Raw genomic sequence first — 53,496 nt, 5'->3', positions numbered from 1 at the left:
CGGAGGGATTGTCGCCAAACAAAGATCCGGGTGGGCGCTCGGGCAAATTCTCTGTTTGGCTGGGAAGAGCATAGCATTCGGGGGCCTTGCGGTCCCCGAATCATCACCTGTTATCTAAACTGTTAGATTTTGTTTCAAAAGCGTTAGGATGGGACTCATAGCGTGGGGCGTAATGGGTGCCCTGCACACGATGGGAGGCTATCAATGGCTAATCGTTTCGTTCTCAATACCATCTCTTATCATGGTTCCGGCGCCATCAAGGAGATCCCCGGCGAGCTCCAGCGTCGCGGCTACAAGAAGATCTTCGTCTGCTCCGACCCCGATCTGGTCAAGTTTGGCGTCACCGCTAAGGTGACCGACGAGCTCGACGCTGCCGGCATCGCTTGGAGCCTCTACTCCGAGATCAAGCCCAACCCCACTATCCAGAACGTCAAGGACGGCGTCGAGGCCTTCAAGGCCGCCGAGGCTGACGCTATCGTGACCATCGGTGGCGGCTCCTCCATGGACACCGCCAAGGCCATCGGCATCATCATCAACAACCCCGAGTTCGCCGATGTCCGCAGCCTCGAGGGCGTTGCTCCCACTAAGAACCACGCCGTGTTCACCATCGCTGTGCCGACGACTGCCGGTACCGCCGCCGAGGTGACCATCAACTACGTCATCACCGACCCCGAGAAGGTCCGCAAGTTCGTGTGCGTCGACACCAACGACGCCCCCGAGGTCGCCGTCGTCGACCCCGATATGATGGCTTCCATGCCCGCCGGTCTGACCGCCTCCACCGGCATGGACGCTCTGACCCACGCCATCGAGGGCTACACCACCAAGGGCGCTTGGGAGCTCTCCGACATGTTCCACTTTGAGGCCATCAAGCTGATCAGCGAGAACCTGCGTGACTCCGTCGCCGAGGCCAAGTCCGGCCAGCCCGGCTCCGGCCGCGAGGGCATGGCCCTTGGCCAGTATGTCGCCGGCATGCGCTTCTCCAACGTTGGCCTGGGCATCGACCACGCAATGGCTCACACCCTGTCTGCTCACTACGACACCCCGCACGGCGTCGCTTGCGCCATGCTGCTGCCGATCGCCATGGAGTTCAACAAGCCGGTTTGCGCCGAGCGTCTGGCCAAGGTTGCCGTCGCCATGGGTGTTGACACCACGGGCATGAGCACCGACGAGGCTGCCGACGCCGCTATCGCCGCCGTCAAGCAGCTTTCCGCCGACGTGAACATCCCGCACGTCTGCGAGGCCATGAAGGCCGACGAGATCGAGGTCCTGGCCAAGGACGCCATGGCCGACGCCTGCTTCCCGGGTAACCCGCGCGAGGCGACGCTCGACGACGTCATCGAGCTCTTCAAGAAGATCTGCCCGGCTGCCTAGCCCAGTTTGGTGGTCCTTCGCCCGTAGGTGTATGGTCTTTTGACGTGCCGCTGGCCCCGCCGTGCTACGCACGGCGGGGCTTTTTGTGCTGCGTCGATGCCCTGAGACGGACAAAACCAAGGCGTACTGCCCGCTGCGGATAGGTGGTGCACTTCCCTGCGTGCATTTTTGGGAGTATTCAACAAGCTCTTAAAAATGCATAACGTTGTGAATGGGCGGTAGTGATCCGCAGGCGCCCATCGACAGCCATTGTGGGCGGGCTATCGATGAGTGGAGGGGGTTGTTACTGAGTTTCTGCTTTGCGACGACCTGCAACACTGCTGTAACCGCGTCGTTTTGTCGTTCGTGATGGGGCCGTTGGGGCCCACGGTGCTGAATACTCCGTTTTTTGCACGGTCCAAGGTGGGGCACCCTGAGACGAAGCAAAAAGATGCCTCATTTCTATGCAAATACCAATAGGATTTATGCAAGATTGAGATTGTAAACCGTGCACGTGCACAAAACCGGTGCGGGGACGTCTGGAGGCGGCTCGGCTCCTGGGGCATTGCACGTGCAGAACGGTTAAAATCGGGACTCGGTCTTAGTTTTACTTGGAAGGATGCATATGACTTCTAATATTGATGCTTCTCTAGAGGAGACGCTCTCCTATATCGCAGGACAGCTTAAGACGCTGACTTCTATTGCTTCGCCTACCGGCTACACCCGTGCGGCGACTGATTATCTGATGGAGACCCTGCGCGATATGGGTTTTGGGCCTGAGCGTTCTAATAAGGGTAACGTGCTCGTTGAGCTTGGCGGTGAGGGCGAGCCGCTTGTGTTGGCGAGCCATGTCGACACCCTGGGCGCCATGGTGCGCTCCATTAAGGACAATGGCCGCCTGCGTCCCACGACGCTTGGTGGGCACCAGTGGTCTACGGCCGATGGCGAGAACTGCACCGTCTACACGCGCGACGGCAATGTGTACACGGGCGTGGTCCTCAATACCGAGCCTTCGGCGCATGTGGCCGACGAGCCGGTCAAGACCATCGAGAAGAACATGGAAATCCTGCTCGATGAGAATGTCGACAGCAAGGACGATGTGCTTGAGCTGGGCATTCAGACCGGCGACATCATCGCTATGGATCCGCGTACCACGGTGACGGAGAGCGGCTACATCAAGAGCCGCTTCCTGGATGACAAGCTGTCGGCGTCGATTCTGCTGGGTCTGGCCCGCGCTGTTGCTGACGGCGAGGTGTCGCTTTCGCGCAAGGTGTCGCTGCTCTTTACCGTGTACGAGGAGGTCGGCCACGGCGGTGCTTTCGTGCCGGCCGACACGCGCGAGATGATCAGCGTTGACATGGGCTGCGTGGGCGACGACCTGGGCTGCACCGAGCGCATGGTGTCGATTTGCGCCAAGGATTCGGGCGGTCCGTACAACTACGACCTGGTAACCACGCTGTCCAACATCGCGCGCGAGCTGGAGCTCGATTACGCCATCGATGTGTATCCGCACTACGGCTCGGACGTTGAGGCCACGCTCTCGGCTGGCTACGACATTCGCCATGGTCTAATCGGCCCCGGCGTGTACGCGAGCCACAACTACGAGCGCAGCCACATGGACGGCGTGCGCAACACCTACGAGCTGGTCCGAGCCTACGTACAGCGCTAACGATGCAGCGGCCTCGGCTGATACAGTAGTACCGACCGAGGCCGTCCTCTCTAAGTTGCGGTGAAATAGGGACTGTTTGGCGGTTTTAAACGCTTAAACAGTCCCTATTTCACCGCAACTTATGAAGGGGATGGGACTACTTGATGGCGCCGGTCACGGTACCGCCGCCCAGGACGATGTCGCCGCGGTAGACTACAACGGCTTGGCCGGGGGCGATGGCTCGCTGCGGCTCGTCAAAAGTCAGCAGCATTTGTCCGTCGGCGCCACGTGTAAGGGTCGCTGCCTGGTCCTTTTGACGGTAGCGGTACTTGGCGCCCACGCGAATGCCGCCATCATCGAGCTCTGCCTCCATGCGATCGGCAGGGGTGCTCCAGATCCAGTCATTGGCCGTGAGCGCCGCGGCGGTCAGGTCCTCTGCCTCGCCCAGATGCACGGTGTTGTTGACGGCGTCGACGCCCGTTACGTACACGGGGTGCGCCATCGCGACGCCCAGGCCCTTGCGCTGGCCTATGGTATAGCGCAGCGCGCCGTTATGGCGTCCGACCACGCTGCCGTCGCGCCACACAATGTCGCCCGGTGCAGCGGGATGTCCGCAGCGGCGCTCGATATAGTCTGCGTAGTCGCCGTCCGCGATAAAGCAGATGTCCTCGCTCTCGGCCTTCTTGGCGTTGATGAAGCCCTGCTCGGCGGCAATGCGGCGCACGTCGCGCTCTTTGTCCAGCCCGGCCAGCGGAAAGATTGTGCGCGACAGCCGCTCTTGCGTGAGCGAATACAAAAAGTAGCTCTGGTCCTTCTTGGGGTCTTCGCCGCGATGCAGCTGCCAGGTGCCGTCGGACGCCTGGCTCGTTTTGGCGTAGTGGCCCGTGGCGATGTAGTCGCAGCCCATATCGAGTGCCGCATCGAGCAGCGCGCCAAACTTAATATGGCGGTTGCAGATGATGCACGGATTGGGCGTCAACCCTTCCTGGTAGGCAGTCACGAAGCGCTCGATAACATTGCGGTCGAAGGTCTGCTGCAAGTCGAGCACATGGTGTGGAATGCCAATGCGCTCGGCGACGGCCTTTGCGTCGGCGATGTCGCGGTCGACCTTACTCATGCCCGTGACGGGATTGGGCGCGGGGCAGGTGAGGCGCATGGTGGCGCCGACGCATTCGTAGCCCTGGCGCTTGAGCAGGTACGCGGTCACGCTGGAATCGACGCCGCCACTCATGGCGACGAGCACGCGCTTGTTGTGCATGGGGAGGTTCTCCTTGGTGGCATGTGGCCAAAAAGAAAAGCGGCGCGGGAGGCTGGTTCCGCGCCGCAGACATTGTAGCAAGTTCGGGCGTCATGTGGGACGCCCTGTTGGGATGAGCCCAGGCTGCCAGAAGAGAGGGAAGGCCGGCGTGCCTTGGACTCGTTCTAAGAACGAGAAGCTCTAGTCCTGGAACAGTGCCGTGGACAGGTAGCGCTCACCGGTGTCGGCGAGCAGCGCCACGATGGTCTTGCCCTCGTTCTCGGGGCGCTTGGCCAGCTGCAGCGCGGCCCACACGGCGGCGCCGGACGAAATGCCCACGAGCACGCCTTCCTTGTGGCCCACGGCGCGGCCGGTGGCAAAGGCGTCGTCGTTCTCGACGGGGATGATCTCGTCATAGACCTGGGTGTCGAGGACGTCGGGCACAAAGCCGGCGCCGATACCCTGGATCTTGTGCGGGCCGGCTTGGCCCTTAGAGAGCACCGGGGAAGTGGCGGGCTCGACGGCGACGACCTGAATCTCGGGGTTCTGTTCCTTGAGGAACTCACCCACGCCGGTCACGGTGCCGCCGGTTCCAACGCCGGCGACGAAGATGTCGACCTTGCCGTCGGTGTCATCCCAGATCTCGGGGCCGGTCGTGGCCTTGTGGATGGCGGGGTTGGCGGGGTTCACAAACTGGCCGGCGATGATGCTGTTGGGCGTCTCCTTCTGCAGCTCCTCGGCCTTGGCGATGGCGCCCTTCATGCCCTTGGAGCCGTCGGTGAGCACGAGCTGTGCGCCGTATGCCTGCATAAGCTTGCGGCGCTCGACGGACATGGTCTCGGGCATGGTGATGATTACCTTGTAGCCGCGGGCAGCCGCCACCGAGGCGATGCCGACGCCGGTGTTGCCGCTCGTGGGCTCGATGATGGTATAGTCGCCACCGCGCACGAGCTTGCCGGCCTTCTCGGCCTCGTCGATCATGTTCTTGGCGACGCGGTCTTTGACGGATCCGGCGGGGTTGAAGTATTCCAGCTTGACGAGCACGCGGGCCTTGAGGTCCTCATCGGCCTCAAAGTGAGTGAGCTCCAGAAGCGGAGTGTGGCCGATAAGCTGATCGATGGACGTGTAAACATTGCTCATGGTGAACCTCCAAAGTGTTCAAATGACTGGATACCGTGTGGTTTTACGGTGTGTGCAGCAGTGAAACCCATAAACCTTATGGGTTGTTCGTTTTGCTGTTGGCAAGCATGGTAGACAGTAAAGCCTAGTAATGCAATAGGAAATAGGAGATTATTGCAAGTTGATTAACCATCTTGACCGGAACGGGTATTTTCAAAACCAATTTTTCGGCTAGAATTTCTACGGACTAAATGACCGAAAGGCAGCACTATACATGTTGGTTTCTACTAAGGGCAGATATGCCCTGCGCGTTATGGTCGACCTGGCCGAGCACCAGGCGGCCGGTCGCATCCCGCTCAAAGAGATCGCGGCGCGACAGGGGATTTCCGAGAAATATCTCGAGAACATCTTGGCTACGCTCGTGCGCGCCAACATGCTTTCGGGCATGCGTGGCAAGGGTGGTGGCTACGTGCTCACGCGCCCGCCCGAGCAGTACACGGTGGGCGAGATCCTGCGCCTGACCGAGGGTAGTCTGGCGCCGGTCGCCTGCCTGGATGGCGACTGCAAAGGCTGCTCGCGTTCGGATGAGTGCCCCACGCTTGACGTGTGGAAGAACCTGGACAAGCTCATCAACGACTACCTCGACGGTGTGACGCTCGATCAACTTGTCGCTCCCAACCATGGCTACGACTACGTCATCTAACCCACACCTGCATTTGGGGACGGGGTGAAAATTGTAGATTCTCTCGCCCTTTGAGACTTGACAAATAAGAAGGCCGCCCATTTTTGCGATGGGCGGCTTCGTTTTGGGCTGTTTAGACGGACACGGTCGGAATGGCCGTTTTAATCCTCGGCGATGCTGTCGAGGATGCTGCGCGTGATGGATACCAGGATACTGCCCATAAAGGCCGATCCAAAGCTGGCGATGGAGATGCCCGCGCCCAGCAGATTGACCGACAGGTAGCTGGCCAGCTCGAGCATAAAGCTGTTGACTACGAGCTGAAAAACACCAAGCGTAATAATAGTGAGCGGCAGTGAGATGACGGTCAGGAACGGCTTGACGAGCGAATCGACAATGTTCAGGAACAGTCCCACAAAGGCAAAGCAGACCCAGGCGTCGGCCATGCCGAAGGGCTGAATGCCGGGGACGAGAAACGTTGCGATCGCGATGGCGATCGAGGTGAAGAGCCAGTTAAGCATAAAGCGCATGGCGTGAATCCTTTCTTGCGCCGGGGTTGCTGGCGTCGCGTGAAGCGGCTTGCGGCGGCGACCTGGATGGTTGCGTGGGCGCGCCGCGGTGTTTGGGCGCCCATTGTCTCAAATATTCGTGGAGCTTACGTGCGCATACGGTTTCTAAACGGCGTTCGTCCTGAAAAACGCGCCGCTGGCAGTGAGTCTTGTCGCTTTAGTTTGGTGGTGTGCTACACTGCTACGGGCAAAAGCCACAGGCGTTGCCCTATTGCATAGAACGGGCGAACGATGCCCGATGTCAGTATCAACTTCGATGCCTTTTGGCGGGTTTGGCGGTGATCGATGAATATCGAGAACATGTTTGACAAGCCTGATGTCAAGCAGCTGGTCCACGCATTTAGTCTTTTGGATGACGAGAAGGATATCCAAGCGTTTTTGACCGATATCTGCACGCCGCGCGAGATTTGCGACCTTTCTCAGCGTTTGCAGGTTGCGCGCTATTTGGACGAGGGCGAGCCTTATGTTGAGGTTCAGGCCCGTACCGGCGCTTCGTCCACCACGGTGAGCCGCGTTTCAAAGGCGCTGAACGGCGAGTACGGTGGCTACCGCAAGATTCTCATTAAGTTGGAGGATGGCGAGTAGGCCGCGCAAAACCAATTGTTCAAAACCGCTCCTCCGGGGGCGGTTTTTTTGATCCCCTGGGGACGGAGGAAAACGGATCACCGAGGGGGTCAGTCTAACCCGGTGATCCGTTTTCCTCCGTCCCCAGGGGATCAAATCTGTTGGCGTGGGGCAAATCTGTCCGCTTGGGCGGGTAGGATGGATGCATTGATTATTGCGAACAGTTTGAGCGGAGGACCATGCCTGTTCGAATCTATACCACCAATGCCGGCACGGATTTGAGCGATGCCGAGGCGGCGCTGCTTGCCGACCTTATTGCCCGCCATGGACGTGCCGTTTTGCTGGCGTCTACGTTTGCCGAGCTCGATCTGTGCCGTCATGGTGCGGCGGAAGCCGGCATTTCGCTGGGTATCGACTACAAGACACCCGCATCGTGGCTTCGCTCGCTTTGGGAGCTTTTGGGCGACGGGCGCGGTTTCGTCGACAACCTGCAGCGCCAGATGCTGTTCTCGGACATGGTCACGCGTCTCGACGATGCCGACCTGCAGCCGCTTTCGCGCAGCCAGGGCACGGTGCGCATGTTTGCGCGCATGGCCCGCGATGTGCTGCCGGGTGTGGCGGGGACGACGGCCGAGCGATGCGGTAGCAACAATTGCCAGCCTGAGCCAAAAAGCGATGCCGAGGCTCGTGTGTTTGAGCTTTTGCGTGCCTACGCGGGCGGTTTGGACCGTCGAGATATGGTCGAGCCCTGCGAAGCCGCCGATATGATGGCAGAAGCCCTGGCGAACAACCTGCCGGGGTGCGCTCGCGCCGTCTGCGTGCGTGGTGTCACGTCGTTTACGCATAGCCTGCTCGAGCTGTTGTCGGCCGTGGCGAACAGCGGGGGAGAGGTTGTCGTGCTGCTGGCTTGCGAGCAGGCGGCGATGCGCGAGGACCTGGCCGCCGCCTTTGATGCCCGCGGCGTGCTGTTTGAGGCCGCCCCGTTGGGGGAGGACGCCGCTGCGCCCGAGACCGCTTCTGCGCCTGCTGCTCAACCTATTTTTATAGAGGTGGCCGGCCCCCATGCCCGCGCCCGCGCTTATGTGGATGCTCTCGAGAACCTGGTCGCGGCATGTGAGGAGTCCGTGTCGCGCGACGGCGCCGCGACGAACGCCGACCCCGCGCGCGTGCTCGTGGTTTCCGCCCGGGCGCCCCAGCTGTTTGGCGAACTCGCTGCTCGTTTGGCGGCGCGTCACATTGCGGCCGAGACAACCGAGTTCACGGCGTTTTCCCAATCCATCGCGGGCAGGCAGTTCACGGCGCTCGCCAATCTGATCGAGCGCATGAAGGCCGCCGACGAGGGCACCGCCTCCAAGACCGAGTGGTGGCCCGCCCCGGAGCTTACCGACTGGATTTATAGCCCGCTTTCGGGTGCCGACGCCGCGAGCGCCCGCGGCTTCGACAAGAACGTGCGTCTCTCGCGCAGCAAGACTACCGCGGGCGTCAAGAGCCTGCTGCAGAGCGTTCAGGGCCAGGTGAGGGGCGCGCGCAAGGCGACGAGCGACGATAACTGGTTTAAGAACGTACCGTGTGTGGTCTCGGACGTGTTCCAGGCGCTGTGGCGTGACAAGCCCGTGACGGCGCTTAAGGCCATGCTTGCCGTTGCCGAGGCGCTGCCCGATCGCGCTCTAGGCGGCCTTGACGGCCAGGCCCGTCGCCAGGCAGAGACGGCTTTGCTGCGCCATGCCATCGACATCCTTATGAACGATGCTCGCGCGCTCGACGTGTCGCAGGCCGCGACCGTGCCGGTTCTCGACGGCGTTCGAACCAAGGTGGACAAGCGCAGTACCGCCTACGATTACGAGACCTATGAGGTCGATCGCACACCACGAGCACAAGTGCGCTTCGCGTCGCTTGCCGATGCGTCGGTTCTTCGCCCTGGCAGCTACGATGCCGTGCTGTTTGCCGATGTCGACCTGGACAGCTATCCGCTTTCGCACGAAGAGGGCCCGCTTGCCACGTTGACAGCCGAGCTGCGCCGCGACGGCGTGTCTTTGGAGCCCGCTGCCCTGCTGCGCGTGCGCTTTGGCCGTGCGATGCAGGCGGCGAGCGGTCCGGTCGCGCTCGCCCGCGTGACACACGATCGCCAGGCACGCGAGTGCTACCCGGCAGCCGTATGGACCGAGCTGCGGGCACATGCCGAGGCCGCTGGCGCTGCCAAGCCCATGCGCGTGGGCGAGGGCGATATCATCGCCGACTTTGATCCCGCGGCAGGTGAAGGCCTCAAGCGCGAGCGCGTGACCTGTGAAGCCCCTCAGCATCTGAGTGCCGAGGCCGTGCCGTATTTGGTCCTGCGCCGTCGCGATGGCGAGGGTGAGGACGCGCCGCTCGTGCCGCGTCTGACGTCCGCCTCGCAGATCGAGGCCTATTCGACCTGCCCGCTATGCTGGTTCGTCTCGTACCGCGTGAAGCCCCAGTCGATCGACGCGGGCTTTGGCAACATGGAGAAGGGCAACTTTGTCCACGACGTGCTGGAGCATCTGCATGCCCGTCTGCCCCAAGAGGGCATGGAGCGCGTGACGCCCGAGAATCTGCCGCGCGCACAGGAGCTGCTGCACGAGGTCTTTGACGAGACGTTGGCCGAGCACGCCGGCAAGCGCGGCACGGAGGGCCCGCTGGTGCCGCTCTCTGCGGTGGAGGAACGCCAGGTGGCCGAGATCTTGCCGCAGCTGGAGGGTGTGCTTGCCTACGAGTCCGAGGCACTTGCCCCCTTTGCCCCGCGCTACCTGGAGTTCGCCTTCAACGAGCTCAAGGTCGAGTATGCCGGTTGGCCGCTTGGCGGGCGCATCGACCGCGTGGACGTGGACGCCGAGAATCGTGCCGTGGTGATCGACTACAAGCATCGCACGGGCGTTGAGGAGTTTAAGCTCGCCGACCCCACGGTGCGCGACGAGGAATCGGGCACGGCGCCCATCGACGATCCGCGCTGGTTGCCACCACATACCCAAACGCTCATCTACGCCCAGGCCATGCGCCGGGCGCTGGATTTGGACACCCGCGCGGCGCTCTACTTTTCGACCAAGGGCGGCAAGCCGGCGTTGCGCGGTGCCGCGAGCGCCGAGCTGCTCGAGGAAGAGCGCGGCGACGGTCGCATCCCGGGCCTTAAGAAAGGTTTCCCCGGCGAGGGTGGCAGCATGGACTTCGACGCCCTGCTCGATCGCGTTGAGGCCGGCATCGCCGAGCGCCTGCGCGAGCTCGAGGCAGGCAACGTTGCCGCCGTCGACCCGACGTCGGCTCAGGCCGCGCATGCGCGCTGCTCGTATAACCACGAAGGAACGTTTGTAAGGAGGGACGTGTAGACCATGGATCTTTCGACTTTGATGCCGCAACAGCTGCAGATTGTCAAAACGCTCGACCGTCCGCTGTTTGTCTCGGCGGGCGCCGGTTCGGGCAAGACCTTTACCCTCACGCGTCGCATCGTCTACGCGCTCTCGCCTGAATCCGGTCCGTTCGTTGAACATCTTGACCAGGTGCTCGCCATTACCTTTACCAAAGATGCCGCGGCCGAGATCCGTGACCGCGTGCGCCGTGCGCTTATCGACGAGGGCATGGACGAGGAAGCACTGACCGTCGACGACGCGTGGATCTCGACCATTCACGGCATGTGCTCGCGTATCCTGCGCGCGCATGCGCTGGAGCTGGGCATCGACCCCGAGTTCACGGTGCTCACCGATACCGACGAGCTTATGGACCAGGCTGTTGAGCATGTGTTGGCCCGCGCGACGGCGCCCGATGCCGCCCCCGAGCTCGCGGCATCGCTCAAGGCCCTCTATGCCTGGTATCCCATGGCGGGCGAGGGCGGTTCCTTTGGCACCGGCACGACCATCAAGGGCCTGGTGCGCGACCTGCTGGAGCTGTCGAGCCAGTTGCCGGGCGGTATGGACGACGTGTGCGTGGCGCGCGGCCAGGCCGATACCTCGGCACTCGCCGATGCCTATCGCGCGGCGCTGGGCGCAAGCAAGGCCGCGACCGAGAAGGCGCAGATGGCACTCGACGCCATTGACGCGTTCGAGGCGAGCGGCAAGACCATGGCCGATGCAGCGCGACTCATGATGTCGTGCACCATGCCGCGCGCGAGCAAGGCATTCCCTAAGGAGCAGGTCGAGCTGCTCAAGGCCGAGGCCGCCGATGCGTTTATCAATATCGTGCTTGCCTGCGGTGGTCCCGCGCTCGATGCACTGGTGGGCTTGGCCCGCTCTGTAGAGGCTGAGTATCGCGCGCTGAAAGCTGCCCAGTCCGCCCTCGATAATAACGACCTGCTGCGCATGACCTACGAGGCCCTGCGCGATTACCCGGCCATCCGTGCTGCGTACGAGGGCCGCTTTAAGATGGTCATGATCGATGAGTTTCAGGATACCGACCAGATGCAGGTCGATCTGATACGCTACCTGACGGGTGCGGGGGAGCGCGCGCTGTGCACCGTGGGCGATGCACAGCAGTCCATCTATCGCTTCCGTGGCGCCGAGGTCGAGGTATTCCGTCGCCAGGAGCGCAAGGTGGGCTCGTCTGCCGCGCCCGAGGCGACTGCCGTGACCGACACCCCCGCCGGCGAGCTCGTCAAGCTCGTGCGCAACTTCCGCAGCCATGACGAGGTACTGCGTTATGTGGCACGCGTCTTCGACGGCGATGACGGCGGCCTGATGCAGGGCTTTTTGGACCTTGAGGCGAGTGACGGACGCAAGGACACGCTGGTGGCAGACGCCTCGCGTCGCCAGGCCCTCTTTGTTGCCGGCGGCAGCACGCAGGAGCGCACACAGGCCAAGGCCCGTGCGATCGCCGAGCGATTCCGCGCGCTTGCCGATGCCGGCCAGCCCCAGGGCGGCATGGTGCTGCTGCTGGGCCGCATGACCAATGCCGACGTCTACGCCCAGGCCTTCCGCGACCAGGGGCTCGACTGCGTCATCGCGGGCGGCTCGGTCTTTTCCCAAGCCGCCGAGGTGCAGACGGTGCGCGCCCTGGTTTGTGCGCTCGCCAATCCGGCCGATACGGCGCAGGGCCTTATGCCGCTGCTCGCCTCGCCGATGTTTGCGCTCGGCGCCCAGGAGTTCCTGGCGCTGGCGACCAAGCTCGATAGCGAGACAGGGGAGACCTCGCGCCGGAATATCGACATGGGCATCATGAGCGATTTCGACGTGCCGGGTTTGCAAGACTTGCCGCTTGTGACGCGCGCCCGCGAGGTGCTGCGGTATGCGCTTCGTCGCGTGGGCCGCGATTCGTTCGCCGCCATCGCGCGCGACGTGGTCAATGCTTCCGGCTGGTTTGTGCGTCTGGCGCAGCGCGGCCCCGAGGGCAAGGCCATTGCCGCCAACGTGCTCAAGGCGCTCGACGCCGTGGCCGAGGCAGAGGCTGAGCTCGGCAACTCGCCGCGTTCCATCGCGCTGGCCTTCGACCGCTTCTTGGCGGGCAAGGAGGCCCCGGGTGCCCTCAACGAGGAGGGCGACGGCGCAGTGCGTATCATGACCGCGCATGCATCCAAGGGCCTGGAGTATCCGGTCGTGGCGGTCGCCGAGTGCTTTGGCGTGCGTAAGTCCTCGGGTGCGGCACAGATGGGTCGCGTCGATGGCGGAGCGCAGGTCGTGGCACTGCCGGCACGCTTCGACGGCGTTAAGCTCGCCGACGGAACCTTTGTGAAGGGCGACGACGTCAAAAAGCAGTTTGAGCATGCGTTTAAGGGCAAGGGCACGTCGCTGTGGCTGCCGCCGGAGCTCATGGAGGACGTTTGTGCGACGGGTTCTCCCGCCGAGGCATTTGCTCGCCTGCGCAACGACGACCTGCAGCTCTCGCTCGAGGAGCGGGCCCGCCTGCTCTATGTCGCCATGACGCGAGCACGCGAGCTGGTCATTCTGGCGATGGATGCCGGTGTGAGCCGTGGCAAGGTGACGGCGCCGACCTTCGATGTCGAGACGGATCTGACCTACGACGTGCTGCGCCGTATTTTGCCGACTGACGCTCTGGACACGCCGCAGCTCGATAGCGACCGCCTGGTGTTCGACAACTCCCAGCCGGGCGACTACGAGCTCATTTCGCTCACGGACTTTACCTTTGGCGAGCAGACGTTTGAGGCCAACGCTTCGCTGGATGCCGAGGGCAGGCTTGTTCGTGGCGATGCCGATACGGATGCTGCCGACGATTTGGCCAGTACAATCGTCCCCGGTCCTGTCGACCCCAAGCCCGATTCGTTCGAGCTTGTGTATCCCCAGGCAGTGGACGTGCGCATGGGCATCTGTCCGTATCCGGAGCGCGATTCGTACAGCTACTCGTCAATCGCCGCGGCACTCCATGCCGAGACGGAAGACCGTGCCGCCGAGGCTCGTGTTCCCATGGACGAGGCCGGCGATGATGCAGAGTCGGATGGCTCGGAGATGGCCGATGCGGACGTGGCCGTCGTTGAGCCCGCCGGCAACCCCATGGCGCTGGGCTCGGCGTTCCACGCCGCCTGCCAGTGGCTCATCGAGATGGGTGCCGACGCGTTGCCCGCTGCGCGCGCCGATGCGCTGGCGCGTCTGTGGCGCCTGACGCCGGAGCAGCGCGAACGCTTCGACGTTGCCCTGAACCGCTGGCTCAAGTCGGCTGTTCGTGCCGACCTGCTCGCGTGGCCGTGCATTCGCGCCGAGGTGCCGTTCTTTTCACTGGGCTGCGAGGACGAGGACATCGCTCGCTACGGTGCATATGCCGAAGGCGCCATCGACGCTTTGGCGACCGACCCGGCCGATCCGTTACGCGCACTGGTCATCGATTACAAGACGGGTGGCACGCCGGATGAGACGCCGGACCAGCTGCTCGAGAAGCACGCCCTGCAGGCGCGCGTCTACGCCGACGTGTTGCACAAGGCGGGCTTTGAGACGGTGACGGTCAAGTTCGCCCGCGTGGAGCAGCCGGATCCAACCATCTTCGTCGAACCCGCCGAACCTCAAGTGGTCACCTACAACCTCTAGCCCTCAGATAACTTGCGGTGGAATACGGACTGTTTTGGCCAAAAAAGCCGCCAAACAGTCCGCATTTCACCGCAACTGCAAGAGGAGCCGTGTGGGTTTGGCTAGGTTCGGGTGCCGTCCGCGCCGTGCGGTAAAATCGTTCAGTCAGAACACGAACCCGCATCGGAGCTCATCACATGGCATTCGTCCATCTGCACAATCACACTGTTTTCTCCATGCTCGACGGCGCAACCCGTATCCAGGATATGGTCAACCGTGCCGTTGAGCTGGGCATGCCTGCCGTGGCCATTACCGACCACGGCTACATGTATGGCGTGCCCGACCTGGCGCTGGCCTGCGACGCCGTCAACCACAACACGCCCGAGTACAAAACCTGGAGCCACGACAAGGCCTTCCTGGAAAAGGACCGCCGCGACGAGTTGGTGGAGCCCGATCCCGAGGAAAACCCGCGCGAGCATGCCCAGTACGTCAAAGACATGGCCATGTGGGACGAGAAGGGCAACATCGACGAGCTCAAGCCGCCCCTGGTCATCAAGCCCATCTTTGGCTGCGAGGTCTACTTTACGCCGGACGAGACCCTTGCCCGCGACCACAAGCCCGAGCTCTACCATATGATCCTCCTGGCCAAGGATCAGGAGGGCTACGTCAACCTGATGCAGACGGTCTCCGAGGCCGCCGTGCAGGGCTTTTACTACAAGCCGCGCGTGACGCTCGACAACCTGCGCCGCCATGCCAAGGGCATGATCTGCACCAGCGCCTGCATCGCTGGCATCATCCCCAAATACATCGACCGCGGTGACATGGAGGGCGCCATCAAGTGGGCCGAGACCTTCCGTGACACCTTCGAGCCCGGCGACTTCTATATCGAGATTCAGGAACACGGCATCACCACCGACAACGGCCTGACCGACGAGCAGATGGACCGCACGCTCATCGACATCGCCAAGCAGGTGGGCGTCAAGGTCATCGCCACCAACGACTTCCACTACCTGCGCCGCGAGGATGCGCCCGTGCAGGACGTCATCATGTGCATTGGCATGAACGCCAAGGTCGATGACCCCAACCGCATGCGCATGACCGGCTCGGAGTTTTACATGAAGACCGAGGAGGAGATGCGGGCAATGTTCCCGTATTGCCCCGAGGCCTGCGACAACACGCTCGAGATCGCCGACAAGTGCTACGTGGAGCTCGACTGGGACTCCATCATCCTGCCGCGCTTCCCGTTGCTCGACCCCGGCGAGACGCACGAGAGCCAGTTCCGCCGCGAGTGCGAGAAGGGCCTGCGCCAGCACTACGGCGACGACTGGGCCACGCGCGAGATCGGCGGCGTCAACATCAAAGAGCGCTTTGAGTACGAATACAAGGTCATCTGCGACAAGGGCTTTGCCGCCTACTTCTTGATCGTTGCCGAGTACGTGCAATGGGCCAAGGACAACGGCATCGGCGTCGGCCCCGGCCGTGGCTCGGCCGCCGGCGCTATCGTCGCCTACGCCATGAACATCACCGCGTTCGACCCGCTCGAGAACGGCCTGATGTTCGAGAGGTTCCTGTCCCCGCAGCGTACCGAGATGCCCGATATCGATATGGACTTCGACGATGAGCGGCGCCTCGAGGTCGTGGAGCACGTTCGCCAGCTCTACGGCCCCGAGAAGGTCACCCACGTCATCACCTACTCGACCATTAAGGCCAAGCAGGCCATCAACGACGCCGCGCGCGTCCTGGACTACCCGGTCTACATGGGCCAGCGCCTGTCCAAGATGGTCTCGAGCGACCCCAAGGTCAAGCTCAAGCAGGTGCTCGAAAAGCAACCCGGCAAAGAGGATCTGTTTAACCCCGACTTTGCCGAGGCCTATAAAAAGGATGACGACGCCCGCCGCATCATCGACACGGCGCTCTCGATCGAGGGCCTCACCCGTGGCGAGGGTGTGCACGCGTGCGCCGTTCTGATCTGCCGCGATCCCGTCAACGAGCATGTGCCCACCAAGCTCGATACCAAGGGCGGCGTCGAGATTACCCAGTACGAGGGCCATACCGTTGCCGACATGGGCCTGCTCAAGATGGACTTCCTGGGCCTGCGCACGCTGACGGTTATCTCCAAGGCCAAGGCCAACATCAAAAAGAACTTCGGCATCGACATCAAAGAGGAAGAGATTCCCTTTGACGACCCCGAGATCTTTAAGCTCATGGGCTCCGGTCACACCGCCGGCGTCTTCCAGGTCGAGTCCGCCGGCATGACGGCCACGATCAAGAACATGAAGCCCACCGAGTACAAGCATGTCGTGGCATTGATCGCCCTGTACCGCCCGGGCCCGCTGGGCGCCGGCATGGTCTCGTCCTACATCAACCGCATGAACGGCAAGGAACCGGCCGTCTCCTACGACGACCGTCTGGACGACATCCTGGGCGAAACCTACGGCACCATGGTCTACCAGGAGCAGGTTATGCTCATCTCCGTCGAGATGTGCGGCTTCTCCAAGGGCGAATCGGACTCGCGTATCCGTAAGCCCGTGGCTAAGAAAAAGATCAAGCTGCTCACGTCGACGGTGCTCCACTGGGAGGATGGCTCGGACGAGACCACCTACGACCACTGGATGAACGGCGCCATCAAGAACAACTACACGCGCGAGGTCGCCCAGAAGATTTGGGACGATGTTCTTGAGTTCGCGTCCTACGCCTTCAATAAGTCGCACTCCGCCGGCTACGCCATCCTGGTTATGCAGACGGCGTGGCTCAAGGCGCACTATCCGCACGAGTACATGGCGGCCGTTCTGACGTCCTATACGGGCAAGACCGACAAGATCGTTCACTACGTCTCGGCGTGCCGCCACGACGGCATCCCCGTGCTGTCGCCAGATGTCAACGAGTCCGGTACCGAGTTCACGGCTACCAAGGAGGGCGTGCGCTTTGGTCTGGCCGGCATCCGCGGCGTGGGCACCGGCGTGGCGCAGGCGATTATCGCCGAGCGCGAGGCGGGCGGTCCGTTTAAGACGCTGCACGACTTTGTCGAGCGCGTGGACTCGAGCCAGGCCAACCGCCGTGTGATCGAATCGCTCATCAAGGCAGGCGCCTTCGACTCCACGGGGTATCCGCGTCGCCAGATGATGCACTTTGTGGATAAGAACAACCCTGAGAACATCATCGATGCCGCGGTAAAGCGCCAGAAGGATCGTGCGAGCGGCCAGACGTCGTTCTTCGACATGTTTGGCGACGTTGAGGGCTCGGGCTTTGAGGTGAGCGTGCCCGATCCGGACGGCCAGGAGTGGGACCGCCACCTTAAGCTGAGCCAGGAGAAGGAGGTTCTGGGCATCTATGTCTCGGACCACCCGCTGCGCCCGTTTGAGTATGCGCTAGCCAAGGCGCGCGACTTCTCGTTCTCGCAGATCGATACCGGCTACGAGGTGCAAAACCCCACGGGCGGTACCATCAACCAGGAGATTCCCGAGGGCAAGGCGCTGTGGTGGGCCGGTATGGTCTCGAGCGTGTCCAAGCGCGTAACCAAAAACGGCGACCCCATGGGTATTGTGCAGCTCGAGGACATGGAAGGCGAGGCCACGGTCGTGGTGTTCCCCAAGACCTACAAGGAGGCCGAGGGGTACCTGTACGGCGAGGTCGATCCCGAGACCGGCGCGCAGCTGTCCGATGCGTTTGTGCGCATTAAGGGCAAGCTCGAGCGCTCGGACCGCGGCGACCAGATCATCGCGCAGGAGATCGTGCCGCTGGAGCTCAACGAGGAGAACAACAAGCCCAAGGTGTTTGAGGTCATGGTGCCCAACAGCCGCTTTAGCCAGGGCAATATGGCGCGTCTTGCCACGGTGCTTACCGCCAACCCGGGCGGCGACCGCGTGGAGATCTTTATCGAGCAGGTGGACGGGCGCGTGCTGCGTGCCGAGGTGCCGGCCAAGGTCAACGCACGCTCGATTCCGCTGTTGGCAGAGGCAAAGGCCATCGTCGGCAACCAAGGCCGCGTGACGGTTATCTAAAATCATCCGGTGGGTGAGATTGGAGGAAGTGATGGCGCAGGGGACGTTTGTGCAGGCGCTTCGCAAAGAGGCGGCGTTGAGCGGCACCTTTATGAAGGGGCGTTCGCTCATGCTCAACGGCGCCGTGCTGTCGATCGAGGACAGCCGCTCGCGCTTCTCCAAAAACGTGACGGTTGAGGGCTCGGTGCGCGGTTCGCGCGGCGACCTGTACAAGACGCACCTCGCGCTCGACATGGACGAGCACGAGGTGATCGACTACGACTGCGATTGCCCCGCCGCCTATCGTTACCCCGGTATGTGCAAGCACGCTATTGCCACGGCTCTGGCGTATTTGGATGCCAGCGGCGCCGAGCCCGTCGAAGGTTTGCGCACGCCGGTCCGCACGTTTACGGCGCAGCCAAAACAGCCCGCGCGCACCGCGCCCAAAGCGCCGGCCGTCAATCCCAACTTTCCCTTCCCGGCGCCCGTCCCCACGAGCCCCAGCCTCATGGCGGCGCTCTCCGATCTTTCGGACGCGCGCATGGATGAGCTGGCGAGCATGCGCCGCAAGCTTGCCGGTGCCGTTGACCCCGACGCCCCCAAAGCGGCGTTGGAGCCTTCGTTGGTGCCGTACTACAATCCACTGTTTGCCGACCGCTTTAGCTGGGCGCTCGAGTTCCGCATTCGTTGCGGTTCGGTGTCCTACGTGGTCAAGGACATCGACGGCATGGCCGATGCCTACGTGCGCGGCGGCACCTTCTCGTACGGTAAGAAGCTCACGTTTGTCCATACGCCCGAAGCCTTCGAAGACGTGTCGGCAAAGCTGCTCAACCTTGTCGTGACGACAGTTGCCTATCTCGATGACATCACAAGCTCGCGTTCGGCGTCGTACGACTTTGCCCGCAGTGGTTTTGTCGCCGAGCGTCAGTTGCCGCTGTCCGAGCATAGCATCGTATATGTGCTGGACCTGTTGCACGGCCAGACCATCTCTTTTGAGCCCGCCTGGTCGCGGGGGACGACGACGCATCGCACCTATGACGTGGCGGTTGAGATGCCTCCGGAAGGGGAGGACGAGGCGCTGTCTGAGCGCCCACCGCTCCTTGCCGCCAAAATCGCGCCGGCGGCTGGTGGCAGCTACGATCTACGCCTGCCGGCCGATGCATACTGCTTTGCTTCGGGCGACGTTGCCTATCTGGTCGACACCCGCCGTGCGCGCCGCGCTGATGTAGCGTTTGCCCAGCATGCGGCGCCGTTCCTATCGCGCTTACTGCCCTGTCGCACGCCGATCCATATCGCTGTCGACCAGGTGGGGGAGTTCTGTCGTATGGCGCTGCCCATTTTGCGCGACTACACCGACCTTACCGCGCCCGCCGCGCTCTATACCGTGGCGCCCGAGCCGAGCTTTGCTATGGCGATCGGCGTCGACGATGGGCTTGTGACCTGCAAAATTACGGTTACCTACGGCGACTGGTTGGCAGACCTCTTTAGTCTGGGCGCTCCGGGCAGTCTCTTCGAAGAGCAGCGCCCGGGTGTGCCGCCCCGCGACGAGGTGGCAGAGTTTCGCGTTATGGACACGGCGGCCCTGTATTTCGACTTTTACGAGGGCGGTCTGGCGTTTGAGGAGCGCGATGACGAGAGCCTGTTCCGCTTGCTGACCGAGGGCCTGTCTGCCCTGTCCGAGCTGGGTGAGGTCATGCTCAGCGATCGTCTGCGCCAGATTTCGGTCCGCCCCGCGCCCAAGCTTTCGGTGCGTGCGACCGTCAAGAGCAACCTGCTTGACGTCGAACTGGGCGCGAGCGGGCTTTCGGCGGCAGACCTTGCCATCTATCTGGACTCCTACAAGCGTCACCAGACGTTTGCGCGTCTCACGTCGGGCGACATCGTGCGTCTGGACGAGGGTGCCCGCGCCGCGTTTGGTCTTGCCGAGGACCTGGGCGTCGATGCCGTCGATCTGCTCGACGGCGTGTCGCTTCCCGCGTCGAGTACCCTGTTTGTCGACAGCATGCTTGCGCGCACGCCCGAGCTCGAGGCCGATCGCGATGCCGCGTTCCGCCGCACCGTCGAGCGCCTGGACACGCTCGGCAAGATGGACTTTACGGTGCCGGTCTCGCTCAAGGCCACACTGCGCGGCTATCAGGTCGACGGCTACCAGTGGCTCGGCTCGCTCGAGCACCTGGGCCTCGGCGGCATCTTGGCCGACGATATGGGCCTGGGCAAAACGCTGCAGATGATCGCACATATCTTGGCGCGCGTGGAGGCGGGGGACGCTAAGCCCACGCTTGTGGTGTGCCCTGCGTCGCTTGTGTACAACTGGACCGCCGAGCTGGAGCGCTTCGCCCCGTCGCTCGATGTGTGCGCCATTGTGGGTGCCAAGGCGCAGCGTCGCGTGCAGATCGCCGGCGTGGCCGAGCATAACGTGGTCGTGACGTCGTATGACCTTATGCGGCGCGATATCGACGAGTACGTCGAGCAGGACTTTGCCCGTGTGGTGCTCGATGAGGCCCAGTACATTAAAAACCCGCTCACCCAGGTGGCGCGCGCCGCAAAGCGCCTGCCTGCCGGCGTGCGCTTTGCCCTGACGGGCACGCCCATCGAAAACCGCTTGTCCGAGCTCTGGAGCATCTTCGACTTTTTGATGCCGGGCCTGCTTGGCACGCGCGAGTCGTTTGCCAAGCGCTTCGAAAGCCCGGTCGAGCACGCCGAGGGCGACAGCGCCGCTCGCCTGCAGGCACTCGTGTCGCCGTTTGTACTGCGCCGTGTCAAGGAGGACGTGGTGGCCGATCTGCCCGAAAAGATCGAGGACACGGTCGTGGCTCAGCTCACCGGCGAGCAGCGCAAGCTCTACCTGGCCAACCAGGACCGCATCGCCCAGCAGGTACAGCACCGCGAGTCATCCGAGTTTAAGAAAGACAAGCTCAAAGTGCTCGCCGAGCTCACCAAGCTGCGCCAGATCTGCTGCGACCCGCGTCTACACTACGAGGATTACAAGGCGGGGAGCGCCAAACTCGATACGTGCATGGAGCTCGTGCACGGCGCACTCGACGGTGGTCATCGCATCCTGTTGTTCAGCCAGTTTACGGGCATGCTCGATATCATTGGCAAGCGCCTGGCCAAGGAGGATATCGCCTTCCTTAAGCTCACGGGCGCTTCGTCTAAGGAGAGCCGCGCCAAGATGGTCGCGCAGTTCCAAGCGGGCGAGGTTCCGGTCTTTTTGATTTCGCTCAAGGCGGGCGGCGTGGGCCTTAACCTGACGGCTGCCGACGTGGTCATCCACTACGACCCGTGGTGGAACGTGGCGGCGCAGGACCAAGCAACTGACCGTGCACACCGTATTGGCCAGCAACATACCGTGACCGTGTACAAGCTCATCGCCAAGGACACGATCGAGGAACGCATTATGCAGATGCAGGAGTCCAAGCGCGACCTGGTCAACAGCGTGCTCGGCGGCGACGGCATCTCGTCGGCGCTGTTTACCCGCGAGGATGTTCTGGCGCTGCTCGGCGGCGACGGGCGTTAACCCGCTCGGGTGAGGCCGCCAGGGCGGATAGCCCGCGCTGTCCCATCGTCCCCGCTCGTTATGTGTTCATTTGCAATGCCGTGGATGGTTTGTCTGCCTTTGGGCATAAGAACCATCAAGAACATTGGCACATCAGCAAAGGAGAACATCATGGCGAAATTCTTTAAGGACCCCGACGGCAAGCTCATCGCCGCCCTTGGCGACGACGTTGCGACCCCTGCCGGTTGCACGGAACTGACTGCAAACACTGAGGACGCAGCGCACGAGAAGCACGTGCCTGTTGTCGAGACCGAGCGTGACGGTCACGTGATTCGCGCACGCGTTGGCTCGGTCGAGCACCCCAGCCTGCCCGAGCACTACATTGAGTGGATCGCCCTTGAGGCCGAGGGCCGCTTAGAGGTCCATTACCTTGAGCCCGGCATGAAACCCGCGACGTTTTTCGCGGGCGGCTCCAAGACCGGTACCGTCTATGCCTACTGCAACCTGCACGGGCTGTGGTCCGCGACATTCTAGGAGCGCGCCCCCGCTCGGGGTATCATAGCTAGCATATGCACATGCAAGCGCCGGCTGCATTATGCGGCCGGCGCTTTTACTACGATTTCGATGGTTTACGACGGAAAGGGCTGGGCCATGAAACTCGCGCTTGCACAAATCGATATGCGCCTGGGTGATATTGAGGGCATTTGCGGCCGCATCGAGGACCAGGCTCGTCTGGCCCACGAGCGCGGGGCGCGCGTGCTGTGCGTTCCGGCTCCGCTCTTTATGGGCGCCATGCCCGGTGGCCTGGTGGGCGCTGCCGACTTTGAGCACGACGTGCTTGCCGGTTTGACCGGTGTCGCCGAGCGTATCCAGGAGCTTGACATGATCTGCATCGTGCCCGCGGCGGTTTCGTTTGAGGGCCAGCCGCTGCTCGACTACATGATGCTCAAGGACGGTCATGTGGTGCCGGCGCGTTCGAGCATTGCCCTGCAGCGTGGCGAGAACAACGACACACGTTGGGCGCCGCCGGTGTTCGACGTGGACGGCGTGCGCATTGCCGTGATTTTTGACTTGGACCGCGAACTCGAGATGCTGCCGACCGGTGTTGACCTCATTGCGTATTTCCAATTCAACGCGTTTGACATGACCGACCGCGAGACTGCCGCCATTGCTGCCGTTCGCAGCGGCGCCTACCGCAAGATCGCATCCAAGCGCAGCGTGTGGTTTGCCTGCATGGCGCCGGTCGGTGCCTATGACGAGTCGGTGTATACCGGCGGTTCGTTTGTGCTCGACGACTGCGGTCGCGTGGTGGCCCAGGCGCCGTGCTTTGAGGAGAGCCTGCTGGTTCTGGAGATTCAGCGCGGCGTGATGCTCGATGCCCTGGAGGATCACGAACTGCCCGAGTTCCGTTCCGAGGAGTGGCTGTGGCAGGCGCTGGTGCTCGCCGTGCGCGACAACGCCCGAGCCCACGGTGCGTCGCGTGCTGTGGTGGCACTCGAGGGTGACTTGCCGTCGTCCCTGCTGGCGGCGCTGGCCGTCGACGCTCTGGGCCCGCGCAATGTGATTGGCCTGGTGCTGGGGCGCAACCGTATCTTTACGCCGGCGCAGGAAGAAGCCGAGGCTGCCCGCTGTGCCGCCGTCCGCGCCATCGCCGAGCGTCTGCACATTCGCACCGTCGAGCGCGATGCACCGGATGCGGCGCGCGTGCTCGATCGCGACGTGTCGGCGGGCGATGCCGAGCGCCTGCGCTCGCGCACGCTGGGCCTCATGCTGGAGGACACGGCGCTCGAGCTGGGCGCGATGGCGCTGAGCCCGCTGTCCAAAACCGAGTACGCGCTGGCGGCGCCGGCGCTTTGCGGCGGCTACCAGGGCGACTTTGCGCCCTTTGGCGATGTGTACCTGTCGACGCTTGAGTTTGTGGCGCGTGTGCGCAACCGCACGTCTGCCGTGGTGCCCCAAGAGCTCGTGACGCTCAACGCAGTGGAAGATTGTATGGAGCGCGTGCTGGCGCAGGCGCTCTCGACGCTCGACGGCCCGGTTGATATGCTCGACCGCGCGGCACAGCTGCTCGGCGGGCTTGAGCCGGGTGAGGTCGATGGCGCGCTCGAGGCGCACGTGGACCGCAATCGATCTTTCGACGACATCCCAATGGCCGCCAGCAAGCCCGAGGCTTGCTCGCTGCTGCTGATGCTCGTTCGACAGGGTGAGGCTTCCCGTCGCATGCTGCCGACGACGCCGATCGTCTCGGCCCGTTCGTTTGCCGAGCGTGCCTGGCCGTATATGCTCGCGTGGTCCGACCTGGGGCTTAACGGCAAGGAGCGTATGACGGTCGATTCGCTGGCGCGCGCCGAGGTGCGCCGCTTTGCCGACGAGGATACGAGCGAGCGCGTGCGAAACGAGATGATGGGCGTGCTGGGCGAGCTACTGGGTATTTCGCCCGAGCAAATGGAGGAGCTGCGCTCTGAGGACGGTCAGCGTCGTTTGCACGAGGGAATGAAAAAGTTCGAGGGCGAAGTTCAGGACGCCATCGATAAGATGATGGGCGGTCAGGGCGGCTCGCAGGGTGGGCCCCAGAGCGGACCGATGTCGCACCCGCCAGTGGATCCGAGGCAGTTCCCCTTTTTCTCGCAGAACTAATTATGGGATAGGATTCGCTCTCAACCCCGATACTTCAACTAAGCATCTTGGCCCCATTGTGTTATTCTAGAACAGACGTTCGTGAATGATGCGCGGGGCCTTGTCTTGCGCTGTGCTTGTGGCGAGGGGAGGTTGGCTTGGTTATCTTGGGCATTGACCCCGGTTTGGCTCATACGGGTTGGGGGATTATCGAGGAGCGGCGTGGCGAGGTTCGCTGCCGTGCCTATGGCTGCATCGAGACCAGTGCCGGAAGTCCGCTCGCGGTGCGCCTGTCGCATATCGCCCATGACCTTAAGGATGTCGTCGAGCGTTATCGACCCGACACGGCTGCTGTCGAGAGCATCTACTTTGGCGCCAACGTTCGCTCGGCCATCCCCACGGCGCATGCCCGCGGTGCTGCACTCGTGGCGCTGTCGGAATGCGCGCTCGAGATTGGCGAGTACACGCCCATGCAGATCAAACAGGCTGTGGTGGGCACCGGCGCCGCGGACAAGCGGCAGGTTGCCTACATGGTACGCACGCTCACACAGCTCGATCACGACCCGCATCCCGACCATGCCGCCGATGCCCTGGCCTGCGCCATCTGCCATGTAAACCTCAGCCGCACCCGCGCCCTCACCGGTGGCGAGTTCTATCAACAGAGAGGAACCGGATACTGATGATTTCCCAGCTCCACGGAACGCTTGTCGAGGCCACGATGAGCTCTGCTGTCGTCGATGTGTCGGGCGTTGGCTTTGAGCTCGGCATCTCGGGCAGCACTGCGGCCACGTTGCCGACGCCCGGCGGCGAGGTCCGCCTCTACACGCGTATGCAGGTGCGCGAGGACGCCATGACACTTTTCGGTTTTTCCTCTAAGGATGAGCGCACGATGTTCGATCGGCTCGTGTCCGTCTCGGGCGTTGGCCCGCGCTTGGCGCTCGCCGTGCTTTCCACCTATACCGTGGGGCAATTGTATTCGCTGGTGATGGCCGAGGACGACAAGGGCATGGCCAAGGTGCCCGGTGTGGGCAAAAAGACAGCTCAGCGTCTGATCCTGGAGCTCAAGAGCACCTTTGCCAAGGACAAGGGCTTTGTGCCGGTCGACGTGATTCCCGGCCAGGTTGCGATGCCCGTGTCCGCTGCTGCTCCCTCGGCCATCGATGATGCCCGTGCGGCGCTCCTTTCCATGGGCTTTAGCCCGCAGGAGACCGATGTTGCCCTGAGCGGGTATGATGGGCAGAATATGCGTGTCGAGGATCTGCTCGGCGCGGCGCTTAAGCGACTTGGAATGGATGCGTGATGTGGGAAGCCGATGACTCTCAGGACCTGTGGGCGACGCCCGGTAACTCGCCGGCGGCATCCATGGCGCACGGCGAGCGCATGGTGGGCTCGGGGCTGACGGCCGAGGATCTCGATGTCGACCGCACTTTGCGCCCCCAGCGCCTGGACGATTACTGTGGCCAGGAGCACATCAAGCAGAGTCTGCGCGTGCTCATCGAAGCGGCGCAGAGCCGTGGCGAGACGCTCGACCACGTGATTTTCTCGGGTCCTCCGGGCCTGGGCAAGACCACGCTGGCCACCGTTATCGCCAACGAGCTGGGCGCTCAGATCAAGACCACGAGTGGCCCTGCCATCGCGCGCACGGGCGACCTGGCGGCCATCCTTACTAACTTGCAGCCGGGTGATGTGCTGTTTATCGACGAGATCCACCGCCTCAACCGTTCGGTCGAGGAGGTCCTGTACCCCGCGATGGAGGACTTTGCCCTCGATATCGTGATTGGCAAGGGTCCGGCGGCGCGCTCGATTCGCCTGGATATCCCCAAGTTTACGCTGGTGGCGGCAACGACCCGCTCAGGCATGTTGACCGGCCCGTTGCGCGACCGCTTTGGCATTTCATATCGCCTGGATTACTACACGGTCGAGGAGCTCGCGCAGATTGTGACGCGCTCGGCGACTATCCTGGGCGTGACGATCGACCATCCCAGTGCACTCGAGATCGGCTCGCGTTCGCGCGGCACGCCACGTCTTGCCAACCGTCTGCTCAAGCGCGTGCGCGATTACGCACAGGTGCGCGGCAACGGCCCCATCGAGCTCGATATCTGTCGCCAGGCGCTCGAGTTCTTCGAGATCGACGAACTCGGTCTGGACTGGATGGATATTCGCATTTTGGAGACGCTCGCCAAGACGTTCTCCGGCCGTGCCGTGGGACTTACGACCCTTGCCAGCGCGGTGGGCGAGGACCCGGGCACGCTCGAGGATGTCTATGAGCCCTATTTGCTGCAGTGCGGGTTGATGATTCGTACGCCGCAGGGCCGTCAGGCAACCCTTCGCACCTTTGAGCACCTGGGGATTGAACCTACCGTTTAGGGCGCTTTGTTTTGGCGGGCTGTTGGACTATCGCTGGGCATCGGGTAAACATATCGCCGTTCATCGGTTATGGGCGTTTTACTATTGCGCGCCCGTGCTATGCTGAATTGGTCTTTTTCTCATTCGGTAACGAAAGGACCGCCCATGCCTACTGACATCGAAATCGCACGTTCTGTCACGCCGCTGCCTATTACCGAGGTGGCCAAGAACGGCGGCGTCGACGTTAAGCACCTTATTCCGTACGGCTTCGACAAGGCTAAGGTCGACTATTCACTGCTCAACGAGCCGACTGATCACCAGGCCAAGCTCGTTCTCGTGACCGCTATCAACCCAACGCCCGCGGGCGAGGGCAAGACCACCACGACCATCGGTCTGGCCGACGGCCTGCGTCGTCGCGGCGTCAAGAGTGCCGTTGCCTTGCGCGAGCCTTCGCTCGGCCCCGTCTTTGGCGTTAAGGGCGGTGCTGCCGGCGGCGGCTGGGCTCAGGTCATCCCCATGGAGGATATCAACCTGCACTTTACTGGCGACTTCCACGCTATCGGTGCCGCCAATAACCTGCTGGCCGCCATGCTTGATAACCACATCCAGCAGGGCAATCAGCTCGGTATTGACGTTAAGCGCATCACTTGGAAGCGCGTCGTCGATATGAACGACCGTCAGCTGCGCCACGTCATCGACGGCATTGGCGGTAAGGCCCAGGGCGTGCCGCGCGAGGACGGCTTCGATATCACCGTCGCCTCCGAGGTCATGGCAATCCTGTGCCTGTCTACGAGCATCAGCGACCTCAAGGAACGCTTGGGTGAGATTGTCGTCGGCTATAGCTTTGCCGGCGAGCCCGTCCGTGCCCGCGACCTTAAGGCCCAGGGTGCCATGGCCGCGTTGCTTAAGGACGCGCTCAAGCCCAACCTGGTGCAAACGCTCGAGGGCACGCCCGCGTTTGTCCACGGCGGTCCCTTCGCCAACATTGCCCACGGCTGCAACTCTATCATGGCCACGCGTATGGCGATGCGCTTTGGCGATGTTGCCATTACCGAGGCCGGCTTTGGTGCCGATCTGGGTGCCGAGAAGTTCCTCGACATCAAGTGCCGCATGACGGGCGTTCGCCCCAGCGCCGTCGTGGTCGTCGCGACCGCTCGTGCGCTGAAGTACAACGGTGGCGTCGCCAAGGCCGACCTCAACGAGGAGAACCTCGAGGCACTCAAGGCTGGCATGCCCAACCTGCTGCGTCACGTCGACAACATCCAGAACGTATATGGTCTGCCCTGCGTGGTCGCCATCAACCGCTTCCCGACGGACACCGAGGCCGAGCTTGCGCTCATCGAGTCCGAGTGCCAGAAGCTCGGCGTCAACGTTAAGCTTTCCGAGGTCTGGGCCAAGGGCGGCGAGGGCGCGCTCGAGCTTGCCGATGAGGTCATGCGTCTGATTGAGCAGCCGAGTGAGCTCAAGTTTGCCTATGAGGACGGTGCCGATGTGGCCGACGCCCTCGAGGCCGTTGCCACCAAGGTTTACCGCGCCGACGGCGTCGACTTTACGCCGGCCGCCAAGCGCCAGCTCGCCGAGCTGCGCGAGAACGGCTTTGGCAACCTGCCGGTGTGCGTCGCCAAGACCCAGTACAGCTTTAGCGATAACGCCAAGGCTCTGGGCGCGCCCGAGAATTTCCGCATCACCGTGCGCGAGCTCAAGGTTTCCGCCGGTGCCCACTTTGTTGTCGCGCTGACCGGCAGTGTTCTGACCATGCCGGGCCTGCCCAAGGTCCCCGCGGCCGAGAACATCGACGTCGACAACGACGGCAACATCACCGGCCTGTTCTAAGCCTACTGTCCATAGCTGCTAGCCCGCCCCGTTGCGCCTACCAAGGCCCGGCGGGGCTTTTTGATCCTTAGGCCCGCGCATGTCTTGTAGATACCGATGGGCTCTGCCCATCATAGGCTTTTGCGCGGGTAGAATGCATGGATAACTTGAGGCTCACGCGCGACGGAAAGGAATCGTTGCATGGATCAGGACAAGACAACCGTGATGGGCGGCTACGGTTCCGCGCAGGCTGGCGATAGCGCCGATGCGACCCGCGTTGTTCCCAACTCCGGTTATACCGACCCCGCCGCGACGCAGCCTTCTGCCGAGCCCACCCGGGTTATGGGCTATGGCAACACGGCGCAGGATTCTTACGCTGCATCTTCGCAAGGCCCCTATGGCAACGCAGCTCCGGATCCGTTTGATTACGCGCCGCAGGATTCTTATGCTGCCTCGACGCCGAATCCCTATGATGACCTGCCGCAAAATCCCATTCCGCAGCCTCAGCAGACAACGTATATGCCTCGCACGGCGCAGGCTCGCTACGAGTCGCGCGAGCCGTATCGCGAGTACCCCAAGTCGATTCCGCAATATGGCGAGGACGAGGAGAAGAAGCCGTCGCGTTCGTCGAGCGTGATCAAGAAGATCCTCATCGTGCTGGCGATCTTCTTTGCGCTGTCGGTTGTGTTTGCCATCGTGTCGGGCATGCTCAACAAGCGGGGCGCCACGACCGATGCCACGACCGAGCAGGCCGAGACCACCCAGTCTGCTGCCGTCGACCTGAGCGATATCCCGGGACAGTACTGGTCCAACGCCAAGAAGCTCCTCAAGTCGCGCGGAGCCGACCTTTCGAACGCCGTGATCCTGACCGACGATGGCTCAACGCCCGTCATCGATTCCAACTGGGTCGTTACTTCTGCCTACTATAACGACAACGGCAACCTGGAGATTCAGCTCACGCACAAGAACAGCTATGGCAACTCGTCCGGCGGCCAAAGCGGCACCGACAGCTCGAGCTCCAATACGCTGGAGGACTTGAGCAACAAGGCGCAGGAGTTGGGAGATAAGGCGCTAGAGCTGGGCGATACGGCACAAAACCTGGGTGATACCGCGCAGAACTTAGGAGACATGGCGACGGATGCCTGGAACGCCCTACAAAACGGCATTTCGGGCGCACAGGGTAACTAGCTGTTAAGCGGGCTACAGCTGCTCTGCCGGACGGTCGGGCGAGCTAAAGCCCGAGTCAAACGTAACGACGCACGAGGCATCGGGCCGGCGCTCGTGCACGATGCGCGTGACGAGCTCCAGCAGCTCCTCGTCGGATATGTCAAAGCCGTCGGGACGCACTAGATCAAACGAAACGAACCCGTCGTGCTCGTGCAGGTCGTGGATGGAAAGCGTGGGGTCGATCTGCGCTACGCCGCGCTTTACCCAGCCGCGCAGGTCGTCACCGGTTGTTGCAATGGGGTCGCAGTGCAGCGTAATGTCAATGCCCATCTGGCGTTTGATGTCGTGTTCGATGGTGTCCAGAATCTCGTGGTGCTCAAACGCGTCGCCCTCGCCGGGCATCTCCACGTGGGCGCTGGCAAACTGACGACCGGGGCCGTAGTCGTGCACCATGAGGTCGTGTGTGCCCAAGACCTGCGGATAGGACATGATCTTGTCGCGGATTGCCTGGACGAGCTTGGGGTCGGGCGCTTGCCCCAGCAACGGGCTGATGGCGTCGCGCACCAGGCCCAGGCCGCTGATGCAGATGAAGATGCCCACACCCAGGCCTGCCCAGCCATCGAGATCAAAGCCGGTCGTCTGCGAAATAAGCGCCGCCACCAAGACCGAGCCCGAGGTGATGACGTCGTTTTTGGAGTCCTGCGCCGTGGCGATGAGCGTTTCGGAGTCGATGCGATCGCCCAGCGTGCGGTTGAACGCTGCCATCCAGAATTTGACGAGCATGGACAGAACAAGGGCAGCCATGGAGAGCGCCGAATACACGGTGGGCGAGGGCTTGATGATCTTGGTGACCGACTCGAGGATTAGGTTGATGCCGACGGCACAAACCAGGACGGCGACAAACAGACCAGCCAGGTACTCGTAGCGGCCGTGGCCGTAAGGGTGGCCCTCGTCTGCCGGGCGGCTGGCAAGGCGGAACCCGAGCAGGCTCACGATGTTGCTCGAGGCATCGGAGAGGTTGTTGAAAGCGTCGGCGATGAGGGAGACGGAACCGGCGAGCAGGCCCGCGATGCCCTTGGCCAGGCACAGGGTGATGTTGAGGCCAATGCAGATGAGGCTTGCGGCAAAACCCGCGTTGGTGCGGCAAGATGCATCGACCGGCTCGTCCTCGCTGCCGGGAACAAGCGTATGTACCAGCCGATTTACAAATAGCATAGCGGTCGTCCTCACAATCATGTTTAAGGGGATAGTGTAGCTCGCGCGGGAGCGCCGTGCACCGATGCTCAGAAAATGCAGCAATAGTCTGCCGGCGCTAACGAGCGAGCCTTCTCGTCTGCCTGGGTGGTCCATTTTGGGCCACATGGGTATGGGCATGTGCCTGTTTGCTCGACATACTTAATGTCGACAGCCCCTGTGCAAAGGAGGACGTTTCCATGGACGAGATGTTTGCCATTAAATGTCAAAACTGCGGCGGCCCTATGTACTCGCACCAGGCTAAGCGCAGCTTTGAGTGCGCCTATTGCGGTGCGGTCATTCCGTGGCAGGCGGACGCCGGAGAGCCCAAGAGCGCTTTGGGCATTCGCCATACGCCGTTGACGGTGGTGGATGGACTGCTCAAGCTCACGCATGTGTCGCAACTCGAGCGCCCGGAGGACCCGGACTGGTATTTCTTCAATTCGCACTGGCGCAATCAGTCGGTCCTGGAACATCTGCTGTGGGAGGATCGCGGCACGGCGCAGGAGTTCCAAGAGGCCACGCATGTGAGCATTCCTTGCCCCTTCTGCGGAGCGTCCTTTGAGGGGTCATCGACCCAGCGCGTGTTTGAGTGCCCGTCCTGCGGCAATAAGATCGGCGTTGCCGACCTGCTTAAACCCGGCACCTTCAGCAAGCGCCTGACCATGGGCGTTGGTGCGGAGTATGTGCCCGAGCAGGGTATTCCCTTCGAAATCTCGCCGCAGCAGGCACGTGCCAACGCGCTGCAGCTGGTGCGTCAGTACCCCGACGCCTTTGCCGGGCACGACGTGGAAGACGCGATCCAAAACGACATGATGCTCTTCTACTTCCCCATGGCGCTCGCGGACCTGCGCATGATGGCGAGCTTCCCGGGCAAGGGCCTGAGCAAGGAAACCCTGGTGTACTACGAGGTGCTCGACTGGGCATACCCCAGGGCAAACTACCTGGACGTTCGCCTCATGGGCATTTTGGAGCCGTGGGACTTTGCCAAGGTTGGGCCGTTCGATCCCGCCATGCAGGAAGGCGACTTCCGCGTTGTCTCCGTCGATGCGTCTACCAAGGACCAGGTGGTTATTGATAAGTTGGCGCTCGACGTTGCGGGCAACGACGCCGAGGCGGTGCTGGGGTTCAATAAAAAGAGCATCCGCACGTGGGCGCGCAAGGCCCGCAAGCACAAGGACGGCTTGGTTATGGTGCCGGTGTACTTTGTCGATCGTCCTGCCTCGGATAGTCGCGATGGCGAACAGGTGCGCATCGCCGTGAACGGCCAGACGGGCCGCGCGGCTGCGGTGGTGTTTAGTGACAAGCGCGAGACGCATGTGGTGGCACCGCTCAATCCCAACGTGATGCTGTCGAGCGAAAGCACCGTGCACGCCACGCCCATCGAGGTCAAATACGTTAAATCGCCGTTCCTATACCAGATCGTACGCCGTGGAGGCGGCGAGCAGCCGCGACAGGTGGCGGCCGCAGCCGAGGGTTCCTACCGAGAGGAGAAGCCCAAACGCCGCGGTCTGCTGGGTGCGCTATTTGGGAAGTAGGGGAGTAGTGCTGGGGTGTTGGGCTGCATCACAAGGTCATTAGATGAATTTAAAAGTGCTGGGAACGTGCTAACATTGCCGATAGCCTTAATCTTGTAGAAGCGGAGGCCGGATTATGGGTTTTGCGGATCAGCAGCTTCAGATTCAGGTGCCGTATTCTCCTGACGACACGTTTAATGCCTTGAAGGCAGCTATGGAAAAGCTGCCTAAAGTAAAAGTTGATAGCGCATCGCCCACAACAAGAACAGTTGCAGCTGAGATTGGTATGAGCCTTTGGTCCTGGGGTGAAAATATCAGTATTTCGGTTGTTCCAGTTGAAGGCGGATCTGGCGTTACTGTCAACTCATCATCTAAGGTCAGGACAAACGTATTAAACGGGGGCAAAAATGCAAAGAATATTGCCGAGATAGTCGATGCCCTATCGAAGGAGCTCGAGCAGTATCCGCAGATTTCACAGACTATTGAGACGCTGGCGGATAGTGGTGATGTAGTTGCAAGGCTTGAGAGACTTGCAACGCTGCGTGATAGTGGAGTACTTACCGAGGAAGAGTTTGCCGCAGAAAAGGAAAAAACCTTTCGTAACTAGACACGATGGCTGGATTTGTATTCTGCTATTGAACTTGTTTAAGCCAGGCTGAAAACGTCGTGTGGAATAAAAGTGCGCAGTATCCTCGCCTTATACAACAATAGAGACCTCTTTTGGGCGCCCTGCCTTTGGAGCGTCGGCGAGTCGTGCCTCGATGGAAGCTTTGGACACCATACGCTTGGTGCCATCCTTCCATGAATCCAACAGTCCAGCATTTATCAATTGCGATACTCTTGCCGAGCTAACGCCAAGCACGCGCGCGGCATCCGCTGCGGTGACGGCGGGGATATCGTTGAGTTCGCGGCTGACGGCTACGGCGATAATCTTGCCGCCGTGTCGCGGCTCATGTCCGAAGTCCGGCGCAGGCAGGTCGACGCCGCCCATTAGGTGGTCATCGACCATGCATGCGAGAAAATCAGCGGCGCTTTCGACAGCGTCGTTTAGGTCGGAGCCAAACGTTCCTCCTCCGCCCAGCGAGCCACATGGCACGGCATCGACCATGCCGTCCGAATCAAAGAACTCAAATTCCCATACGTAAACCATGTAAGACCTCCCCTAAAAAGCGATGCGAAATGTGATGAGGATGAGCTATCGAAGTCCTGCCTGCCTTAGGATTCTTTTGGCAATTTGATCCTCAATCTCTCGGTGGCGTTTCACGAGCACGAGTTTATCTCCTTTGACGAACTTCTCGTGATTAGTGCCTCCTTTCGAGATGAAGCCGGCTTCTTCGAGGATGCGGATCAATTCGCGTCTCTGCATCTTAGCCTCTTTCAATAACTATATATTAGCACTTTCTAAGGGTTTAAGACTTAAATCTTAGATATTACTAACCCTTTGTTTTGTGGTGCCATCTTTGGATAACGGCTTATATTCCTTGTTGTATTAGTTTATTTGCTCGTGCGGACACGATTTTGGTGCTCTGCGCACGACCGCGAAAAGGGTTTGCGGCGACTAAAATGTGACCATAGAGGCAGTTTTAGCGAACCCCACGGGAGTGACGCGTATGGACAACAACACGCTGCTATTCCAGGACAAAGGTTCGGGTAGCTTTAAAGACGTTAAGATCTACCCCAATCGTATCGAGGTGCTCAAGAAGGGCACTTTTGGCGGCAGGCACACCGAGATTGTCTACCTTAAGGACATTACGGGCGTCAATGGAATCAAAGGCCGCGATGTTTTTCTGCGCAATCGTCTGTTGACCGCTTGCGTCTTTAGCCTGAGCAGCCGTGCGAAGGCCCAGGAGTTTGTTAACGCGCTGAACATGGTGATGTAGCCGATAGCGGTGTTCGGGCTAAGGTAAAAATCGGGGGCGCAGAACGGTATTCTGCGCCCCCGATTGAGTCGATGTGTCTAAAAGGCCGGCTTGTCTATTCGCTAGCGCCTTCGCTGTCTTCGCGGTCACTGGCAAGCATTGCTGCACCTGCGACCGTTGTCGCCATGGCGGCAGCGGCGAGCCCGGCGGCAATGCCGGAGCCGTCGCCCGTGTCGGCGAGTTTTCCGCCCGAGCCCTTGCCCTTGTTGCCCTTACCATTCTTATCAGCGCTGCCTGCGCTGGAACCCGTGCCGCTGCCGGTGCCGCCTGCACTGTCCGAGGCCGCTACGGTAAAGTTTGCGGCTCCGTCGCTGGCGAGCGTGTAGTTCTGCGCCGCGTCGCCCAAGAGACCGTTCACGCGCACCCAGTACGTTCCTGCGGCAAATGTTTCGCCCTCGGCCATTGCTGTGCCCGGAGCGCCGTTCGCGTCGTGCACAAACTCGAGCTGGGCCGTGCAGGCATCGGTTTCGAGCTTGCCCTCGAGTGATGCCGCAATCTTGGCGCGCACGTCCTCGCCGGCCTTAAGGCCTTCGAGTCCCTCAAAATGGGGCGTCAGCACGCGCGGATCGATATCGATGGGCACAGAGCCCTGCAGCCCTATAACGGTCTCATTGCCTAGGGCGTCGACATCCACATATTCGATGGCAAACGCATGGCCCGAAGCCGCCACGTTGAGTACGTTGCTGCTGTCGACGAGGCGGAAATGACCCTCGCCAACGGTCTTGCCGTCCTGGAGCGAGGCGTCGCTCAGCGAGTCGCCATATGTCATGTGCATGCGGGCTGGGAGGTAGCACGAAGCTGTCTGCTTGTGCTCCGTATCGTAATTGCGCTGGTAGATGCTCCGGGCCAGCGCCGCATCAACAAAGTCGGATGCGATGATGCCAATGTGCTTGAGGTAATCTGACTTTGTATCCTCGATGCCGCTGGGATTGATGTACGGGCTCTTATACAGATGCTCGTTGACTACTCGTGCCGAGGTAAAAGGATTGCCTCCGTGCGACAAGCCCGTGCAGCTGGTGTAGTTGATAGACCAGCAACGCTCCAGGACTTTCTCCTTGGCCCCGTTATCGTCCTCGACATCTACCTCGTTGCGCGTGCGCCCGGTCGTTTCCTTCAGCGCATTATCGACCCAGCTGAGCTTGTCGGTTCCCGTGAGTTTGTACTTGTCCTGGGCGTATACCTTGGTGCAATAGGGCTCTTTGTCGCCTGTTTCCCCCGCGGCTTCAAAGCCCCGCGCGTCTTGGACGAGGCACATGGAACTGCTGTCGGTGTGCGCTGCGATTTTGTTATCCCATTCGGTGAGGTCGAGTCCCCACGTGTGGCCGCTTACGCTGTCGCCGTCGAGTCCAAATCGACGTAGCAGGACGATCTTTCCGCGCACCTCGCCCAGTGTGGGAACGCGGCTCGACGTATAGAACAGTTTGGGGTTGTCGTCCAAAACCTTGGCGAAAGCCGTCGTAACACTGTCATCGGTAGCCTCGTCGTTGCCGCGCGATGCGAGCATGATAAGCGCTTCTCTCGGGTTTTCGCTCAAAAACGTTTTAAAGTACCCGATGACATCGGAGAGATGCAGATAGTCCCCGTCTTTTTTGAATAGGTAGAAATCCCCGTGGCAGATGCCAGGGTTGTCGCCCTTTCCGAGCCGGATATCAAAATAGCGAATGCCTTCGAGCAACTGCGTGGGAATGTAATCCTGCTGGCATTTTACTTGCGAGGATTGGGGCTCAGTGTCGTTGTCCACGCTGCAGGTGCCCGAATCGTGCGTGCCCGGGATGCTCAGCTCGTCGAGGAACTTGTTGTCCTCGACGTATTTCATCCAACATGGTCCGTCGACGTAGCTGCTGTACGTAATCCAGTCGAGGCTGCTAACCGTGGCATCGTTCTTTTTCATGTCGTAACCGATAAGTTCGAGCTCCCACGGAATGCTCTTACTCTTACTCTTATGGCAGATCTTATTGTTGTCCTGGTCTTCGCCGTTCGATTCTATTGCCAGGTACTTAATGTCTTTTTTCTCGGTTTCTTTCTCGACCGTGCGGTCTCGGATGATATAGGTTCCGTTTGATTGACGCTCGAACGCAAAAGAGCGGCTGGGCTTGCCGTCATGCTCGCCACTCCATACGTGGATGACCTTTCCGTCTTTGTCCGAGTCGCCATCGACCGACCAAATGCTGTAGCCCGTCTTTTTATGCTCTTCGAAATTGAGCAAGGTGCGGATAGCATACCAGTTTGTATCGTCATTCTTGGTCGTTACGTTCTCAAGGATGAGCTTGCTGGACGTGCCGTCATTAAACAGATGGCAGACGTTGCCGATGACGTTGCCGTCTTCGTTAACGCTTGCGGTACGAAAATAGCCCGCGGGGCGAAGGCGAATGACGAAATTGTCGAGGCTGACTGCTGGCCCGGCCGTGCTGTCCGCAAAGGCTGCCCGCGGGCTAATGCCCAGCATGGCGGTTTCGGGCAGGCTTGCAAGTGGCGACAACGCCGCGAGTCCAAGGCCCAACGTAAATGCTCGGCGGCTGATGGCGTGATGTTCGGTCATAACTTCTCCATTCGCAGAGTGCGGTTATGCGATAGTTTTGGTCACTATACTGCTCAGATGTTTAAAGATGCTGGTTTAATTGTCTGCGCGGCACAATAAATCGGCGGGCGGACGTGTTGGGGCGTTTGTCGTTTTCGTACTGTTGCCACATTTGGGGCGGTTCCGACGTCCGGCATCCTCGCGTTCGTCGGCTACAGGCATAAGAAAGGGAGGGTCGGTTTACCGGCCCTCCCTGGGTACGAAGCGCTGGGGTACCGTCGCTTGTTTGCACTGCGACCGTGTTTTCTGTTGCGCTTGCCAGTCGCTTAGCGCTTGATCTCGATATCGTCGAGCTTGACGTCCATGGCCTCGGTCTTGGCCTCGGCGATGTCGTCGGCATATTCCAGAGACTTCATCATGGTCTCGACGGCGTTCTTGTGTTCCTCGACGTTGTCGATACGCACGTACACACTGCCGCCGTCAACGTCGGTGAAGTATTCGGTCGTTACGCCGCCCGAGTGCGTAAAGTAGGCGCTGCGCCAGGTCTTGCCGTTGTACTTAACGGGATCGCTCTCGGTCCATCCGGAGTTGGCCTTCCACTTTGCCTCGTAGTCGAACAGTTCATCGGCGTTCTTGTCAGGATCGAAGACAGGGATGAAGCGGTCGCTGGCATGCTCGCTCTCGGTGAACTTAAACTGGGCCCTGTCGGCGGTATCGCCTGCGACGTCCGTGATTTCGACGCCCTCGGGCACCTCGACTTTAAACCAAATGAAGTCAGTCCTCATATCCACGGCTGGCTTTTCTGCTCCACCGCCACCGCCACTTCCGGTAGCGCCGCCGCTGCCACCGCAGCCCACCAGGGCAACTGCGGCAAAGAGGCTTATGCAGAGGGTGAGAATCGCAAAGGCCTTCTTTTTCATGGTCGTGTCCTCCTCGATCTGTAACCGCCCACGGATTACCTGCCTTTACTGTACGCGTGGACGGCTCGCTAGGGTGGGCCATGTGTCCCATTCTGGGGGCTGGAATTGCGCCGACAAGTGGCAATATGCGCGGGTCCAAAAGAGGGGAGAGCCGATGCTGTCGGCCCTCCCCGGGGTTGGGCGCCCGGTGTTTTAAAGGGGCGCGTGTACGCGGGCATTGCCCCAATAGGTTCCTTGTTTATAGATATGTCCCAGTTTGTGACGTCCGCAAGTCCCGAAAGGTGAGCCATGTGTCCCATGTTTGCGTTGGCATGGTCTATCGTGTGCCATAGAAATCCGCGATGGCCAGGTGCGCTGACGCTCGAGTACTTATGGGCTAGACTTAGCACCAATATGTGATCGATGCGGTCGGTCGGTGGTTGCCACCCGACCGATGTATGTGACTTGAAGGTGCGTGCGTATGAGCCAAGAGATGATGGACAAGACCTGCCGCGGGTTTGCCGAGGCGCTGGCCGCGCGCGAGCCGGTTCCCGGTGGTGGCAGCGCGAGCGCCTTTGTAGGTGCGCTGGGCGCCTCGCTTTGCGGAATGGTTGCCCGCTATGGGGCGACAAACCCCGCGCTTGCCGATCGCGCAGACGATCTGACGCGCGCGTTTGCCCAGGCGGATGAGTTGGCGCAGGAACTTGTGGGTCTGGTTGCCGAGGACGTTCGTGCCTACGGGCAGGTGTCCGCGGCGTACGGTATTCCGCGTGACGATCCGGCTCGAGCGACCGCGATTCAGGATGCGCTGCATGTGGCCGCCATGCCACCGTATCGCATTATGGATGCCTGCGGGCGCGCGCTGGCGCTGCTCGAGGACATGGCGGACAAGGGCTCCCGACAGCTGCTGTCCGACGTGGCGTGCGGCGCCGTATTCTGCCGCGCCGCCATGCAGGGCGCGAGCCTGACGCTCTTTGCCAACACTACGTCTATGAAAGATCGGGCACGCGCTGAGGAGCTTGAGGCGGCGTGCGATGAGCTGCTGGATACGTGGCTGCCGCGCGCCGATGCGCTGGCGCGCCGTGCCGCCGATGCCGCCAGGAAGAGGGGATAGCCATGGCCGAGCTGCTGAAGGGTGCTCCCGTTGCTCGCGCTTTGACTGAGGAACTTGCTGCTCGCTGCGCAGCCCTGCGCGAGCGGGGCGTTGTTCCGACGTTGGCTATCGTGCGTGTAGGTGAACGCGAGGACGACCTATCCTACGAGCGCGGTGCGCTCAAGCGCTGCGAAAAAGTGGGGATTGAGGCTCGTCGTGTTTTGCTTTCCGCCGATGTTTCGCAGGACGAGCTGTTGACGGCTATCGAGGACATCAATGCCGATTCGGCTGTTCATGGCTGTCTGATGTTCCGCCCGCTGCCCGCCGGCCTTGACGAGAACGCCGTCGCCGCAGCGCTCGATCCCGCCAAGGATGTTGACTCCATGACGCCGGCTTCGCTGCTCACCACGCTTTCGGGGCGCGGCGAGGGTTTTGCCCCCTGCACAGCCGAAGCTGTGCTTGCTTTGCTGGATCATTACGGCGTTGAGCTGGATGGAGCTAAGGTTGCTATGGTCGGGCGCTCGCTGGTGATCGGGCGTCCCGTTGCCGCCATGCTTACGGCGCGCAATGCCACCGTGACGACGTGCCATACGCATACGCGCGACCTTGCTGCCGAGTGCCGTGCGGCTGATATTGTGGTTGCGGCCGTTGGGCGCGCGCACACGATTGGTGTGGACGCGGTTCGCGAGGGCCAGACAATCATCGATGTTGGCATTAATTGGGACGAGGCCGCTGGCAAGTTGGTCGGGGACGTTGATTTTGATGCTGCAGAGCCGGTTGTTGACACCATCACGCCTGTGCCGGGCGGCGTGGGAGCTGTGACCACCGCGATTCTCGCCAAACACGTGATTGAGGCGGCGGAGCGCGCATCGAAATAGGCGTTTTGGGCTGTTTGAGGGGGTTAGCTATATACCACGTGGTCAAACAATGCCAAATATGAGTACTGTTGCCAAGATAGTCACATATGTCTTACGTCTTTTTGGCTTCCTAACGGTATCCATTATCGTTAGGAAGCCTATTTTATTGAACTTATGGGGAATAACGTTGTCTTGCTTTTGGGCAAATGGGGATTTTCGGCACTCGTTACAGGGAAATTTGCTGCCACTAAATTGGTGACAGTACTCATATTTGGCATTTTTTGACCACGGGGGCTGCCGAGGCCGTGGTTTCGCCCTTTCTGCGCCGAAGCGATACACTGTTGCCGTTTGATTTCTTCGCTCAAGGAGGATGCGCATGCCGTGCACAACGATTTTGGTCGGTAAGAACGCGAGCTACGACGGGTCGACCCTGGTCGCGCGTAACGAGGACTCGTCCAACGGGGTGTTTGAGCCCAAGCGTATGCGCGTGGTGCATCCCGACGAGCAGCCGCACGTCTACACGAGCGTCCTGAGCCACCTGACCGTTGAACTGCCCGATAACCCCATGCGCTACACGTGCGTCCCCGATGTTGTCCCGGGCCACGGCATCTGGGCCGAGGCCGGTTTCAACGAGCTCAATGTGGGCATGTCCGCAACCGAGACGCTCACCACCAATGAGCGCGTTCGCGGCGCCGACCCGCTCGTGGACTACGTGCCCGCCAAGGGTAACGAGGGTGAGGACGGCTATGTGCCGGCGCAGCCTGGTGGCTTGGGTGAGGAGGACATGGTGACCCTTGTCCTGCCGTACGCCAAGTCCGCTCGCGACGGCGTTCGTATCCTGGGCGACCTGCTCGAGCGCTACGGCACCTACGAGAACAACGGCATCGCCTTTAGTGATGTGGACGAGATCTGGTGGCTCGAGACCATCGGCGGCCACCACTGGATTGCCAAGCGTGTGCCCGATGACGCCTATGTGACCATGCCCAACCAACTGGGTATCGACAGCTTTGACCTGGATGACGCTGAGGGCGCCCAGGCCGACCACATGTGCTCCGCCGACCTGCGCGCCTGGATGGCCGAGTGGCATCTGGACCTGACGCTGGGCGTCGAGGGCGACGGCCCGGCGACGGTCTTTAACCCGCGCGAGGCCTTTGGCTCGCACAGCGACAGCGACCACGTCTACAACACGCCGCGCGCCTGGTACATGCAGCGCTGCCTCAACCCCAGCGATGTGTGGGACGGCCCCGACGCCGACTACACGCCCGAGAGCGACGATATCCCCTGGAGCCGCGTGCCCGAGCGTAAGGTGACCATCGAGGACATCAAGTACGTACTCTCGAGCCACTACCAGGGCACGGAGTACGACTGCTACGGCAGCAAGGGCACGCCCGCTACGCGTGGCGCCTATCGCCCCATCGGCATCAACCGCAACAGCCAGCTCGCCGTGTTGCAGCTGCGCCCCTATGCGCAGCCAGCCTATCGCGCCGTGCAGTGGATGGCGTTTGGCTCCAACTCGTTTAACGCGCTGGTTCCGCTGTACGCCAACGTCGAGACCATGCCCGAGTACTATGCCGACACGCAGGCTCGCGTGACGTCCGAAAACTTCTACTGGGCCAACCGCCTGATCGGCGCGCTGGCTGACGTCCGTTTCCATGAGTGCGGCCGCGCTGTGGAGGACTATCAGGAGAAGGTCGGTAGCATGGGCCACAAGCAGATCCATGACGTCGATGCTGCCGTAGCTGCTCTGCCCGAGGCCGAGGTGCCTGCCGAGCTTGCACGCGCCAATGAGGCCTTTGCCGAGCGTGTTCGCGTAGAGACCGATGCTCTACTGGGCAAGGTGCTCTACACCACGAGCTGCGCCATGAAGAACTCTTTCGCGATGAACGACAACGTGAGGTAGGGATTTCCCGTCGATCGAATAGCGCTAAAACGCTTTGTCGCTTTCACTCAATCTTGGGTACAAGAACGCCAATGCAGTTGTTTGTGATTGGAGACAACCATGGTTATGAAACTCGATCAGCTTGTTAACGGCGCCATCAACGTCGGCTTTGGCGCTGCCGCCGTTGCTGTCGAAGGCGGCAAGAAGGTCCTCGACGACCTTAACACCAAAGGCGAGCAGGTCCGCAAGGACACCGCCACCCCCGATATCGCCCGCAGTGTGTCCGATATGTTCGAGCAGGCCGGCGTTACCATCTCCGATCTGACCGAGCGCTTGGGTACGCAGGGCGAGACCGCGGCCCAGCGCGTGCTCGACGAGCTTATCCTTGCCCGTGTCCGCGTCATGACCGCCCCCGAGCGCACGGCCTTCTTGGCCCATGTGCGCGACATCGTCGATTCGGTCGAGGACAACGTGACCTCGGTGCCCGTTGAGTCCGTTGAGCCCGACGATGCGAAGGATACCGAAGAGGCCGAGTAGCAGCGCAGATGGCAGATTCCACCACCGATTACAACAATCTAGATCCTCTGGGTGACGAGGCGGCGGTTGTCGATGAGGTCGACGCCGCCGTCTCGGGCGCTCGCAAGAAGCCGCGCGCTGTCGATATGGTGCCCGAGGAGCCCGACGCGATGGCGCCGGACGAGGAATACCAGCTCACGCCGGCGGGTCGTCGCGAACGCATCGGGCAGATTGTTCGCCTGGTCAAAAAGTACCGCGTGTGGGATAACCTCACGCCGGTTCGTTTGCGCCGCCTGCTCGAGGAACTCGGCCCTATGTTCGTCAAGATGGGGCAGATTCTGGCCAACCGGTCCGAGATTCTGCCGCAACGCTTTTGCGACGAGCTGCGTCGTCTGCGCTCCGACGTGGAGCCTGTGCCGTACGAGGTCGTACTCAGTTGTCTGGAAGAAGAATACGGCCTGCGCCTGGGGGAGATGTTCGATGCGATCGACCCCAACCCGCTTGGTAGCGCATCGCTCGCGCAGGTGCACCGCGCTCGTCTGGTGACGGGCGAGGATGTGGCCGTCAAGGTGCAGCGCCCCGGTGCGCAGCAGGTTATGGCGCAGGACATCGATATCATCCGCTCGGTGGTGCGTATCGTTTCCAAGTTCGTCAACACCGATCAATTCGTTGACCTGCACGGCGTGGTCGAGGAGCTGTGGACCTCGTTTCGCGAGGAGACCAACTTTTTGGCCGAGGCCAAAAACCTCAACGACTTCTACGAGTTCCATAAGAGCGTTCATGGCGTGACGTGCCCTAAATCCTATCTGGACCTGTGCACCGAACACGTGGTGGTTATGGACTACGTCGACGGCATTTCGATCGCCGATCCTGAACGCTTGGTGGCCGAGGGCTATGACTTGGAAAAGATCGGTGCCGCGATTGTCGAGGACTACTCGACGCAGGTGCTCGATGACGGCTTTTTCCATGCTGACCCGCATGCGGGAAACATCATCCTCAAGGACGGCATCGTTTACTTTATCGACTTGGGTATGGTCGGACGCATGTCGAGCCACGACCGCGGTATCGTCAAGGACATGATTTTCGCCGTGGCCGAGGGCGACGTGCCCAAGCTCAAGGATTCGCTCATGCGCTTCGCCGTGACGCGTGGCGACTCGGCCGAGCTCGATCATTCAGCGTTTTTGTCCGATTTGGACTTTATCGTGGCTGACTTTGCGGGCCTTGACCTTAAGGACCTAGATATCGGCGAGTTTTTGACCTCGCTGTTAAACCTCGCGCGCAAAAATGACGTTGAGCTGCCGAGCGTGGTGACGATGTTCGCCCGCGGCATGGTGACGCTCGAGGGCCTGCTGACCGAGTACATGCCCGACGTCAACATGATCCAGATCATTCAGGCACACATCAAAAACGAGAAGAGCACCTATGCGCGCGTGCGCGATATGAGTCGCGACTTTGCGGCGAGCAGTTATCGCGCGGCGAAGGGCTCACTCGAGGCGGCTGAGTATCTGGGCCTGGCTTCGCGTATGCTCACACGCGGCCAGCTTAAGGTGAACACGCAGATCATGAGCAGCGATAAGGCGCTGCGACAGCTGGGTGGGATTATCGACCGCATGTCGATGGCTATCGTTATCGCCGGTCTGTTTATCGGTTCGTCGGTGGTGTACTACGCGCGCATCGAGCCGGTTGTGTTTGGTATCCCGGTCATTGGCTTTATGGGCTACGTGAGCGCGCTGGTGCTGGCACTTATGCTGGGCCGCAATATCTGGCTCAACAGCCACGGCGGCAAGCACTAGAGTCTGCGACCGTCACCGCATTTTCCTATCGCAAACAATAGCTTTTACCTTGGGCTTCGCCTGCGTGCGAGGCCCTTTTGCGTGATAGCATATTGACGGTATTAATCGATGGCCTAGATGGTGGTGCGGAGACGCACGAATGCGCGGTTTTCCTGCGCGTTTGGGAGAATCGGGGTGCAAGTCCCCGGCTGTACCAGTAACCGTAATTCCTCTTGGCTCGGGATGCTCGCGTCGCAGATCGGACGACGTGCCCGAGTCGTTAAGGTTAAGTCGGATCGCCTCCCGTCTTGCATGCGGCTGCGGCTTTTGCCGCCGGTGTGCATAGGGCTCTGGAGGGAAGGGGGACCCCGATGGGGGAACTCGAGCGCAACATGCGCGATGACGTGGGGCAGTCTCAAGGCAACGCTCCAAGTACAGACAGTAGGAGACAAATGGATATGTTTGAGGACGAGCGCCAGCGCGTCTCGCATCGCCGTGGCGCAATTGCGCGCGGCGTAGCCAAGCGCGGCCTGGTGGCATTCCTGGCCTTCGCGATGGCCTTTGGCACCACACCGGCTCAGCTGTGGGCCGAGGGCGCCGAGGGCATTGCCGAGGCTGTGGCTCAGACTGCGACGCCGAGTGAGGGCACGGGGGCCGCGGACGGTGCTGCCGACCAGGGCAAGGCCGAGGTTTCGGATTCCGAGGGCGCGCCTGCAGCTAGTGCAGCCATAACAGAGGCAGCAACTGGCGACGAAGGCTCGGCGACGGGGGAGAGCCCTGCCACGAGCGAGCAGTCTTCGACGGCATCCGCTGGCCAAGCGGGACCTGCCGCCGCGGCTGCCGTTCAGACAGAGAACCCGACAGAAACCGGCGATGTCGCCAAGAAGCAGGTTGAGGTCTCGTTCTCGATTATCGGCACCGATGCTGACGGCAAGGCTCAGACCTGGGTGGCACCTACGCAGCTCAAGCTCGACGAGGGCGCGACGGCTGCGGATGCCTTCATTAAGCTGCAGGAGAAGACGGGCTTCAAGGCGAAGTACGAACCGAACACGGCATACGGTTTCTACCTCAAAAGCATCACATCCCCGAGCGATGGCCGCACGCTTGCCTACGACCCGACGACTTATGCCTTCTGGCAGCTGTTCGTCGACGGCGCGTCTTCCTCGGTTGGCGCGAGCAGCGTCAAGCTCACCCAGGGGCAGAAGATTGAGTTTGCCTATACGGCTGGTAGCGCGTCCCCTGTCGTTAAGGACCAGGTTGCCGCAAATGTGACCGTCATTGGTCGCGATGCCCAGGGCAAGACTCAGACTTGGGTCGATAACGCGCAGTATGTGGTGACGTCCGGCTCGAGCGCACTTGACCTTACGAAGGTCGCGCTCGAGGCGAATGACATCGACGCCGTTGCTGCGGGCTCCTTCATTCTGAGCCTTAAGTACAACGGCGTTGAGCTGGGTACGCCGCTCGATTATTCGACCTATTGGCAGCTGTTCATCAACGGCAAGTCGAGCGACTACACGGCAGACAATGTCACCATTCATGCTGGCGATACCGTTACGTGGTTCTACGGTGGCTGGGGCGACCAGTTGCCCTCTGATTCCGTCCATGCTTCCGTTCAGGTCCTCGGTAAGGACAAGGACGGCAAGCAACAGGTTTGGGCTTCGACGGGTCAGACGAGCCTCAAGGCAGGCTCCACTGCCAAGGATCTCCTTGAGCAGACCGGCCTCACTCTCGATGCTAGCGAATCGTCTTGGGGCTGGTTCCTCAACGGCATTACTTCGCCGTTCGATGGTAAGTCCTATGGCTGGGATGCTGCGACCAATAGCTATTGGCGCTTCTACGTAAATGGCAAGTTCGCCGACGTTGGCGCCGGTGCCTACAAGCTCCAGGAGGGTGACGCCGTCACCTTTATGTATGGTGCTGACGCCGATGCCCTCCCCGGTCAGGTTCTTGGGTCCGTCGATGTTATCGGCCCCGATGTCAACGGCAACAATACTCGCTGGGGCTCGGCAAGCAATGTTTCCCTGCCCGAAGGCTCTACGGCCCAGGACCTTATTGAGACGGTTCTGAAGGCGAAGGGCGTTAAGTACAACGCCTCCCAGAGCGGTGCATATTGGTTCCTGAATTCCATTACTTCGCCGTTCGATCACAAGCCGTATGGCTGGGATGCTGCGACCAATAAATATTGGCACCTGTATATCAATGGAGAGCCCTCCTTACTCTGCGCCAATCAGATTACGCTCAAGAGCGACGATAAGGTTACGCTTGCCTATACCACCGACGATTCGGCCATGCCCGATCCCGACAAGATTGTCGTGGACCCGAGTGCGACGACTCCTGATTGGGATTCCGAGTGGGCCGGCTACGGCAACAGTGGCAACGGTTCGACCGTAACGGATGCCAAGACGCCTGCGCAGGCCGCCGGTCTTAAGTGGGCCTTCGATTGGAAGGCCGAGTCTGGCCAGCAGTATGCCAACTGCAGCGAGCCTGTCATTGCTAACGGTTTTGTGTACATCGCGACCGAGAACGAGCTCATTAAGATCGATTCGTCCACGGGCAAAAAGGTTGCCTCTGCGCCGCTTGCCTCCAAGGTGAGCTATACCTCTCGTCCGATCTATACCAACGGCCTTATCATCGTTCCGCTCAACGGCGGTGCGGTCCAGGCGATTACTGCGGACAAGCTGATCTGCAAGTGGCTGACGCCTGGTTTGACGGACTTGACGCAGAGCTCCTGCACCGTGGTTTCGGACGGCGAGTACGTCTATGTTGGTACGGTCGATATTTCGTATGACGAGAACTACAACGCGACCTACGGCAACGGCTCCCTGAAGCGTATCAAGATTGCCACGGGCGAAGTCTCTTGGCAAAACATTGACCCTTCCGAGGGCTATTATTGGACTGGCGCTGCCCTGACGGATAAGTACGCCATCGTCCCCACGAGCGCAGGTACGCTTAAGTGCATTGATAAGGCAACGGGTGATGTCGTTTCGACCATGAAGCTCGGCGCCCTTGCGAACGCTGACTGCGTCGCCGATCCGTCCAATGGCTCGACCTTCTATCAGATGACGCACGACGGAAAGCTCCATGTGATTTCGCTTTCGGCGAAGGGCGTGCTGAGCGAGCAGAAGACGGTCGACCTGGGTCTTACGAATAACATGAGCGCCCCGGCGGTGTCTGGCGACAACTTGATTGTCGGTGGGCAGACGGCTACTGGATCTGCTCTGGTTCTCTATAATCTGAAGACCGGTAAGACCACGATGGTCACCGCTGCTGACGGTAAAGAACTACCGGCCGGATTTAACGGTATTGCTGCTACTCCGCTGGTGAGTGTTCAGGGCGGCAAAACCTATGTGTACTTCACCGTTAATAGCGCGGATAGCAAGGACTACGTCAGCTACTCTGCTGGTGGTGGGGTGTATCGCTATACGCTCGGCGATGCAGAGGCGACGCAGATTTATGATGCGGCTGGCCATTACCAGTACTGTGACTCTCCGGTCATTGCCGATGCTTCTGGCAATCTCTACTACATTAATGATTCGGGCACGCTGTTTAAACTTGGAGCTGTCGAGTCTTGGACGGTTGCCTTTAACTCCAACGGCGGGTCTGCTTGCGACACTAAGTTTGTTGCTACGGCCGATGGCAAGCTGGTCAAGCCGGCCGATCCGATGCGCGATGGCTACACTTTCGGCGGTTGGTATACCGATGAGCCTTGCACGCAGGCGTACGACTTCAGTACGCCGGTGACGGCCGACCTGACGTTGTATGCCAAGTGGACCAAGAATGCCGTTAACCCTGGCGGTAATGGCGGTTCAGGCTCCAATGGCGGCAATGGCGGCGTTGGTTCGAATGGCGGCGGCGGTTCTAGTACCGGTACTGGTTCCGGCACTGGCGCTGGCGCTGGTTCTGGCTCCGGCTCGAAGGGCGGCGCTATTGCCCCGGGCCAGAAGCCGGTGACCAAGACGACGGTGTCGACCAAGACCGAGACCAGGGACAACAAGTCCGACAAGAAGGACTCCGATAAGTCCGATAAGAAGGACGAGAAGAAGTCTGACAAGAAGTCTGACAGGAAGTCTGACAGGAAGGACGGCAAGTCCGACAAGAAGTCCGACAAGAAGTCCGATTCCAAGTCCGATACGGGTGCTGTTTCCACGACCACTGCTAAGAAGTCCTCTAGTGCTTCCGAGCAGGAGACTGGCACCAATCCGCTCGCCATCGTTGGCATCGCCGCCGGCGTGATTGGCCTCGCGCTCATCGCCGTCTTCGTGCTGACCAAGCGCGGCAAGGGTGACGGTAATGCCCGATAAGCCCAAGGAGACCAGCGGGCAACAGCCCGACTCCTCGTTTATCCAGCTCGATGATCCAAAGCAAAAGGGCGCCGCTTCGGCGGCGTCCGCCTCTCGTCGCAAGGCGCTCCTTGGCGTTCTTGCTGCCGCGTGCACCATTCTGATCGTCGTCTCGCTGGGCTTCGTCCATCCTTCCGAGAGCGGCGCCTGGTCCATTGACTGGATCGTTCAGACCGTGACGGGGGAGAGCGTCGTCGCCAAGGACACCAAGGGGTCTGGCTCGTCTGCCGCTTCGGGCGAGGCCAGTTCCAAGGATTCCAAATCTTCGAATGATGCAAAAGACGAGCCCAAGGGTTCGAACGACGCCAAGGACGATTCCGAGTCTTCAAACAAGGAATCGGACAAAAACTCGGATAGCAAGAAGTCCGAGGACCGGGGCGGCAAGAAGTCTGGCGATAAATCCGCTGCCCAAAATACGGGAGCCGGTGATACTTCCAATGCGTCTGGCGGTGCTTCTTCGGGCGGTGGCCAGTCGTCTGATGGAGCCTCGTCCTCTAATGGTGGAAACGCCTCCTCGGGCAGCCAAAGCGGCTCACAGGAGTCCAGCTACGTTACGGTGACGGTTTCGGTCACATCGAGCGCTGTGGGCAATCCTGTGTCCTCTGGCGGCACCTTTACCTTTAACGAAGGCGCCACCGTTTACGATGCCCTGTGTGCGCTGGGCCTTTCTGTCAACGCGCATGGCTCGTCGTACGGCACGTACGTTTCCGCGATTGGCGGTTTGGCCGAGAAACAGCACGGCGGCACGAGCGGCTGGATGTACTCCGTCAACGGCACATCGCCCATGACGGCGTGCAGCAACTACGTTCTCTCCAACGGCGACAACGTGGTTTGGTATTACGTGACAGGCTAGAGGCCTCGACATAGCGCGCCAGACGGGCGGTCCGGACAAACATCCGGGCCGCCCGTTTTTCATGCGAATGGGACTGGGCCGCCGGGTCTCTCGGCAAACAAAAAACCGGTTGGAATGGGAATTCCAACCGGTTATACATTCAAGCAAATAGTGATTGACTACGACCGTGCACCCTCGAGGAAGAAGCGGCGGCTGAAGTAGTTGTACCAGGTGACGAGGAACGTTGCGATGGCCTTCATGGCCTGGTAGCCGATGCTCAAAAACGTGACGCCCACAAACATGTACAGGTCGTTGAGACCCAGACCAATCACCGACAGGATGGTGAAGATCGTGAACTCGCGCTTGCGGCTCATGCCCTCGCGATGGTCGAACACGTACTTCATGCTGAGCCAGTAGTTAACCACGACGGACGTGGTAAACGAGACCGTCGTGCTCATCAAAAAGTCGAGGTGGAACAGCTCGACGAGCGCAATAAGCATGCCCCAGTCGATGCCAAAGGAGATGAGACCTACGACAGCGAACTTGAGGAACTGCTTGGTATGAGGTTGTGCCAGTGCCTTGCGCACGTAATCACATCCAATGCGTTGATGAATCGAGCAGAGGATACTTTAGAGCTTTTGCAAGGGAAACGTAAGGTCTTTGCCAAGAACTATACGAACTCGCCAAATTTTCAAGTGCTAATCCGCCAACGTTGAAAATTTGCCCGTAAACGAGCGGCGCCCACGGACGATACTGCGCTGAGTGCGCGTCGTCCGTGGGCGCCGTAGTGCAACGAGGAGGCCGAGTTACTTGGTCTCGTCGCCCTCCAGGAAGATTTTTCGGGTCACAAAGTTGTAGACCATGACAAGCGCGGTGGCGCAGATCTTGGCGATATTGGCTTCGAGCCCCAGACCGGCGTTGAGTGCCAGCACGATACCGTCGTTGAGTGCCAGGCCGATCACGGACAGCACGACAAAGATAATGAACTCGCGGCGGCGGCTCATGCCTTCCTTGTGCGCAAACACGTACTTCATGCTTGCGAGGTAGTTAAAGATGAGTGAGATGATAAAGCCGCTGGTGTTGGCGATTAGGATGTTGAGGCCGAGACCGTAGTGGAGCAGATTCATAATGCCAAAGTCGATAACCGTGGCAATGACACCGACGACGCCAAATTTCATGATCTGCGCAAGGAGCTTTTGCATGGTACCTGCCTTAGGGTGGCGCGGGGACGCCGTGGGGATGACAAACTCAGCAAGTTTAGCCAATCCCCGCGGGTGGGGCTAGACGCGCTCCTCGATAGCACCGTTTCTATATGCATCGAGCAGCTGGCGCAGATCCTGGATCTGGCTGCGAATCTTGGCGCCAGTATCGGTGTCGCTCACCATGCGGCGACGATCCGCTTGGTCAAAACGGTTGGTCTCGCTTTCGATGTCCACGTTGCGCGTGAGTGCCTCGGCAACCGTCGTAAAGGCCCGGTGCGACTTGAGGCGGCAGCCGCGCGAGCTCGAGATGAGCGTATAGCCGGCGATACCCGTCTTGGGATGGTAAGCGCGGCAGAAGCCGCCATCGATGACCAGCAGCTTGCCCTCGGCGCGGATGGGCTGCTCGCCCTTGGTGGTTTTAACGGGCGTGTGGCCGTTGATGATGTGGCCGGTCGGCGAGCATGCCATGGGCGCGACGCCAAACTCGCGCATGATATCATCGCAGACCGAGGGCGACTTGGTAAGCGTAAAGTACGGGTCCATCGGCTCGACCCAGGTGCTCTTATCGGCGATATAGGCGCGCTCAAAGGTACGCACCAGGCGTCCGCTGGCGGGTGAATTGAAGCCAATCCACAGGTACCACATCCAGTCGAGGGCATCGCGGTCGCCCACGCGCCACGCGCGGCGGGCGATGTGGTCGCAAAAATCGAGATAATCGCGGCCAGCGTGCCAGGTGCCCAGGCAGTTCATGCTGCTGAAGGTGCCGTCTTCGTTGAGCGGCACGCAGCCATGGAACAGCAGGTTGCCGTTGGCGACCTTGTACATCGAGCCGTGGGAATAGAGGAAATCGATATGGCGATGCAGGTGATCGGCGGTGACAAACTCGGACACGAGCTTGTCGATGATGTGCTGCTCCTGGGGCGTGAGCGTATAGGGGTCCGCTGGATCGACAGTGGGGAAGTCGTTGGTCGTGAGTGGCCACACGCTGCCGTCGGCGAGCGTGACCGTGCCGGTGTCGTGATCGATCTTGTCGAGTAACAGGCGGTCGGTCATATCGAACTCGGGGTGGCGCTGGATAATCTGGCCCTCGAGCTTAAAGAGCAGCACGTTGATGGCCTTGATCAACGGGGTGATGGACTCACCGGCGGTGTAGGTGGCATCGGCAAAGGCGACAAGCTCACGCAGCGAGATGCCGTAGTCGTTCTCCAGGATCTCGTAGTTGTCGTAGCGCAGGTTGTTGCGCAGTACCGTGGCGATGCAGGCGGGCTCACCGGCCGCAGCGCCCATCCACAGCAGGTCGTGGTTGCCCCACTGGATGTCGAGTGAATGGTAGGTGAGCAGACGGTCCATAATCTTGGCCGCGCCGCCGCCGCGGTCGAAGATGTCGCCCACCAGGTGCAGGTGGTCGACGGCCAGGCGCTTGATGAGCGAAGCGAACGACTCGATAAAGTCGTCGGCGCTGGCGGTCTCCAGGATGGACTCCACGATGCGCTCGTGATAGCGCACGCGATAGTTGTTCTCGTCCGGGTGCGTGTGCAACAACTCGTCGATTATGTAGGCGTAGTCGCGCGGGATGGCCTTACGCACCTTGGAGCGCGTGTAGCGGCTTGAAAGTGAGCGAGCGACCATGATGAGCTGGTCAAGCATCGTCTTGTACCAGGTTGGCGAGTCCTCGTGCCGGCTGTGGACCAGGTCGATCTTCTCGCGCGGGTAGTAGATGAGCGTGCACAGCTCGCCCTTTTCGTCAAAGGAGAGCGTGTCGCCAAAGATCTCGTCGACATGTTCGCGCACGACGCCCGAGCAGTTGTTGAGGATGTGCATAAAGGCTTCGTACTCGCCATGCACGTCGCTCATAAAATGCTCGGTGCCTTTGGGCAGGTTGAGGATGGCCGAGAGATTGATGATCTCGGTAAACGCGGATTGTTCGGTGGGGAACTGTCTCGAAAGCAGGCGCAGATACTTGAAGTCTTGCGGGTTGCGATCGAATGCGACCATGAAACACCTTCCGATGGGGCTGGTAAAACTGATAAACAGCGTCAAACGTTTACCAGTATGCGCCGCTTTTGTTTCGATTTTGCGCCAGCGGCTGAATTGTCGGCTGAACGGTTTGGTAAATCGATTTAGTTGAGGTAGATATGGCGGTTGGGTGGAGACGACAGAGGGTGTTTTTTCAGATATTTATGCGTGGGGCCGGTGGAGACGATGGTGGTAAAGATGTTCACTATTTTTGGTTCGATTTGGTAAATAGTGGACATATGTACCGCATGTAGGCTCACTGTGCGATAATTTGCGCAGCAATGAGTAAGGAGCCTCATATGAGTGATTTTGTCCTGACCTGTGAATCCGCCGCCGACCGAACCCGTGAGTTCTTTGAATCGCGCAATATTCCCGTCGCGTATTTTCATTACGAGATCGACGATGTTGTCTATACGAACGATCTGTATCAGTCGATTACGCCGGACGAGTTTTTTGCCCAGATTGCCGCGGGCGCCATGCCCAAGACGTCTCAGGTGAGCGTGGGCGAGTACGAGGAGTTTTGGGAGCCGTTTGTTGCCGAGGGTAAAGACGTGCTGCACCTGACGTTGTCGTCGGGTATTTCGGGCACGTATGGATCGGCCTGCGTCGCGGCGCAGATGCTCGCGGATCGCTATCCCCAGGGCGGCAAGGTGCGCGTCATCGATTCGCTGGGGGCGTCTTCGGGCTTTGGTCTGTTGCTGGAATATGCCGCCGACGTGCGCGATAGCGGGGCTTCACTCGACGAGACGGCCGCTTGGATTGAGGAGCATAAACTCAACCTGCACCACTGGTTCTTCTCGACCGATCTGTCGAGCTACCTGCGCGGCGGTCGCATTTCGGCCGCGAGCGCGATCATCGGCACGGCGCTCAAGATTTGCCCGCTTATGACGGTCGATTGCGAAGGTAAGCTGTCGCCACGTGAGAAGATTCGCACTAAGAAGCGAGCGATTTCCGAGATGGCTAAGACCATGATGGCACACGTGCTGGACGGTGCGGATTATTCGGGTAAGTGCATCATGTCGCACTCGGCGTGCCGCGAGGATGCCGAGGCAGTTGCGGCGCTGATTGAGGAACAGGTTCCGCAGCTTAAAGGCAAGATTGAGATCAATGACATCGGTACTCTGATTGGCTCGCATACCGGACCTGGTACGGTGGCGCTCTTCTTTATGGGCGACAAGCGCGTGGATTAATTTGCCCCATCACGTCGCTGCATGATTGCTCAAACGAAAACGGCCCGCCTCACTGAACTGCGCCCCAAATCTTGGACGCCCTAAATAGCGACTAGGCCGCAAGGGCCTGATTCCGGAACTCCTCCGGGGTCAGGCCCTTCAATCTTACCTGCCTCCGGCTCGTGTTCCAGTGGACTA

At 60.7% G+C, this 53,496-nt stretch carries 38 protein-coding genes; 26 read left to right on the top strand and 12 right to left on the bottom strand.

All coding sequences use genetic code 11. The features are described from left to right. Positions 1-204 precede the first annotated feature (204 nt). A complete protein-coding gene (fucO, locus tag RX395_RS06340; RefSeq protein WP_316366317.1) occupies positions 205-1,371 on the top strand; it encodes a lactaldehyde reductase in 1,167 nt (388 codons plus the stop codon). A gap of 604 nt (positions 1,372-1,975) precedes the next feature. Continuing rightward, positions 1,976-3,019, top strand: a complete 1,044-nt coding sequence (locus RX395_RS06335) for a M42 family metallopeptidase (protein ID WP_316366315.1) — start codon at positions 1,976-1,978, stop codon at positions 3,017-3,019. Positions 3,020-3,155: 136 nt separating this feature from the next. Here the strand turns inward: RX395_RS06335 and mnmA are convergent, their stop codons facing one another. Next, positions 3,156-4,337: a tRNA 2-thiouridine(34) synthase MnmA gene (mnmA, locus tag RX395_RS06330; RefSeq protein ID WP_316366313.1), complete on the bottom strand. Its 1,182-nt coding sequence runs from the start codon at positions 4,335-4,337 to the stop codon at positions 3,156-3,158. A gap of 99 nt (positions 4,338-4,436) precedes the next feature. Beyond that, positions 4,437-5,375 (bottom strand): cysteine synthase A, encoded by a 939-nt coding sequence (gene cysK / locus RX395_RS06325; RefSeq protein WP_055250951.1) that lies wholly within the window; start codon positions 5,373-5,375, stop codon positions 4,437-4,439. Positions 5,376-5,628: 253 nt separating this feature from the next. Here cysK and RX395_RS06320 point away from each other — a divergent pair, with 253 nt between their 5' ends. Continuing rightward, positions 5,629-6,057 (top strand): RrF2 family transcriptional regulator, encoded by a 429-nt coding sequence (locus RX395_RS06320; protein ID WP_022094857.1) that lies wholly within the window; start codon positions 5,629-5,631, stop codon positions 6,055-6,057. A 140-nt stretch (positions 6,058-6,197) separates the two neighbouring features. Here RX395_RS06320 and RX395_RS06315 read toward each other — a convergent pair whose 3' ends face one another. Continuing rightward, a complete protein-coding gene (locus RX395_RS06315; protein ID WP_316366310.1) occupies positions 6,198-6,563 on the bottom strand; it encodes a phage holin family protein in 366 nt (121 codons plus the stop codon). Positions 6,564-6,887: 324 nt separating this feature from the next. Here RX395_RS06315 and RX395_RS06310 point away from each other — a divergent pair, with 324 nt between their 5' ends. From RX395_RS06310 to RX395_RS06255, 12 genes are all read left to right on the top strand, one after another. Then, positions 6,888-7,187 carry a YerC/YecD family TrpR-related protein gene (locus RX395_RS06310; protein ID WP_022094855.1) on the top strand — a complete coding sequence of 100 codons (300 nt, stop codon included), beginning with the start codon at positions 6,888-6,890 and terminating at the stop codon, positions 7,185-7,187. Positions 7,188-7,405: 218 nt separating this feature from the next. After that, complete coding sequence (locus tag RX395_RS06305) at positions 7,406-10,504, top strand: PD-(D/E)XK nuclease family protein (RefSeq protein WP_316366307.1); 3,099 nt, start codon at positions 7,406-7,408, stop codon at positions 10,502-10,504. Between the two features lie 3 nt (positions 10,505-10,507). Continuing rightward, the gene (locus RX395_RS06300; RefSeq protein WP_316366305.1) at positions 10,508-14,140 is read left to right on the top strand and encodes a UvrD-helicase domain-containing protein; all 3,633 of its coding nucleotides are present in this window, start codon (positions 10,508-10,510) and stop codon (positions 14,138-14,140) included. 176 nt (positions 14,141-14,316) lie between these two features. Further along, entirely contained in the window at positions 14,317-18,120 is a 3,804-nt protein-coding gene (gene dnaE, locus RX395_RS06295; protein ID WP_117716861.1) for a DNA polymerase III subunit alpha, read from the top strand. Between the two features lie 31 nt (positions 18,121-18,151). Continuing rightward, on the top strand, positions 18,152-21,616 hold the full coding sequence (locus RX395_RS06290) for a DEAD/DEAH box helicase (RefSeq protein WP_316366302.1): 3,465 nt from the start codon (positions 18,152-18,154) through the stop codon (positions 21,614-21,616). 150 nt (positions 21,617-21,766) lie between these two features. After that, a complete protein-coding gene (locus RX395_RS06285; RefSeq protein WP_055285739.1) occupies positions 21,767-22,129 on the top strand; it encodes a desulfoferrodoxin family protein in 363 nt (120 codons plus the stop codon). Positions 22,130-22,246: 117 nt separating this feature from the next. Next, complete coding sequence (locus RX395_RS06280) at positions 22,247-24,232, top strand: NAD(+) synthetase (protein ID WP_316366299.1); 1,986 nt, start codon at positions 22,247-22,249, stop codon at positions 24,230-24,232. Positions 24,233-24,369: 137 nt separating this feature from the next. Continuing rightward, a complete protein-coding gene (gene ruvC, locus RX395_RS06275; RefSeq protein WP_022095142.1) occupies positions 24,370-24,891 on the top strand; it encodes a crossover junction endodeoxyribonuclease RuvC in 522 nt (173 codons plus the stop codon). Next, positions 24,891-25,511, top strand: coding sequence for a Holliday junction branch migration protein RuvA (ruvA, locus tag RX395_RS06270; protein WP_316366297.1), 621 nt, complete (start codon positions 24,891-24,893; stop codon positions 25,509-25,511). The genes ruvC and ruvA overlap by 1 nt, the downstream gene beginning before the upstream one ends. Continuing rightward, entirely contained in the window at positions 25,511-26,578 is a 1,068-nt protein-coding gene (ruvB, locus tag RX395_RS06265; RefSeq protein WP_215673362.1) for a Holliday junction branch migration DNA helicase RuvB, read from the top strand. The genes ruvA and ruvB overlap by 1 nt, the downstream gene beginning before the upstream one ends. 144 nt (positions 26,579-26,722) lie before the next feature. Continuing rightward, positions 26,723-28,390, top strand: a complete 1,668-nt coding sequence (locus RX395_RS06260; RefSeq protein WP_316366295.1) for a formate--tetrahydrofolate ligase — start codon at positions 26,723-26,725, stop codon at positions 28,388-28,390. A gap of 180 nt (positions 28,391-28,570) precedes the next feature. Continuing rightward, positions 28,571-29,557, top strand: coding sequence for a hypothetical protein (locus RX395_RS06255; protein WP_316366293.1), 987 nt, complete (start codon positions 28,571-28,573; stop codon positions 29,555-29,557). Positions 29,558-29,569: 12 nt separating this feature from the next. Here RX395_RS06255 and RX395_RS06250 read toward each other — a convergent pair whose 3' ends face one another. Continuing rightward, positions 29,570-30,751, bottom strand: a complete 1,182-nt coding sequence (locus tag RX395_RS06250; RefSeq protein ID WP_316366291.1) for a cation diffusion facilitator family transporter — start codon at positions 30,749-30,751, stop codon at positions 29,570-29,572. A 218-nt stretch (positions 30,752-30,969) separates the two neighbouring features. Here RX395_RS06250 and RX395_RS06245 point away from each other — a divergent pair, with 218 nt between their 5' ends. Both RX395_RS06245 and RX395_RS06240 read left to right on the top strand, forming a co-directional pair. Then, a complete protein-coding gene (locus RX395_RS06245; protein ID WP_316366290.1) occupies positions 30,970-32,307 on the top strand; it encodes a TFIIB-type zinc ribbon-containing protein in 1,338 nt (445 codons plus the stop codon). A 115-nt stretch (positions 32,308-32,422) separates the two neighbouring features. Then, the gene (locus RX395_RS06240; protein ID WP_316366289.1) at positions 32,423-32,893 is read left to right on the top strand and encodes an SHOCT domain-containing protein; all 471 of its coding nucleotides are present in this window, start codon (positions 32,423-32,425) and stop codon (positions 32,891-32,893) included. Positions 32,894-32,983: 90 nt separating this feature from the next. On the opposite strand, the gene RX395_RS06235 is transcribed toward RX395_RS06240, so the two are convergent. Together RX395_RS06235 and RX395_RS06230 are read right to left on the bottom strand one after the other, a co-directional pair. Continuing rightward, complete coding sequence (locus tag RX395_RS06235; protein WP_316366287.1) at positions 32,984-33,436, bottom strand: helix-turn-helix domain-containing protein; 453 nt, start codon at positions 33,434-33,436, stop codon at positions 32,984-32,986. Between the two features lie 45 nt (positions 33,437-33,481). Further along, positions 33,482-33,652 (bottom strand): type II toxin-antitoxin system HicA family toxin, encoded by a 171-nt coding sequence (locus tag RX395_RS06230; RefSeq protein WP_084591772.1) that lies wholly within the window; start codon positions 33,650-33,652, stop codon positions 33,482-33,484. Between the two features lie 244 nt (positions 33,653-33,896). Between RX395_RS06230 and RX395_RS06225 the strand changes: the two genes are divergently transcribed. Further along, positions 33,897-34,166 carry a hypothetical protein gene (locus RX395_RS06225; RefSeq protein ID WP_316366285.1) on the top strand — a complete coding sequence of 90 codons (270 nt, stop codon included), beginning with the start codon at positions 33,897-33,899 and terminating at the stop codon, positions 34,164-34,166. Between the two features lie 94 nt (positions 34,167-34,260). Here RX395_RS06225 and RX395_RS06220 read toward each other — a convergent pair whose 3' ends face one another. Both RX395_RS06220 and RX395_RS06215 read right to left on the bottom strand, forming a co-directional pair. Continuing rightward, complete coding sequence (locus tag RX395_RS06220; RefSeq protein ID WP_316366283.1) at positions 34,261-36,744, bottom strand: phosphatidylinositol-specific phospholipase C; 2,484 nt, start codon at positions 36,742-36,744, stop codon at positions 34,261-34,263. 305 nt (positions 36,745-37,049) lie between these two features. After that, on the bottom strand, positions 37,050-37,643 hold the full coding sequence (locus RX395_RS06215; protein ID WP_316366282.1) for a hypothetical protein: 594 nt from the start codon (positions 37,641-37,643) through the stop codon (positions 37,050-37,052). Positions 37,644-38,103: 460 nt separating this feature from the next. Here RX395_RS06215 and RX395_RS06210 point away from each other — a divergent pair, with 460 nt between their 5' ends. The 7 genes from RX395_RS06210 to RX395_RS06180 all read left to right on the top strand — a co-directional run bounded on the left by RX395_RS06210 (position 38,104) and on the right by RX395_RS06180 (position 48,932). Beyond that, positions 38,104-38,736 (top strand): cyclodeaminase/cyclohydrolase family protein, encoded by a 633-nt coding sequence (locus tag RX395_RS06210; RefSeq protein WP_196025216.1) that lies wholly within the window; start codon positions 38,104-38,106, stop codon positions 38,734-38,736. Positions 38,737-38,738: 2 nt separating this feature from the next. Further along, on the top strand, positions 38,739-39,593 hold the full coding sequence (locus RX395_RS06205; RefSeq protein ID WP_316366281.1) for a bifunctional 5,10-methylenetetrahydrofolate dehydrogenase/5,10-methenyltetrahydrofolate cyclohydrolase: 855 nt from the start codon (positions 38,739-38,741) through the stop codon (positions 39,591-39,593). 355 nt (positions 39,594-39,948) lie between these two features. Next, complete coding sequence (locus RX395_RS06200) at positions 39,949-41,472, top strand: C69 family dipeptidase (protein ID WP_316366279.1); 1,524 nt, start codon at positions 39,949-39,951, stop codon at positions 41,470-41,472. A 99-nt stretch (positions 41,473-41,571) separates the two neighbouring features. Next, complete coding sequence (locus RX395_RS06195) at positions 41,572-41,988, top strand: hypothetical protein (protein ID WP_316366277.1); 417 nt, start codon at positions 41,572-41,574, stop codon at positions 41,986-41,988. An 8-nt stretch (positions 41,989-41,996) separates the two neighbouring features. After that, complete coding sequence (locus tag RX395_RS06190) at positions 41,997-43,760, top strand: ABC1 kinase family protein (protein WP_161116159.1); 1,764 nt, start codon at positions 41,997-41,999, stop codon at positions 43,758-43,760. Positions 43,761-44,191: 431 nt separating this feature from the next. Next, entirely contained in the window at positions 44,192-48,040 is a 3,849-nt protein-coding gene (locus RX395_RS06185; RefSeq protein WP_316366274.1) for a DUF4430 domain-containing protein, read from the top strand. Then, on the top strand, positions 48,030-48,932 hold the full coding sequence (locus RX395_RS06180) for a DUF4430 domain-containing protein (RefSeq protein WP_316366272.1): 903 nt from the start codon (positions 48,030-48,032) through the stop codon (positions 48,930-48,932). Before RX395_RS06185 ends, RX395_RS06180 begins: the two co-directional genes overlap by 11 nt. Positions 48,933-49,090: 158 nt before the next feature. Here the strand turns inward: RX395_RS06180 and RX395_RS06175 are convergent, their stop codons facing one another. The 3 genes from RX395_RS06175 to RX395_RS06165 all read right to left on the bottom strand — a co-directional run bounded on the left by RX395_RS06175 (position 49,091) and on the right by RX395_RS06165 (position 52,108). Next, entirely contained in the window at positions 49,091-49,498 is a 408-nt protein-coding gene (locus RX395_RS06175) for a GtrA family protein (RefSeq protein ID WP_055250894.1), read from the bottom strand. 219 nt (positions 49,499-49,717) lie between these two features. Next, complete coding sequence (locus RX395_RS06170; RefSeq protein WP_271746517.1) at positions 49,718-50,113, bottom strand: GtrA family protein; 396 nt, start codon at positions 50,111-50,113, stop codon at positions 49,718-49,720. 78 nt (positions 50,114-50,191) lie between these two features. Beyond that, a complete protein-coding gene (locus RX395_RS06165) occupies positions 50,192-52,108 on the bottom strand; it encodes a fructose-1,6-bisphosphatase (RefSeq protein ID WP_316366269.1) in 1,917 nt (638 codons plus the stop codon). A gap of 320 nt (positions 52,109-52,428) precedes the next feature. On the opposite strand from RX395_RS06165, the gene RX395_RS06160 reads away from it, so the two are divergent. Then, positions 52,429-53,319: a DegV family protein gene (locus RX395_RS06160; RefSeq protein ID WP_316366268.1), complete on the top strand. Its 891-nt coding sequence runs from the start codon at positions 52,429-52,431 to the stop codon at positions 53,317-53,319. 91 nt (positions 53,320-53,410) lie between these two features. Here RX395_RS06160 and RX395_RS06155 read toward each other — a convergent pair. Then, positions 53,411-53,496: IS3 family transposase (locus RX395_RS06155; RefSeq protein ID WP_316366319.1), on the bottom strand; the 86-nt coding region annotated here is incomplete at its 5' end.

Origin of the sequence: Collinsella aerofaciens (assembly GCF_032584215.1) — a bacterium.
Classification (GTDB): Bacteria; Actinomycetota; Coriobacteriia; order Coriobacteriales; family Coriobacteriaceae; genus Collinsella.
This window is presented reverse-complemented; position numbering and strand designations above follow the sequence as displayed.

Bases quoted from the DNA above. Each gene is read 5' to 3' on its own strand.
- RX395_RS06190 (WP_161116159.1), top strand. From the start codon at position 41,997: ATGGCAGATTCCACCACCGATTACAACAATCTAGATCCTCTGGGTGAC.
- RX395_RS06260 (WP_316366295.1), top strand. From the start codon at position 26,723: ATGCCTACTGACATCGAAATCGCACGTTCTGTCACGCCGCTGCCTATT.
- RX395_RS06320 (WP_022094857.1), top strand. From the start codon at position 5,629: ATGTTGGTTTCTACTAAGGGCAGATATGCCCTGCGCGTTATGGTCGAC.
- RX395_RS06160 (WP_316366268.1), top strand. From the start codon at position 52,429: ATGAGTGATTTTGTCCTGACCTGTGAATCCGCCGCCGACCGAACCCGT.
- RX395_RS06250 (WP_316366291.1), bottom strand. From the start codon at position 30,751: ATGCTATTTGTAAATCGGCTGGTACATACGCTTGTTCCCGGCAGCGAG.
- RX395_RS06240 (WP_316366289.1), top strand. From the start codon at position 32,423: ATGGGTTTTGCGGATCAGCAGCTTCAGATTCAGGTGCCGTATTCTCCT.
- RX395_RS06255 (WP_316366293.1), top strand. From the start codon at position 28,571: ATGGATCAGGACAAGACAACCGTGATGGGCGGCTACGGTTCCGCGCAG.
- RX395_RS06310 (WP_022094855.1), top strand. From the start codon at position 6,888: ATGAATATCGAGAACATGTTTGACAAGCCTGATGTCAAGCAGCTGGTC.
- RX395_RS06245 (WP_316366290.1), top strand. From the start codon at position 30,970: ATGGACGAGATGTTTGCCATTAAATGTCAAAACTGCGGCGGCCCTATG.
- cysK (WP_055250951.1), bottom strand. From the start codon at position 5,375: ATGAGCAATGTTTACACGTCCATCGATCAGCTTATCGGCCACACTCCG.
- RX395_RS06305 (WP_316366307.1), top strand. From the start codon at position 7,406: ATGCCTGTTCGAATCTATACCACCAATGCCGGCACGGATTTGAGCGAT.
- RX395_RS06220 (WP_316366283.1), bottom strand. From the start codon at position 36,744: ATGACCGAACATCACGCCATCAGCCGCCGAGCATTTACGTTGGGCCTT.
- RX395_RS06180 (WP_316366272.1), top strand. From the start codon at position 48,030: ATGCCCGATAAGCCCAAGGAGACCAGCGGGCAACAGCCCGACTCCTCG.
- RX395_RS06225 (WP_316366285.1), top strand. From the start codon at position 33,897: ATGGACAACAACACGCTGCTATTCCAGGACAAAGGTTCGGGTAGCTTT.
- RX395_RS06230 (WP_084591772.1), bottom strand. From the start codon at position 33,652: ATGCAGAGACGCGAATTGATCCGCATCCTCGAAGAAGCCGGCTTCATC.
- RX395_RS06215 (WP_316366282.1), bottom strand. From the start codon at position 37,643: ATGAAAAAGAAGGCCTTTGCGATTCTCACCCTCTGCATAAGCCTCTTT.
- ruvA (WP_316366297.1), top strand. From the start codon at position 24,891: ATGATTTCCCAGCTCCACGGAACGCTTGTCGAGGCCACGATGAGCTCT.
- fucO (WP_316366317.1), top strand. From the start codon at position 205: ATGGCTAATCGTTTCGTTCTCAATACCATCTCTTATCATGGTTCCGGC.
- RX395_RS06195 (WP_316366277.1), top strand. From the start codon at position 41,572: ATGGTTATGAAACTCGATCAGCTTGTTAACGGCGCCATCAACGTCGGC.
- RX395_RS06290 (WP_316366302.1), top strand. From the start codon at position 18,152: ATGGCGCAGGGGACGTTTGTGCAGGCGCTTCGCAAAGAGGCGGCGTTG.
- ruvB (WP_215673362.1), top strand. From the start codon at position 25,511: ATGTGGGAAGCCGATGACTCTCAGGACCTGTGGGCGACGCCCGGTAAC.
- RX395_RS06285 (WP_055285739.1), top strand. From the start codon at position 21,767: ATGGCGAAATTCTTTAAGGACCCCGACGGCAAGCTCATCGCCGCCCTT.
- RX395_RS06280 (WP_316366299.1), top strand. From the start codon at position 22,247: ATGAAACTCGCGCTTGCACAAATCGATATGCGCCTGGGTGATATTGAG.
- RX395_RS06235 (WP_316366287.1), bottom strand. From the start codon at position 33,436: ATGGTTTACGTATGGGAATTTGAGTTCTTTGATTCGGACGGCATGGTC.
- dnaE (WP_117716861.1), top strand. From the start codon at position 14,317: ATGGCATTCGTCCATCTGCACAATCACACTGTTTTCTCCATGCTCGAC.
- RX395_RS06335 (WP_316366315.1), top strand. From the start codon at position 1,976: ATGACTTCTAATATTGATGCTTCTCTAGAGGAGACGCTCTCCTATATC.
- RX395_RS06170 (WP_271746517.1), bottom strand. From the start codon at position 50,113: ATGCAAAAGCTCCTTGCGCAGATCATGAAATTTGGCGTCGTCGGTGTC.
- RX395_RS06300 (WP_316366305.1), top strand. From the start codon at position 10,508: ATGGATCTTTCGACTTTGATGCCGCAACAGCTGCAGATTGTCAAAACG.
- RX395_RS06210 (WP_196025216.1), top strand. From the start codon at position 38,104: ATGAGCCAAGAGATGATGGACAAGACCTGCCGCGGGTTTGCCGAGGCG.
- RX395_RS06205 (WP_316366281.1), top strand. From the start codon at position 38,739: ATGGCCGAGCTGCTGAAGGGTGCTCCCGTTGCTCGCGCTTTGACTGAG.
- RX395_RS06185 (WP_316366274.1), top strand. From the start codon at position 44,192: ATGGATATGTTTGAGGACGAGCGCCAGCGCGTCTCGCATCGCCGTGGC.
- RX395_RS06200 (WP_316366279.1), top strand. From the start codon at position 39,949: ATGCCGTGCACAACGATTTTGGTCGGTAAGAACGCGAGCTACGACGGG.
- RX395_RS06165 (WP_316366269.1), bottom strand. From the start codon at position 52,108: ATGGTCGCATTCGATCGCAACCCGCAAGACTTCAAGTATCTGCGCCTG.
- RX395_RS06315 (WP_316366310.1), bottom strand. From the start codon at position 6,563: ATGCGCTTTATGCTTAACTGGCTCTTCACCTCGATCGCCATCGCGATC.